Here is a 56,559-nt window from a genome sequence, read left to right as displayed (position 1 = left end):
TGGGGCTGATGTGGATTGTCGGCCTGCAAATTGCGCGACGCCGCTACCAATGAAAAACCGCCTCAAGGAATTGCGCGCCGAGCGCAAGTGGTCGCAAGTCGATCTGGCGCAACGCCTGAACGTGTCGCGCCAGACCATCAACGCGATTGAAAACGAACGCTACGACCCGAGCCTGCCATTGGCCTTTCAGATTGCCCGGGCGTTCGAGATGCCGATTGAAAGCATTTTTGATGATGGCGAACCTGCGCGCGACTGACCGTCGCACGCGGCTCGACGACGGGCTCAGCCGTTGCGTGACAACGCCTTGCGCACATTGATGCTGGTCACGGCTGCGGGCTGGGTCGGTGCCTGCACCTCGGGCTGATCGGGCGCTTGTGCCTGGGCAGGTAGCGGTGCGTGATATTGGCTTTCGACCCGCTGATTCAATTGGGCAAGAAAGCTATCCAGTGCCGTGATCAGCAGCTTCTTGCGCTTGGAGCCTTTGACGCACTGATAAATGTAGTAGCCCGCTCCCACCAGAAAACCCAGTACGCCTGAAACGAAACCGATGCCGATCCACAGGGCAAAGGCAATCAGCAAGGGCTTCCAGCGAAACGGCGACAGTTCGAGTTCGGTGTTCAGCGCCTTGCCATCGCGAATCTGATATGTCTTGGCTGAGGCCTGGTTTTGCAGGTGAGTGTGCAAAACGGTCTTGCCATCGTTGCTGACGGCGCTGATCAGCGAAATGTCCTGCCCGCTGCGCAGAGGAATATCGAGACCGCGCAAATGGATATCGTGTTCGATGCCGTCGGCCGTTTTGATCCAGAACTCATGATTGACGACCAACACAGTGTTGATCTGAAGTGCGACAGGTTGGCCAAGGCTGTTGACTTGTCCGTTACCACCGGTGGAGGTGATGTGGGTTTCGCTCATTTTCTCGCTGCCCACCACTTCACCGCTCAACACAGTGAAGTCAACGGTCAGATCGCCATGGGTGAACTTGTGCATTGGGGGGGTCCTTGATGCGTCGACCGACGTTCGGGATAGAAATCCATAGGCCGCGAATGCTACTAAGTGGCCATCTCCCTGTCCAGAACGCCACGCCCCCTCGTCATCAATCGCCCACTTAGCTCCCCGCGCCACCATACGCTTCTTCAAAGAAGTAATCCTTCCAGCTGTCGGCCTTGTTCTTCAGCACGCCAAGCTCCTGCAACTTCTCTGCGTAGATGAACGTACGCTGCGGCACCACGGTGAAATCGATTTCCGGGTCCTTGACGATTTGCTCAACCAGGGCCAACGGCAACTTCGACTGTTCGACACGAATGTACGCCTGAGCCGCCGCCGGCTTATCAGCCTTGATAATCTTCTCGGCCTCGGCCAACGCGTCGTAGAACGCCTTGTAGGTTTTCGGGTTTTCGTCGTGGAATTTTTCCGTGGTGTACAACACGTTGAACGTCGCCTGGCCGCCGAGCACGTCATAGGAACTCAGCACTTTGTGCACGTTGGGATTCTGCAACGCCTGGTACTGGAACGGCGGGCTGGAGAAGTGCGAGTTGATTTCCGAACCGCCGGCAATCAGGGCCGCCGTCGCATCGGGGTGCGGCAGACTGACCGAGATGTCGTCGAATTTCTTGTATTGGGCGTCGCCGAATTCCTTCGCGGTTTCGATCTGCAAAGTACGCGACTGGAAGCCCACGCCGGCAGCAGGCACGGCAATCCGGTCCTTGTCAGTGAAGTCTTTGAGGGTCTTGATGTTCGGATTGTTGGTCAACAAATAGTTGGGCATCGACCCCAGTGCGGCAATGGCTTTGACGTTCTGTTTGCCCTTGGTGCGATCCCACACGGTGAGCATCGGCGGTACACCGGCGGAAACCACGTCGAGCGATCCGGTGAGCAACGCTTCGTTCATCGCCGTGGCACCGGAGATGCTGTTCCAGTCGACCTTGATGTCGAGGCCCTGCGCCTTACCGTGTTTTTCGATGAGGTTCTGGTCGCGTACCACATCGAGAATCAGGTAACCGATGCCGAATTGCTGGGCAATGCTGATCTTGCCCTCGGCCTGAGCGCCGGTGCTGAACAGCACACTGGCTGCCAGAGAAGCGGCCAACAGAGTCAGTGCGGAACGTTTGAACGGTGTGGCCATGACAACCTCGCAGCATGGGGTGGTTTGCTGAAAGGACTGACTTTATAGATATAAAAAACAGAAATTAAATATCTTTATCGCATATCGATAGCACGGGTTGTTGAGCGGAATGAGGATGCGAGCTTTTTGATTCTGAGGATTAAAAAGACCGCAGCGTTGCGCAACTCCTCTATTGGATACCGGTGATGGTTAGGCGGCTTAAACAGCCTGAAACAATAAATCCGTCGGGGGCAATATCGCCGATTGCCGTTTGACCCGAGGGCCGGTGAGGGCTGCAGACGCGACATCACCTTCGAGAGCTCGCGTACCAGCGCATCAGTTGAGCGTTTAAAAGGGCGATCAGACAGTCCACCCTTGGTATCATCGCGCACACTTTTATGACGATTTAATGGCTGGAAGGTCTTTTTTGTGAGCGCTCTTTTTAACCGGTTGCGGCAGCCACATGCCCGCCTCTTTTCGTTGATCTTTCTCGTGCTGATTGTGCCGGTGTGCCTGCGTGCGGCACTGGGCTGGTCGGCACCGCTGGGTTATTTGTCGGACCTGGCCATTGGCAGCCTGTTGGTGGTATTGCTGCATCGCCGGGCGTGGTGGCTGGCCTTGCCGGTATTGCTGTTCTGGGGATTGCTGGCGGTGGCGACCGCTGAACTGGTCAGCGCCGTCGGTCGTCTGCCGACGCCTTCGGACATTCATTACCTGATCGATCCGCAGTTCGTGGAAAATTCCACGGGTGGCGGGCTGGCGCATCCGGCGCTGAGCATCACTTTGCTGCTGGCTCTGGTGTTATGGCTGCTGGCCCAATTTACGGGCCGTGGCATGCCGCGTCCGCCCCTGCCCCGCGCTGTCTGGAGTGTGCCGCTGGTACTGTTCGCCGCGCACTGGGGCGCGCAGAACCTGTGGCCGAGCGAAGCCGATCCATGGCGCCAGTACAACCTGCCGCACCAGTTGCTGGCCACCGAGGTCGCCGATCTGCAGATTCGGGGCGAGGAATGGCTGGACGGTGATGTCGAAGAACCCGCGCCGGCCATGGCCGGGCTCACCGATGTCGACCTCAATGGGCAGAAACTGTTGGCCGCACCGGGGCAAGCGCGCAATGTGCTGGTCATCGCCCTGGAAGGCATTCCCGGCGCCTATATCCGCGCCAACCGCGAGGCCATCGGCAGCCATTATCAGGAAGACCTGATGCCCAACCTCAGCCGCTGGGCCGAGCGCGGCATGAACACTCCGGATTACGTGCTGCACACGCACCAGACCATTCGCGGTCTGTACGCGATGCTTTGCGGCGATTACGACAAACTCAACAACGGCACGCCCAAAGGCGTGGAGATGCTCACCCTCAACGAGCGCAATCAGGCCTGCCTGCCGGCACAACTGCGTGATCACGGCTTCAGCACGCACTATTTACAAGGTGCCGGGCTGCGCTTCATGGCCAAAGACAAGATCATGCCGCACATCGGTTTCGATGCGACTCATGGCCTGGAATGGTTCAGCAATAGCAACTATCTGGAGTTCCTGTGGGGCAAGGATGACAAGGCGTTTTTCGAAGGTGCGCTGGACTATGTCGGCCAACTGAAAAAGCAGAAGCAGCCGTGGATGCTGACATTGCTGACCGTCGGCACGCATCAGCCCTACTCCGCGCCCGAGGAATATCTGGAGCGCTACGAAACGCCAAAACAGGCGGCCGTCGGTTATCTCGACGATGCGCTGGAACAGTTCCTCAGCGGCCTCGAACGCCAGGGCGTTCTGAAAGACACGCTGGTGGTGATCACCTCGGACGAATCCCACGGCATCGACGGCGTGCGCCTGGCCTCTTCGTGGGGCTTCAATCTGACCCTGGCGCCGGAGCATGAACAACTGCCGCGCCTGAATGCCGGGGTTTACGGCCACGTCGATCTGAGCGCCTCGATCCTCGACTATTTCGACTTGCCGGTACCCACCGCACTGAGCGGCCGCTCACTGTTTCGCGACTACGATACCGGTCGCGAAATCATGTCGTTCACCAACGGCAAGCTGCGCTATCACAATGGTCAAGGCATCTTCTCCGAATGCGACATGCCGCGCCGCTGCCGCTACTACGAAAGCGCCGGGTTCATCGCCGAAAAAGCTACCTATAAAGGCAACTACAGCGGCCACCCGGCCCGGCAGATCGCTGCTCGCGCCAACGCCCTCGACCTTTCGCTGCTGCGCACACCGCTCAATCATCGCTATCAGTTCGGCAGCACCAACGTCATCCCGCTGCAAGCGCAGATCAACGATGACTGGGCCGACAACCTGATCGGCGCGCAGTACCTGGAAATGCCCAAAGGCTCGCACACCCGCGTGCGCCTGACCGTGCGCTCGGTCGATCCGCAGCAGGCGGCGTACATTCAGCTCAAGGCCAAAGAGTTTGAACAGGACGTGCAGATCGGTTTGCCACAGGAGATGGTCGCAACCGCCGAGCAGCCACTGGAAATGAACTTCAGCTTCGACAACCCGCAAGAGCGCAAAGCGTTTTCTTTCCATTTGCTGGGGTATGGGTTGGGTGCGGTTGAAGTGACGGACTTCAGTGTGATCACTGAATTGCCGGGGCAGGAAGATCTGCTGGAGGAGGTTCTGGAAGACACGACAGCCCAATCCAGTTAAGCAGCAGTTTTAGCATTTTCTAAAATCATTGCGTCATGCAGGCGCTTTCAGAGTGCGCCTGCATTTTTTCTCGACTCACCCCTTCGCAATATCGAAGGCCCCGCTCACTTTCCGTCCACCGGGTAGTAAAAAATCGACGGCCCCTTCGACACTGTTACGATCATTTTTGAAGGTGACAGTTACCGAACCTGCCTCAACGGCATGCACAACACCCTCGATCGTGACTTGCCACTCAAGCGTCCCGGTATAGTACTTCACGACATGAGGTCCACTGCCCTCCAAGGAAACCGGAACAGAAAAGCCGACAAGATTTTCATTGTTATCAGCCATCCCGATAATGAAAAAATCTGTGACGCCCTGTTGAAACAAGACCGTATCGCTTTTAAGGAACGGTTGTTTGTCAACGCTCGCATCAAAGCTTCCCTTCCCCGCTTTTTTTCTGTGCAAAAGAGAGCTGATTTCAATCTGCATGATCTTCTCCTTTCAATAGCCTGCAATAAGACGGATGGAACATCCGCCTGACTGAAAAGTAAGCTGCTGGCACTTCCACAACAACTGTCATAAATGACAGTTCTTTAGACGCTTTTGAAATAAAGATTTTCTTGCTCATGACGAAAGCAGCGGCCTTGCGAAAGACTTTGCCTATCACCCTCCAATAGTCGGCCTATTAGCTGACTTCCCAAGTCGGGTCTAGCCTTACTAGTCCGAAGTCGGCACGAGCCGGCCGTAGCAGACCTGATAAGGACCCGAACATGGCAAACGAATCGAAATGCCCGTTCAACCACGCCGCCGGTGGTGGTACGACGAACCGTGACTGGTGGCCGAATCAACTCAACCTGAAAATCCTGAGTCAGCACTCGCCCAAGTCCGACCCGCTGGGCAAGGATTTCGACTACGCCAAAGCTTTCAAAAGCCTGGACTTCCAGGCACTGAAACAAGATCTCAACGCGCTGATGACCGACTCCCAGGACTGGTGGCCGGCCGACTTTGGCCATTACGGCCCCCTCTTCATCCGTATGGCCTGGCACAGCGCCGGCACCTATCGCACCGCCGATGGCCGTGGTGGCGCCGGTTCCGGCCAGCAACGTTTTGCGCCGCTCAACAGCTGGCCGGACAACGTCAGTCTCGACAAGGCCCGCCGCCTGCTATGGCCGATCAAGCAGAAATATGGCCGCAATATTTCCTGGGCTGACCTGATCGTTCTCACCGGGAACGTTGCGCTGGAATCCATGGGCTTCAAAACCTTCGGTTTCTCCGGTGGCCGCCCCGATGTGTGGGAACCGGATGAGGACGTCTACTGGGGCTCCGAGCACGAATGGCTGGGTGGCGACAGCCGCTATGGCAAAGACAAGTCCGCCATGCAGGAGCCCGGTGACGGCACGCTGGTGGCCGAGCCGGATTTGCACGGCAAAGAAGAGAGCCGCACCGATCAGGGCGAACGCAATCTGGAAAATCCGCTGGCCGCCGTACAGATGGGCCTGATTTACGTGAACCCGGAAGGCCCTGAGGGCAATCCCGATCCAGTGGCCTCGGCCCACGACATTCGCGAAACCTTTGGCCGCATGGCCATGAACGATGAAGAAACCGTCGCGTTGATCGCCGGCGGTCACGCCTTCGGCAAAACCCACGGCGCCGGCCCTGCCGATAACGTCGGGCCTGAGCCGGAAGCGGCTGGCCTCGAAGAACAGGGCCTCGGCTGGCGCAACGCGTTCGGCACCGGCAAGGGTGGCGACACCATCACCAGCGGCCTCGAAGTGACCTGGACCACCACACCGACGAAGTGGAGTAACAACTACCTGGAAAACCTGTTCGGTTTCGAGTGGGAGTTGAGCAAAAGTCCTGCGGGTGCGCATCAGTGGATTCCGAAAAACGGCGCCGGTGCCGGCACTGTTCCGCATGCCCATGATCCGAGCAAAAAGCTTTCGCCAACCATGCTCACCTCCGACCTTGCGCTGCGTTTCGACCCTGCCTACGAGCAGATCTCGCGGCGTTTCCTCGCCAACCCGGATCAGTTGACCGATGCTTTCGCTCGCGCCTGGTACAAGCTCATCCACCGCGACATGGGCCCGCTGTCGCGCTACCTCGGCCCGGAACTGCCGAACGAAGAACTGCTGTGGCAGGATCCGATTCCCGATGTCACTCACCCACTGATCGACGACAACGATGCCGCAGCGCTGAAAAGCAAAGTACTCGCCTCAGGCCTGTCGGTGTCGCAACTGGTCTCCACCGCCTGGGCGGCACTCTCGACGTTCCGCGGTTCAGACAAGCGCGGCGGCGCCAACGGCGGTCGTCTGCGTCTGGCGCCGCAGAAGTTCTGGCAAGCCAACCAGCCTGAGCAACTGGCCAAAGTGCTGCAAACCCTTGAGGGCATTCAGAACGAGTTCAATGGCGGCGGCGCGGGCAAGAAAGTCTCGTTGGCAGACCTGATCGTGTTGGCAGGGAATGCCGGGATTGAGCAAGCAGCGAAAAACGCCGGGCACTCCGTCTCCGTGCCGTTCAGTCCAGGGCGTACGGACGCCAGCCAAGAGCAAACCGACGTCGACTCGTTTGGCTTCCTTGAACCGATTGCCGATGGTTTCCGCAACTACAGCAAGGGCAAATACACCGTGTCGGCCGAGGCGCTGCTGATCGACAAGGCACAACTGCTGACCCTCACCGCGCCGGAGATGACCGTGCTGCTGGGTGGTTTGCGGGTGTTGAACACCAATGTCGGGCAGACCCGGCATGGTGTGTTCACCTCGCAGACCGAGGCGCTGACCAATGACTTCTTCACCAACCTGCTGGACATGGGGGTGGAGTGGAAGCCAACGTCACGGGATGCGGATGAGTTCGAAGGACGCGACCGTAAAACCGGCAGCGTGAAGTGGACGGCGACGCGGGTTGATCTGGTGTTTGGTTCCAATGCGCAATTAAGGGCGCTGGCTGAGGTGTATGCCAGTTCGGATGCGAAGGAGCAGTTTGTTAAGGACTTTGTCGCGGCTTGGACGAAGGTGACGAATCTGGATCGGTTTGATTTGAAGTAATTTTCGGTAGATAAAAACGCCGCATTTTTTAATGCGGCGTTTTTTTGTGTGTACGGCTTGGGTTTTGTGGTGATGCGTGAATCCTACCCCCTCACCCCAGCCCTCTCCCCCAGGGGGGCGAGGGGGAAAGGGAGCCGATCTTCGTGCTTTTCAAGTCCTGAGTTCGACTCGGTCGTTCAGGTCGGCGTATAGCGCAAAGACACCTCGGTCAGTCCCCTCTCCCACTGGGAGAGGGTTAGGGTGAGGGGCTTTTCAGATCCTGAGTTCGACTCCGGACTTTCAGGTCGGTGTATAGCGCAAAGACACCTCGGTCAGTCCCCTCTCCCACTGGGAGAGGGTTAGGGTGAGGGCCGATCCACAACTGGAACACCGACTCCAATACACCATCAAGCCAAGCTCTTGCTCACCACTTCATAAACATCACTCGACAACTGCCCCGACGCCCGAATCCGCTCCAGCTCGCCCTTCATCAAGGCCTGACGCGCATCGTCATATTTGCGCCAGCGAGTCAGCGGCGCCAATTGGCGAGAAGCAATCTGCGGGTTGAAGCCGTTCAGCTCGATCACCAGATCCGCGAGGAAGCGATAACCCGAGCCATCGGACGCGTGGAAGTTGATCAGGTTCTGCCCGGCAAATGCACCGACCAGTGCACGCACCTTGTTCGGGTTCTTGATGTTGAACGCCGGGTGCTGCATCAACGCTTTCACCCGCTCCAGACCGCCGGGCAAGGTGCTGCCGGCCTGCACGCTGAACCACTGATCCATGACCAGCGGGTTGTCCTTGAAGTGCTCGGCGAAACTGGCCAGCGCCAAGGCTTTCTGCTCTTCGAACGGCGAGTTGACCAACACCGCCAGCGCCGTCAAGCGCTCGGTCATGTTGTCGGCGCTTTCGAATTGCTCGAGCGCCGCTGCCAGTACTTCCGGTTTGCCGCTAAGCATCAGGTACGACAGCGCAATGTTCTGTAGCGCGCGACGAGCAAAGTGCTCAGCCTCGGCCACATACGGGGTCTTTTTCGACAGGTCACGGTTGGCCTGATAACGCAGCCACAGCGCCTCGAACAAGCCTTCGGCCAGTTGCTTGCGCGCGAACTCGCGAGCGATATGGATCGCATCGACATCCGCCACTTCGCTGATTTCAGTGAGGTACGCCTCACCCGGCAACGACAGCATTTCAGCGACCATCGCCTGATCCAGCGATTCGTCCGACAACACCGTACGCAGTGCCGAGACCAGACGCGGATCAAGCTTCAGGCTCTCGCCCTTCTGCTGCTGACCAATCAGCTCTTGCAGTACCTGCACCGCCAGTTGCTGGCCGGCATCCCAGCGGTTGAAACCGTCGCTGTCGTGCTGCATCAGGAACATCAGTTGATCGCGGTTGTACGGAAAGCTCAGTTTCACCGGCGCCGAGAAGCCACGCAGCAACGATGGCAGCGGTTGTTCAGCGATGTCGACGAAGGTGAAGGTCTGCTCGGCTTCGGTTACCGAGATCACACGGGTGGTGCCTTGCGCCGACGCTTCACCGCTCAGACGCAGGGCAATCTCGTTGCCCTGGCTGTCCAGCAGGCCGAGTTCGACCGGAATCACGAACGGCAGTTTTTCAACTTTATCCGGGGTTTCCGGGCAGCTCTGGCGGAAGGTCAGGCTGTAGGTTTTCGCGGCAGCGTCGTAAGACTCGCTCACCGCCAGACGTGGCGTGCCGGCCTGGCCGTACCAGCGCTTGAACTGGGTCAGGTCGACGCCGTTGGCATCTTCCATCGCTTTGATGAAATCGTCGCAGGTGACCGCTTGACCGTCGTGACGCTCGAAGTACAGATCGCTGCCCTTACGGAAACCTTCAGCGCCGAGCAAGGTGTGGATCATGCCGACCACTTCCGAACCCTTTTCGTACACGGTCAGGGTGTAGAAGTTGGAGATCTCGATGAAGCTGTCCGGGCGCACGGCGTGGGCCATCGGGCCGGCATCTTCAGCGAACTGATGGGTGCGCAGATAAGCCACGTCCTGAATGCGCTTGACCGTGGCCGAGTTCATGTCGGCGGAGAAGCCGGAATCACGGAATACGGTGAAGCCTTCTTTCAGCGACAGCTGGAACCAGTCGCGGCAGGTCACGCGGTTGCCCGACCAGTTGTGGAAATATTCGTGGGCGACGATTGCTTCAACGCGCTGGTGTGCAGCGTCGGTGGCGGTTTCGGCGCGAGCGAGCACAGCGCTGGAGTTGAAGATGTTGAGGCCTTTGTTCTCCATCGCGCCCATGTTGAAGTCGTTGACGGCGACGATCATGAAGATGTCCAGATCGTACTCGCGACCGTAAACCTCTTCGTCCCAGCGCATCGACTTCTTCAGGCTGGTCATCGCGTGCTGGCACTTGTCGATGTTTTCCGGTTCGACGTAGATGCGCAATGCGACGTTGCGGTCGGTCATGGTGGTGAAGCTGTCTTCAACGCACCACAAATCACCGGCCACCAGCGCGAACAGGTACGCCGGTTTCATGAACGGGTCTTCCCAGGTTGCCCAGTGCCGGCCGTCTTCGCCCGGGCCCGAGGCAATCGGGTTGCCGTTGGAGAGCAGCACCGGATAGCTGTGCTGTTCGGCGACCACGGTGGTGGTGAACTTGCTCATCACGTCCGGGCGGTCGAGGTAATAGGTGATCTTGCGGAAACCTTCGGCCTCGCACTGGGTGCAGAACATCGTGCCGGACTTGTACAGGCCTTCCAGTGCGGTGTTGGTTTCCGGGTGGATCTTGACGCTGGTGTCGACCGTGAAGGTTTCGGCGGTCGGCTGCAGGGTCAGATGGTTTTCAGACAATTGATAGTCAGCAGCGCCAAGCTCTTTATCGGCCAGGGTCACCGAGAGCAATTCCAGCTGCTGGCCGTCGAGCACCAGCGGCGGCAGGCCCGGGCCACACGCCGGGTTGCGGCGCATGACCAACTGCGCGTGCACCAGGCTGTGATCCTCGAACAACTCGAAGGTCAGGTGTGTTTCGTCGATCAGGTACTCGGGCGCCTGATAGTCCTTCAGGTAAATCATCTTCGGTTGTTCGGTGCGCATGCTGGAGTCCTTATTGATGCACGGCGAGCTGATAAGCCGTGTACTTGCGAATATTGATCACGCCGGTATCGAAGATCAGGTACTGGCCTTTGATGCCCAACAACGTGCCTTCGGCAATCGGGTTCTTGTCCAGGTTGAAGCTGACGATTTTCGCCGGGTATTGCTCGACCGGATAGCGGATTTCGAGAGGTTCTACATCGGCAATCGTCTGAATGGCTTGTAGGCCGAATCGCTCTTGCAGACCTTGCAGGCCTTCTGCGCAACTGTCGAACAGTTGATCGCGCACTTGCGCCAGATCGACCGCCTCCGCATCGCCTTTGAGTAGCGCGCGCCAGTTGGTTTTGTCAGCCACTTGACTGCGGAACAGGTCTTCAACGAAACCGGACTGCTGCCGCGTGGCAACGCGCATGATCGGCAACGCCTGACACGCACCCTGATCAATCCAGCGAGTCGGTAGCTGCGTAGCACGAGTGATGCCAACCTTGATCCCCGACGAATTGGACAGGTAAACCACGTGGTCGGTCATGCAGAATTTCTCGCCCCACTCAGGCTCGCGGCAGGTGCCGGCCTCATAGTGGCAGCGCTCCGGGCTCATGATGCACAGGTCGCACTGCGCCAGTTTGGTCATGCACGGGTAGCAATAGCCCTGACTGAAACTGGTTTTGGTCTTGCGCCCGCAATGGGTGCAGTGGATCGCCCCCAGGTACTCCAGACGCACCGTGCTGCCGATCAACGGGTTGACCGGCACCTCGACGTCATCCAGACGAAACGCGTATTGCACATTCGGCCCGTCCAGGCGCGCCGACATTTTGCTGATTGCACCGCGGCCAATCTCGATCAATGGATGGCATCCGACTTGAACAGGATGTTCGGCACTTCGATCGACTTCGACGCACATTCCTGCGGGCCCATGTAACCGGTGCGCTGGTCTTCAGGCAGGTTCTGGATTTCCCAGGCGATCATCGCCTGCAACGACAGCTCGCGCTGTTCGGCGGTGAGCTTGCCACCGTCGGACCATTTGCCGATTTCCACGGCCAGTTTCAGACTCTCGTAGATGTCCGGGGTAATGTTGTTGATCATGTCGTTAAAAGAGGACATCAGGGTCTCCGTGCTCTTTATTCACTGAAAATTTTAGGCGGCCAGTTTACGGCGGTTATACAAACCGCCCAACAAACCGGTGAAGCATCCGATGAGTAACCCGCTGACATGCGCGGCGTTGGCGATTTCGCCGAAGCCGATCACCGAGATCAGCCCGGACATGCACACCAGCAACCAGATCAGCATCATTGCCAGTACACCACGCGGCAGACGATAGGCCGGGTTCGGCGACAGCAGCTGGAAGATCCAGCAATGCCCGAGCAAGCCGTAAAGTACGCCGGACAGACCACCGAACAAGGTCGCGCCGCTCCAGACAAACTGCGCGTAGTTGGAAACGAGACTGAACAGCAGGGTCAGGCCGATCAGGTTGATGCTGCCCTGACGCGACTCGATACGCCGGCCCAGCTCCCAGTACCACATGCCGTTCATGGCCAGGTGGAGGATGCCGAAGTGGATCAGCATCGGCGTGACCAGACGCCACCACTGCCCTGCCGCCAGACTGTCGGCCAACGGCGTGAAATGGATGTACTCGCCGACTACTTGAAAATCGAGGAAGGTCAGCCAGCGCAGGGTTTGCAGGTTTTCGCCGAGGTACGTCAGCCCGCCAACGATCAGGCACAACAACAGGATAAACCCGGTGGCCTTGGCGTATTTCAGTTGCTCGGCGAAGCTCGGCCGCTTGAAGGTCGGCGCGACGGGGATGTCCATTTGCTGATCGGGATCGCCCGCCGGGAAGCGTTCGTACAAGGAGCGCACGTCTTCGCTGATTTCCGCCGGCGCCCACAGCACCTGTTCGCCGGCCTCTTCGCTGACCCGATGCGGCACCTGCATGCGTTGCAGCAGTTTGACGAAACCACTCAAGTCCACCGCCAACGGCAGACGCAATACCGCTACCGCACTCATTGCAGCACCTCCGGCCGCTCGACATCGACCCAAACAAATTTATGCGGATCCAGACGTGTTTCCTGATCCAGACGATAGGCGACCAGTTTGCCGTAAAGCACCGCGCTGTAATCCAGGCACGCGAGGTTCGGGCGGATCGGCGCCGGTTTGCCACTGCGCCAGTAATGGCCGACGAACAGCAATGGCTCGTCGACGCCGTAGCGCAGCAGGTTGTTTTTTTCGCTGGAGGTCAGCGGCTTCTGCGCCACCGGATCTGGCAGTGCATCAGGCTGGAAAACGATATCGCCGTAAGTCTTCGGATCGTCTTCCCAGAACTTGGTGCGGAAGAACGACCGCACCAGACCATCGCCGCTGGTCATGGTCAGACCATCCGGCAGGCGCATGTCAGTGCCGCGCAGCAGACGGTCGAACACGGTGCAGGCGAAGCTGTCCGGCACGGCCGAGGCCTGCAGGAAGTGTTCGTCGATGCAGCCATTGGGGAACAGCGCGCGCAGCGGTTCGATCAGGCCGGCATCCCAACAGGCATGCACGACACGGAAGCGTCCGGCGTCGACAAACAGCGGCAGCTCGTAGAACCAGCGCTGGAATTCATGCCAGTCGCCGGGATGATCTTCGAACTGGGTCAGGGTTTCGTGCAGCAGGCGTGCGTGGCGCGGCGTGTGTTCGCGGACGAACTGCTTGCCGCTGCCCGGTAGCGCCGGCGTGTTCCAGCCCAACGCGTTGAATTCGTGGTTGCCCATGATGCACAAGGCCTGACCGGCCTCGACCATATCGTGGACGATGTGCAGCGCCTCGCGAATCCGCGGGCCACGGTCGATGATGTCACCGACGAACACGGCCATGCGCGAAGGATGCCGCCAGACCCCGCCCTGCTTGTGATAACCGAGACGGTCCAGCAAGTGTTCGAGGGTCAAGGCGCATCCGTGCACGTCACCAATCAGGTCATAACTGCGCGCGGGATCGAGCATCAGTCGCCTCCACCGCCCAGCTTGCTGCCCCAGCCGAGCTTGGTGCGGCAGACTTCGTAGTAGTTGTGATCGAGCGGGTGAATCAGGCGCAGCTTCTGCGCTTTCTTGCTGACGGTGATGGTGTCGCCCGGCGCGCAGGTGAAATGGTTCTGCCCGTCACAGGAGACTTGCGGGTAAATCTGCATGTTTTTCGACACGACGATTTTCAGCTCACTGTTGCCATCGACCACAATTGGCCTGCTCGACAACATATGGGGGTACATCGGCACAATCACAATGGCATCGAGTTTGGGATGCATGATCGGCCCGCCGGCAGACAGCGCGTATGCGGTGGAACCGGTCGGCGTGGCGACGATCAGGCCGTCGGCCTTCTGGCTGCAGACGAACTGGCCGTCGATGTACAACTCGAACTCGATCATCCGCGTCGATTTGCCCGGGTGCAGCACCACATCATTGAGCGCATCGCCCTGACCGATAGCCTCGGCATGACGGCGCACTTCGGCTTGCAGCAGGAAGCGGTTTTCCACCAGATAGTGGCCGTCGAGCACTTTGGCGACTTCGACTTCCAGCTCGTCCGGGCGAATATCGGTGAGGAAACCGAGGCTGCCACGGTTGATCCCCAGCACCGGAATATTGTGTTTGGCCAGCGCTCGCGCGGCGCCGAGCAGGCTGCCGTCACCGCCGACGACGATGACCATGTCGCAGACTTCGCCGAGCATCTTGCGCGACGAAGTTTGCAGGCCGTGGCCCGGCAGGACTTCGGCGATGGTGTCTTCGAGGATCACATGCAGGTGACGATCGAGCAGAAACCGTTTCAGTCGGCGGACGGTATCCAGCACCTGGGAACTGCCCAGGCGACCGATGATGCCGATATTACGAAATTGCTCCATGGGACCTCTGCGGACAATCGAAAACGCGAAAAACCCGATTATGGGCGAAAGCGCCGGTTAGACAAAATCCTTTCAGCCTCAGGGGTGTGCTCGTGTTTACGGCTATGCTCGCAAGATGATCCTATTTCCCGACCTGCTGCAGTTGCCCCACCAATTACGCCACCCGGAAGTGCGCGATCTGGCGTGGGTGATCCTCGCCCCGCCGATGCTCGCCACCACGCCGTGGCCGCAGCGCCATCCGCTGGCGGGCAGCGATTGGGTGCACGATCCAGAGCGACTGGAACACTGGTTGCGCCAGCTCGACCGCGACAGTTATGGCTTGCTGCATTGGTTGTCGCAGGCACGCACGCGGCGCCTGGGCCTGTATTACGAGCGGCTGTGGCAGTTTGCCGTGGAGCATGCACCGGGCATCGAGCTGATCGCCGCCAACCTGCCGATCCGCCGCGAAGGCCACACCCTCGGCGAACTGGACATGCTGCTGCGTGACCGCGATGGAGTGCATCACCTGGAGCTGGCGATCAAGCTTTATCTCGGCCCGCAGAATGGCGACGGTCGTGATGCGGCGCAGTGGCTGGGGCCGGGCTGTCATGATCGGCTGGACCGTAAACTGGCGCATCTGGCCGAGCATCAGTTGCCGATCTCGGCGCGTCCGGAAAGTCGCGAAGTGCTGGCGGCGCTGGATATCGAGGTGTTCAGTGCGCAGCTGTGGCTGGGTGGTTATTTGTTGTACCCGTGGCCGGGACAGGCTGAATCACCGAGCGGCGCACATCCGCAGCATTTGCGCGGTAGCTGGTTGCATCAGAAGGATTGGCCGGCGTTCGTCGCACAACGTCCGGCCGGACGCTGGCAACCCCTGCCCCGGCATGCCTGGCTCGCGCCGGCGCATTATCCGGCGGATCAGACGTGGACTTTGGAGCATTTACGGGAATGGCTGGAAGACTTGGAGCCGCTGGCCCCGGCGCAGTTGATGGTGCGCCTGATCGAGAATGCGCGGGGGGAATGGGAAGAGGCCGAGCGGTTGTTTCTGGTGTCCGATCTTTGGCCGAATGTACCCGGCCAGGCCTGAGCTTTTGTAGTGTTGGTACCGGCCCCATCGCGAGCAGGCTCACTCCTACATTGGATGCGTTCCCCTGTAGGAGTGAGCCTGCTCGCGATGGGGACACCTCGGTCTAAAGTGAAAGCCGCACAGCCAAAGCCGCCAACGTCACCAACAACACCGGCACCGTCAACACAATCCCGACCCGGAAGTAATACCCCCAGCCAATGTGAATGCCCTTGCGCTCCAGCACATGCAGCCACAACAACGTGGCCAGACTGCCAATCGGCGTAATCTTCGGCCCCAGGTCACTGCCGATCACATTGGCGTAAATCATCGCCTCCTTGATCACTCCGCTGGCCTGACTGGCATCAATCGACAAGAGGCCAATCAACACCGTCGGCAGGTTGTTCATGATCGACGACAGCAACGCCGTCAGCACCCCGGTGCCCATGGCCGCGCCCCAAACACCATGACCGGCAAAGACATCCAGCCAACCGGCCAGATACCCGGTCAACCCGGCATTGCGCAGGCCATACACCACCAGATACATGCCCAGCGAAAAAATCACGATCTGCCACGGCGCTTCTTTCATCACCTTGCGCGTGGAAATCTTGTGGCCACGGGCGGCGATGCCCAACAACAGCGCAGCGCACACGGCGGATATCGCACTGATCGGAATACCCAGCGGCTCCAGCGCAAAGCAACCGATCAACAGGATCGCCAACACCGCCCAGCCCGCATAAAACGTGGCTTTGTCATGGATCGCGGTTTCTGGATGCTCAAGCTGCTCCGGGTCGTAAGCCTTGGGAATGTCGCGACGGAAGAACCACAGCAACATGCCCAGCGTCGCCGCCACACTGACGAAGTTCACCGGCACCATCACCGCTGCGTAGCGGTTGAAGCCGATGTGAAAGAAGTCCGCCGAAACGATGTTGACCAGGTTCGACACCACCAGCGGCAGGCTCGCGGTATCAGCGATAAACCCTGCGCCCATGACGAACGCCAGCGTCGCCGCCGGGGAAAAGCGCAGCGCCAGCAACATCGAAATCACGATCGGCGTGAGGATCAGCGCCGCACCGTCATTGGCGAACAACGCCGACACCAGCGCACCGAGCAGCACCATGAAGGCAAACAGTTTGCGCCCACTGCCGCGCCCCCAGCGCGCCACGTGCAATGCGGCCCAATTGAAGAAACCGGCTTCGTCGAGCAACAGACTGATGATGATCAGCGCGACGAAGGTGCCGGTAGCGTTCCAGATGATCTGCCACACCAGCGGGATATCGCTGAGATGAACGACGCCGAAGATCAACGCCAAAACGGCGCCAAGCGTGGCACTCCAGCCGACGCCGAGGCCTTTGGGTTGCCAGATCACAAGGGTAATGGTCAGCAGGAAAATCAGTGACGCAGCGAGCATCCGCAACAGCCTTCAAAGAGAGAGGTAAAAGGCCACGACGAGTGCCGAGCCAGAAAGATAACCTGTGGGAGCGAGCCTGCTCGCGAAAGCGCACTGTCAGTCGCCATTGATGCAACGGCTGACGACGCCTTCGCGAGCAGGCTCGCTCCCACAGGGGATTCGGTGAAGTTACTTCTTGTGTTGCTCTACGAATTGACCGTAGGCATTGATAAAACTTTGCAGAAAAGGTTTCACCGATTCGCTCAACTTGCCCGCCTCATCAAACGCAGAACCCGCGCCACCCAGATAAGCTTCCGGTTGCTGCATGCACGGCACATTGAGAAACACGAACGACTGGCGCAGATGCTGATTCGCGCCGAAACCACCAATGGCACCGGGCGAGACACTGATCACCGCCCCCGGCTTGCCACTCCAGACAGCCTTGCCATAAGGCCGCGAACCGACGTCGATGGCATTCTTCAGCGGCGCCGGCACCGAACGGTTGTATTCGGGCGTGACAAACAGCACCGCGTCGGATGAACCCACTTTTTGTCGAAAAGTGCTGTAGGCTGCCGGCGGTGAATCGCCGTCGATATCTTCGTTATAAAGTGGCAGATCGCCAATTTCGACAATCTCAAGCTTGAGGTTCGCCGGGGCCAGCTCCGCCAGCGCCAGGGCGACTTTGCGATTGATCGAAGCTTTGCGCAGGCTACCGACCACTACAGCGACGTTGTAGACATTGCTCATGGAAGAACTCTCGATGGTCCGTGGGAGGAGCCCGTAGTTATAGATGATCCGGTGACGATTCCACCAGCACCCGAGGTAAATTCCCGCGTGTTGATTATTTTTTTCCTGTAGGAAAACTTACAGGCCTTGATGGCGGTCTACCAAGCCGCAAATCAAGCGTTTTATCTCCAGAGGTTCTAAGCAGATGGCAGCAGTACTGGTCGGTCAGTTCCATGCAAGAGATGCGGAAGGCCGCGTTTATTCCGTGCATGAGTTCCAGGAATCCAACCCGTCGGCAGACGGTTCCACTGGCTCGGAGCCGATTTACAAGTTGGCCATTGGCGATCGCGTCAACAAGGTCAACGAGAACGAGTTTCTCCTGGTTCAGTCAGGCATCACCCTGATCCGCGAGCCCGAGCCAACCGTCGCTTCATAACTGGCCGTTATGAGCAGAAGTCATATGCGCAGACTTGGGGTAGGATTCAGCCACTGACCCCACCTGCTGAACATGGACTTCACGCATGCGTTTACGTCATATCGAAGTGATTCAGGCGCTCTTGCAGACCGGTCACCTGGGCACCGCGGCCGAATGGCTGCAGTTGCCGGTGACCGAGGTCGAAGAGCGTTTGCGCGAAGCCGAGAGTCAGTTGGGGTTCATGCTGTTCGCCAGCGTGCGCGGGCGCCTGCAATCGACGCCCGAAGCACGGGCGTTGCAGGTGGAAATTGCTCACGTTTATGAAGCGTTGGAACCCGTGCAACGGCTGGCCAGCAGCCTCAAGCAATACCTCGCCCCGCCACTGCGCATCATCGGCACCCCGCCGCTGGCGCAACAATTACTCCCGCAAAGCCTTGCTGCCCTGCGCCGACGCCTGCCCGATGCGCCGTGCAGCCTGCTCAGTGCGCCGACCCGCGATATCGTCCGCAGCCTGTTGTTGCGCGAAAGCGATCTGGGCTTGAGCCTGCACGACCCCGAACATCCCGATATTGATTGCCGGCCATTGGCCCAGGGCAAGCTGCAACTGCTCGCGCCCCACGGCTGGCTGCAACCGAAACAGAAATACATGTCCCTGCAGGATCTCGCCGGTCAGGCCATAGTCGGCCTCGAAGGCCAGGACCCATTGAGCCCGGCACTGGAAAACAAACTCCAGGCGTTGCGCCCGGCGCCGAGCATCCAGACCCGCGTGCAAACCCATCAGATGATGCGCAGCATGGTCGAGGCCGGCGAAGGCCTGGCCATCGTCGACCCGTTCACCGCACTGGGCGCGCGCGCCGCCGGACTCGACGTGTGCCCGCTGTCGCCGGCCGTGCCGATCAGCCTCTATGCCCTGACCTTCAAGCACGCCGCGCCGTCGGCGGCGATTCAAACGTTACTGGCGATCATCACGGAACAAGCCGAGGCGATGCTGGCGAGCTGAGCGAGTTCTCCAGCGGATTATCGAACAATCGATACCAGAACAACGCCACTTCGGCGGTGTTCGGATCAATGCCGCGATAGCGCAACTGGTCCACGCCACCAATAACGTAGCCACAACGCTCATACAATCGACAGGCGCCGAGGTTGTTGTTCTGGGTTTCGAGCATGATCCCCGGCAGCTTTTTCTTGCGACTCCAGAACTGCGCGACATCGAGCAACGCCTTGGCCACACCATGGCGCCGGGCCGGCGCATGCACCGCCAGCTCATCGATGTGCGCAAAACCGTTCCAGTTGGTGCTGATCACCAGATGGCCAACCGGCTCATCATCGAGATACGCCATGAAAATCGCGCTGTCCGGCGCGTTGTGGAAAGCGCTGAACTCTTCCGGATCAATGCCGTAGCATTTGCGGTACGGCACGATCGGCGTCACCCGCCATTGCTCGACCGGTTGGCCAATCACGGCGGCGCCATAGGCTGCAACTTCGAAACTGAAGTCGCTGCCCCAGATATACGGCGCAAAGCCTTCATCGGCGACGCGCACCGACAGCCCTGGGTATTTCGGATTCATGACCGGTTGCATACTGGGAAAAGTCCTCATTCCTTGACGCAATCGACGGTGTACTGCCGTCCATTGCCTTCATCTTCGTGCTGCAATCCATGCACATCCGCGACAAAACCGGGGAAGCTGCTATCGAACGTGCGAGCAAATTTCAGGTAATCAATGATCGAGCGAGTCGATTCGGTAAAGCGTTCGCCGGGCATGATCAGCGGAATCCCCGGCGGGTACGGCACCAGCATCACCGCGGCGATGCGCCCTTCCAACTCATCGATCGGCACCGCTTCGACTTCGCCACGCACCAGATGATCGTAGGCGTGAGCCGGTTTCATGGCAATTTCCGGTAGCACGGTGTACATGCGTTTGAGGTGTTTGGCTGTGGCGTTGCTGCGGTAGCAGGCGTGCAATTGATCGCACAGATCGCGCAGGCCCATGCCGCGATAACGCGCGGTGTCTTCTTGCGCCACGCACGGCAGGCAAGTTTCCAGACGCACGTTGGCATCGTAGCTGCGTTTGAATTCGAGCAATTCGGTGAGCAGCGTGCTCCATTTGCCTTTGGTAATGCCCATCGAGAACAGCACCAGAAAGGAATACAGGCCGGTTTTTTCGACAACCAGTCCACGCTCCCAAAGAAACTTGCTGACCACCGCCGCCGGGATGCCCTTCTCGCTCAGTGCACCGCCAGCGTTCAGCCCTGGCATCACCAGCGTGACTTTGATCGGATCGAGCAAGACGTAATCGTCACTGACTTCGCCAAAGCCGTGCCACTCGGCGTCCGGCTGCAATAACCAGTCTGCGGTCTGCACGCGGTCGATGCCTTCGACGCCCGGAGGCTGCCAGATCGAAAACCACCAGTCATCAGCGGCGATGTGCTGGCGCAGATTGGCCAGCGCACGACGGAAGCTCAGCGCTTCGTCAAAGGTTTCCTGCAACAGCGAACGCCCGGCCGGGCCTTCCATCATCGCCGAGGCGACGTCCAGCGAGGCGATGATGCTGTACTGCGGCGAGGTCGAGATGTGCATCATGAACGCTTCATTGAAACGGTCGCGATCGAGTTGCCGGGCACCGCCGTCCTGCACATGAATCATCGAGGCCTGACTGAAGGCGGCAAGCAGCTTGTGCGTGGAATGCGTGGTGAATACCAGCGGACTGTCTTCGCTGCGCGAAGTGGCCATGCCATAGCGCCCGGCGAAGAACTCATGAAACGCCGCGTAGGCGTACCAGGCTTCATCGAAATGCAGCACTTCGACGCTGTTGCCAAGACTTTGCTTGATCAGCTCGGCGTTGTAGCAGAGGCCGTCGTAGGTCGAATTGGTGACCACGGCGAGTTTGACTTTCGGCGCACGGCCCTTGGTCAGTGGGCTGGCATCGATCTTCGCTTGAATCGATTCGCGGCTGAACTCGCTCAGCGGAATCGGCCCGATAATCCCCAGCTCGTTACGCTCCGGGCACAGGTACAACGGAATCGCGCCGGTCATGATGATCGCGTGCAAAACAGACTTGTGGCAGTTGCGATCGACCAGTACCAGATCGTCGCGCGCGACCATCGAGTGCCAGACAATCTTGTTGGCGGTCGAGGTACCATTGATCACGAAAAAGGTGTGATCAGCGCCGAAATTGCGCGCTGCACGCGCTTCCGCTTCAGCGAGCGGCCCGGTGTGATCAAGCAGCGAGCCGAGTTCCGGCACCGACACCGACAAATCCGAACGCAAGGTGTTTTCACCAAAGAACTGATGAAACGCCTGCCCTACCGGACTCTTGTGATAAGCCACGCCGCCGCCATGGCCGGGGGTGTGCCAGGAATAATTGGAGTCGGCGGTGTGCTGCACCAGTGCCTTGAAAAACGGTGGCAACAAACCATCCAGATACTTGCGCGCAGCCCGTGCTACTTGCCGCGCCAGGAACGGCACGGTGTCTTCGAACAGATAGAGAATGCCGCGCAGTTGATTGAGCTCGGCCATGGCATCGGCCGGTGCATTTTCCAGGGTAACTTGCTCGCCCAGGGCGAAGATCGGCAGATCCGGCGCCCGCACCCGCGCCAGTCCGATCAGTTCGGCCATGTTCTGCAACAGATGCGAGTTGGTGCTGGCGTCCTCGGCGGCAATCAACATGCACGCGAGGCCATGGTGAGTCGATGCCACCAACCGCCCTTCGGCATAGTCGATGGCCGAAACGATATTGAAACCTTCCTGCTCCAACTCCCGGGCGATGCCACGGATACGGTCACCGGCGACCGTGTCGGCCTTGATGTCGCGATGGACGATCAACACCGGAAACTTCAAATCTTTGTACATGAGGCTCAGTGTCCCGAGGCGGCAGAATCGAATCGGCCAATGCACTCAGGGTAGAGGGTTGCGGCGAAAGTGGCGAGGGTGGCCAGTTGGCTTCATGCCGCCAAAAGCAAAGATCGCAGCCTGCGGCAGCTCCTACATTGGAATGCAATCCCTCTGTAGGAGCTGCCGCAGGCTGCGATCTTTTGATCTTCAGGCCTGCGCGTCGGCTTCGGCGATCTGCGTCCACATCGCCGGTCCACCGGCAGACTTGGCGATAATCTCCAGCCGCACCAGATGCGCCGCCAATTCATCTTCAGTCGCACGAATGATCCGCGCAGGCTGGCGATCGGCCGGCAAGCGACGAATCTCGGTCGCCGAGTTATCCGCGCCCTCGCCCGAACCATTGCCGTCTGACGCGTTGCCGGCCAGCGACAGGCTTGTCTGGCCGCCGGTCATGGTCAGGTAGACGTCGGCGAGAATCTCCGAGTCGAGCAAGGCGCCGTGCAGTTCACGGCCGGAGTTGTCGACGCCATAACGTTTGCACAACGCATCGAGGCTGTTGCGCTGCCCCGGGTGACGTTCCCTGGCCATCATCAGGGTGTCGAGGATCGAGCAGTGCTGGGTGATGTCAGCGCGATCCTGCTGGCCCATCAAGGCGAATTCGTTGTTGATGAAGCCAACGTCGAACGCCGCGTTGTGGATGATCAGCTGCGCGCCTTTGATGAACTCGAAGAACTCATCGGCGACTTCGGCAAAGCGTGGCTTGCCGACGAGGAACTCGTTGGTGATGCCGTGAACGCCGATGGCGCCTTCATCACTCTCGCGATCCGGTTGCAGGTAAACGTGAAAATGCCGGCCCGTCAGGCGTCGGCCGATCAGTTCGACACAGCCGATTTCAATGATCCGGTGACCATCGGTCACCGGCATGCCGGTGGTTTCGGTATCGAGTACAACGGATCTGGTGGCCATCAGTGTTCAGCTCTCAACGGGTCGATCTTGCAAAAACGCGGATATTAGCACGCTCGGTGGGGTGTTTCAGGTGGACCGTGTCGCGCCCTTCGCGAGCAGCTCGCTCCCACATTGGAATGCATTCCAATTCAGGGAAGGGGCATCAGATCTGGAATGCATTTCCCTGTGGGAGCGAGCCTGCTCGCGAATGGCCGCACCACGGTTCAGAAGCGAAATCAGCTCTGCTTGTAACCGCGCACGTCATCCACGCCACGGTTCGCCAACTGGTCCGCCCGCTCGTTACCGTGATGGCCAATGTGCCCACGCACCCATTTCCAAGTGACCTTGTGGCGGTTGACCTGCTCGTCCAGCTCTTTCCACAGATCAGCGTTTTTCACGGGTTCTTTCGCTGCGGTTTTCCAGCCACGCTTCTTCCAGTTGGCCATCCACTCGTTGATGCCCTTCATCACGTATTGCGAGTCGGTCACCAGCAGCACTTCACACGGCCGCTTCAAGGCTTCGAGGCCACGGATCGCGCCGAGCAGTTCCATGCGATTGTTGGTGGTGTTGGCTTCGCCGCCCCACAGTTCCTTTTCGACGCCCTTGCACACCAGCAAGGCGCCCCAGCCGCCCGGGCCGGGGTTGCCCTTGCAGGCACCGTCGGTGAACAGTTCTACGGTGTCGACGCTTTCAACGCTTTCGCTCATGCCAATCTATCCAGAAAAATGCCTGTCTTGCCGATCACGGATCGACAATGACCGAGGCCGGGACATCCCCCGGCCAAAAATAAAAGAAGGTTTACGGTTCGATGCGCCGGCGATTGACCTTGGCCATCGGCAGCGGAATCAGCTTACCCATAGGCTCGCGACGTTCCTGACGTAACGGCCGCAGCCCGACCACGATCTTGCGCGCGACCAGTAAATAGAAGCCGCCGCCCGACAGTTGCCAGTCACCAGCCTTGCGTTCCCAGCCGGCCAGACGGGTCTGCCACTTGGGTGACGCGAGCGGCGGACGATAGCACCCGAAGCGGCGTTTCTCCAGCGCAAAGCCGAGCAGATTGAGCCAGTCGGCGACCCGCGACGGCGAGATACAGCGAGCCTTTCGCAGGGCGTCGTGGGCGAAAACATGGCGCAAGCCCCAGGTGCTCCAAGGGTTGATGCCGATGATCAGCAAATGCCCGCCGGGACGCACGCTGCTTGCCGCTTCACGTAGCAAACCGTGGGGCGACAGGCAGAAATCCAGACCGTGCTGCATCACCACCACGTCGGCGGCATGCTCGCTCAACGGCCAGGCCTGCTCTTCGCAGACGATTTCGACGCCCGGCAACGGCGCACCGAGGCGCACGTTGCGTTGCACTTGCGGCGCTGCCGGCGGGGTTTCGGCCGATGGCCCGTAATGCACCAGATAACCGCCAAAGAATCGGCCCAACTCGTCTTCGAGCATGCGCCGCTCTTCATCGAGCAGAAATTGCCCGAGCGGGCCGGACAGCCATTCACGGGCTGCACCGATCAGGGCCAGCCAGTCAGGATCAGCCTGTGCGAACGCTTTATCACTCATCGCATTCTCCAAAGCGCCAGGAACTACTAAGATGCGCCAATGTTTTCCGCTTGGCGAATTCCGACGATGATACAGATCAGTGCCCTGCCCGCGTTCACCGATAACTACATCTGGTTGTTACAGGATCACCGCACCCAGCGCTGCGCGGTGGTCGATCCCGGCGATGCCGCGCCAGTGCAGGCATGGCTCGAAGCGCACCCAGGCTGGGTCTTGAGCGACATCCTGATCACCCACCATCACCATGATCACGTCGGCGGCGTCGAACGCCTGAAAGCCGCGAGCGGCGCGACCGTTTACGGCCCGGCCAGCGAAAACATCCCCGGGCGCGACGTGGCGCTCAAGGACAACGACAAAGTCAGCGTGCTTGGCTGGGACTTCGACGTCTATGCGGTGCCCGGTCACACCCTGGGACACATTGCCTACTATCACCACGGTCTGCTGTTCTGCGGCGACACGCTGTTCGCTGCCGGTTGCGGACGTTTGTTCGAAGGCACGCCGGAGCAAATGCACCACTCGCTCAGCCGCCTCGCCGCGTTACCGGAAGATACGCTGGTCTACTGCACCCATGAATACACCCTGAGTAATCTGAAGTTTGCCGCCGCCGTCGAGCCGAGCAACCCGGACATTGCCGCCCGTCTGGAAAAAGTCACCCAGCAACGGCAAAACGGCGTGATGACCCTGCCCTCGACCCTCGCTCTCGAAAAGCTCACAAACCCGTTTTTGCGTACCACTGAAACATTAGTTACACAAAAAGTGGACGAACGGGCAGGCGCTCAAAACCGGGCGCCGAGTGAGGTATTTGCGGCTCTGCGGGCATGGAAAGATACGTTCTAAGTGACCCAGCACTTGATACAAAAATTCTGAATGGTTGACCTAGGGGGGTGCGCTTTCTAGAATCGCCCGACATTTTTGCCCGGAACTTACTTCCAGCCAATGTCGTCATCCATACGTAAGTCCGTCAATTCAGACGCATTGACCCGCCTGGCGCAAGCCATCGCGGTGGCTGTGTCCGCCACGCTGGCGGGCTGTTCCAGCCATGCTCCGCAGACTGAAGCGACCCATACGCCGAACATTGCTGCGCGAGCCAAGCAGAAGCCGATCTGGCTGACCGAAAAGCCCAGCCCACAGGTTCCTCAGGATATCTGGGAACGCATGCGCCAGGGCTTTCAGCTGCAGGAAGGCCTCGGCGTCAACCCGCGCATCGAGCAACAGCGCCTGTGGTTCGCCAGCAATCCCTCTTTCCTCGAGAACGCCGGCGAACGCGGCAGTCTCTATATTCACTACATCGTCGAACGCCTCGAAGAACGCAACATGCCGCTGGAACTGGCCCTGCTGCCAGTGATTGAAAGCGCCTACAACCCGATGGCCTATTCCCGGGCCGATGCAGTCGGGCTGTGGCAGTTCATTCCGTCGACCGGGCGTTACTTCAACCTGCGTCAAACGCGCTTTTACGATGGCCGTCGCGATATCACCGCCTCGACCACCGCAGCGATGGATTACCTGACCCGCCTGCACGACATGTTCAACGGTGACTGGCTGCTGGCTCTGGCGGCGTACAACGCCGGCGAAGGTACGGTCAGCCGTGCCATCGAGCGTAACGAAAAGCTTGGCCTGCCAACCGACTACTGGAACCTGCCGCTGCCGGCGGAAACCCAGGCGTACGTGCCGAAATTGCTGGCGCTGTCGCAAGTGGTCCTGGCGCCGGAAGCCTACGGTGTCAACCTCAACCCGATCGCCAACGAACCGTACTTCCAGGTCGTCGAAATCAACCAGCGCATGGACCTGTCGAAGGTTGCTGCGGTGGCCAACATCGACGAAGACGAACTGTTCCAGCTCAATCCGGCCTTCAAGCAACGCACCACCATCGACGGTCCTCAGCATCTGCTGGTGCCAACGTCGAAGGCGCAATTGCTCACCGCCAGCTTGCAGACCATGCGGCCTGACGAATTGATCAGCCCGCGTTCGCTGAAACCGGTGTTCGAGGGTGCTGACCCATCGGAAGTGGCCAAGCTCAAGCGTGCTTATCGCGTGAAGCGTGGTGACAACCTCGGTTCCATAGCCAAGGCCAACAAGGTCGAAGTCAAGGATCTGCAGCGCTGGAACAAGCTGACTGGCAAGAACCTCAAGGTTGGCCAGACGTTGGTGATGCAAGACACCAGCAAGCGCGCTCCGGCACGCAAGTCTGGGCGCGTCAATACAGTGATTGCGGCCAACAGCAAGAGCAAAGGCAAGGACGACAGCGCGCAGCAGACCCAGTACAAGGTCAAACGCGGCGACACGCTTTACGTCGTGGCCAAGCGTTTCAACGTTGAGATGCAGCATCTCAAGCGCTGGAATCCGGGGGCGGGTAAAGCACTGAAGCCTGGGCAAATGCTCACGGTTTATCAGCCGCACTGATGAAGAGCCCCTGAGTTTTCAGGGGCTTTTTTTTGGATCAGGTTATTGTGGTGTGCTTTAGATCCATCCCCCTCACCCCAGCCCTCTCCCCCAAGGGGGCGAGGGGGAAAGGGAGCCGATCTCCGTGCTGTTCAAAATCCGAGTTCGACTCGGTATCGCACGTCGGCGCAGCTCTCGCAAACACCACGGTCAGTCCCCTCTCCCCCCGGGAGAGGGTTAGGGTGAGGGGCTCTTCGCGCAAACGATTAACCGCGCATTAACCCACATCTTTTTCCTGTCCAGACAAGCTGTTACTGTACGGCCCACTAAGCCCAAGCCGCCTGGATCGGATCTGACTTGAAGCGTCCCCTCCTCCTGCTCCTGATCAGCCTGGCCTTGAGCTCAACCGCAAGCGCGACGATTACCGAAAGTCACGGTTATGCGCAGTTCGGCACGCTCAAGTACCCGGCCAGATTTACCCACTTCGACTGGGTCAACCCGCAAGCGCCCAAGGGCGGTACGTTGCGGGTGATGGCATTCGGCACCTTCGATACGGTCAACCCGTACACCTTCAAGGGCACCAGCCCGGTCACCACAGCGAATTTCCTCCAATACGGCATCAATGAGCTGAACGAGCCGCTGATGGTCGGCACAGGCCAGTATTCGCCGTCCGGTGACGAACCGGCGTCGAGCTATGGCTTGATCGCGCAATCGGTGGAGTACAGCGAAGATCGCAGCTGGGTGGTGTTCAATTTGCGCCCGGAAGCGCGTTTCCACGACGGCACACCGATCACAGCCTATGACGTAGCGTTCTCCTATCGAACGTTGCTCAAGGACGGTCATCCGTTGTACCGCACCGCGTTGCAGGAAGTACTGCGGGTCGACATTCTCAACAAACAGCGCATTCGCTTCGTGCTCAAGCGCTCCGGCAATCCGCTATTGATTCTGCGCCTCGGCGAATTGCCGGTGCTGCCGCAACATTACTGGAAAGACCGCGACTTCAAGGCCACCACTTTCGAACCACCACTGGGCAGCGGCCCCTATCGCATCACTTCGGTGACGCCGGGTAGGCAGTTGATCTTCGAACGGGTCAAGGATTACTGGGGCAAGGACCTGGCGGTCAATCGCGGCAAGTACAACTTCGATCGCATGGAAGTCGAGTTCTACCGCGACAGCGATGTCGCCTTCGAAGCGTTCAAGGCTGGCGAATTCGACATTTACATCGAACATCAGGCGAAAAACTGGGCCAACGGCTACAACTTCCCCGCCGTACGCCGTGGCGACGTGATCAAGGCGCAGATCCCGCATCAGATCCCGACCCAGAGTCAGGGTCTGTTCATGAACACCCGCCGCGCCACCTTCGCCGATGTGAAAACCCGCGAAGCGCTGGGCCTGATGTTCGACTTCGAGTGGACCAATCGCGCACTATTCAGCGATGCCTACAAACGCACCACCAGTTACTACCCCAACAGCGAATTCACAACCTCCGGTCTGCCGGTCGGGGGGGAATGGCTGATGCTCAAGCCGTACAAGGAACAACTGCCGGCCAAGCTGTTCACCGAGCCGTTCACCCTGCCAAAAACCGACGGTCGCGGCATTCCCCGGGAAACCATGCGAAAGGCATTGGCATTGCTCGCCGAAGCCGGCTGGAAGCTCAACGGCCAGCGTCTGCAAAACGCCGACGACCAACCGCTACGGTTCGAACTTCTGCTGGTCAATCCGAACCTGGAGCGCCTGTACCAGCCCTACATCGAAAACCTCAACAGCATCGGCATCGACGCGCGCCTGCGCACCGTGGATCGGGCGCAGTACAAACAACGCCTCGATCAATTTGATTTCGACATGATCTCGATGACGCTCAACCAGACCCTCAGCCCGGGCCTTGAGCAGTGGCAGTACTTCCACTCCAGCCAGGTCGGGGTCAAGGGCAGCAAGAATTACGCGGGCATCGCCAATCCGGTGGTCGATCACCTGCTTGAACAATTGCTCGCCGCGCGCACTCGCGACGAACAGGTCGCCGCCGGCAAGGCGCTCGACCGCGTGCTGCTCTGGCAGCACTACAGCATTCCCAACTGGTACCTCAATTATCACCGCCTGGCCTACCGCAACCGGTTGGCCTTTGTCACCACGCCGCCCTACACCCTGGGCCTGAGCGCGTGGTGGCTGAAGTCTTCGGAGAAAGATCGATGAACCCTATCCGCGCCCTGCTCGTCCAGGCCAGCGGCTTGCTGTTCGCCGGGCTGGCCATCGCCGCCCCGCAACACGCCGTGACCCTGTACAACGAGCCGCCGAAATATCCGGCCGATTTCAAGCAGTTCGATTACGTGAACGCCGACGCGCCCAAGGGCGGCATCTTCCGTCAGGCCGGGTTCGGCGGCTTCGACAGCCTCAACCCGTTTATCAGCAAAGGCGTGCCGGCCGATGACGTCGGGCAGATCTACGACACCCTGACCAAACACAGTCTCGACGAGCCGTTCACCGAATACGGCCTGATCGCCGGCAAAATCGAAAAAGCCCCGGACAACAGCTGGGTGCGTTTCTACCTGCGCCCCGAAGCACGCTTCCATGACGGTCACCCGGTGCGCGCCAACGACGTGCTGTTCAGCTTCAATACGCTGACCAAAGAAGGCTCGCCGATGTTTCGCGGCTACTACAGCGACGTCTCCGAAGTCATCGCTGAAGACCCGCTCAAGGTGCTGTTCAAGTTCAAGCACAGCAACAACCGCGAGTTGCCGCTGATCCTCGGCCAGTTGCCGGTGCTGCCAAAACACTGGTGGGCTGATCGCGATTTCACCAAAGGCAATCTGGAAATCCCGCTCGGTAGCGGCCCGTACAAGGTCGCCGAAGTAAAGGCCGGGCGTTCGGTGCGTTACGAGCGGGTCAAGGATTACTGGGGCAAGGACTTGCCGGTCAACCGTGGCTTCTACAATTTCGACACGATGACCACCGATTACTATCGCGACAACACCGTCGCCCTCGAAGCGCTGAAGGCAGGGCAGTTCGATTACTGGCTGGAAATGACCGCGAAGAACTGGGCCAACGCTTACAACATCCCGGCTGTCACGGAAGGTCGCTTGATCAAGGAACAGATCGCCAACAGCAACCCGACCGGCATGCAGGGTTTCGTCTTCAACCTGCGCCGTCCGGTGTTTCAGGACGCGCGGGTGCGTCAGGCGCTCGGTCTGCTGTTCGATTTCGAGTGGACCAACAAACAGCTGTTCAACGGTGCTTACTTCCGCACTCGCAGCTATTTCGAAAACTCGGAAATGGCCGCCACCGGACTGCCCGACGCCGATCAACGGGCGATCCTCGAGCCGTTCCGCAGCAAACTGCCGGCGCAAGTGTTCAGCGAAGCCTTCGAAAACCCGAAGACCGATGCCAGCGGCATGATCCGCGCTCAGCAGCGCGAGGCCTATCAACTGCTGCAAGAGGCCGGCTGGAAGATCGTCGACGACAAAATGGTCGACGCCACGGGCAAACCGGTGGTGATCGAATTCCTCCTCGCGCAGACCGAATTCGAACGGGTTCTGCTGCCGTTCAAACGCAACCTTAGCGACCTCGGCATCTACCTGGTGATTCGCCGCGTTGACGTCTCGCAATACATCAACCGCGTGCGTTCGCGGGACTTCGACATGATGGTCGGCAGCTTCCCGCAGTCCAACTCGCCGGGTAACGAGCAGCGCGAATACTGGATGAGCGCCGCTGCCGACAAGGCCAGCAGCCGTAACACCATGGGTCTGAAGGAGCCGATCGTCGATCAACTGGTCGAGAACCTGATCAACGCCGACTCGCGCAAAAGCCTGGTGGCCCACGCCCGTGCGCTGGATCGTGTGCTGCAATGGGGCTATTACGTGATCCCCAACTGGCACATCAAGACCTGGCGCGTGGCTTATTGGAATCACATCGGCCACCCGAAGGTCTCACCGAAATACGACATCGGCATCAACACCTGGTGGGTCAAGCCTGACGCGAAACCTGCGGTAGAAGTCGAAACCAAACTGCAAGCCGACCCTGCGGGCACGGAGTAATCAGATGCTGGCGTATATTTTTCGGCGACTGCTGCTGATCATCCCGACCCTGTTCGGCATCCTGCTGATCAACTTCGTGATCATTCAGGCCGCGCCCGGTGGCCCGGTGGAACAGATGATCGCCAAGCTCGAAGGCTTCGAAGGCGCCACCAGCCGCATTGCCGGCGGCGGTGCCGAGGTGTCGGTGGCCGGCTCGTCGTATCGCGGTGCGCAAGGGCTGGATCCGGCGCTGATCAAGGAAATCGAGCACATGTACGGGTTCGACAAGTCGGCCCCGGAACGCCTGTGGATCATGGTCAAGAACTACGCGCAGCTGGATTTCGGCGACAGTTTTTTCCGCGACGCCAAGGTCATCGACCTGATCAAGGAAAAGATGCCGGTGTCGATCTCGCTGGGGCTGTGGAGCACGCTGATCATGTACCTGGTGTCGATCCCGCTGGGGATCGCCAAGGCCACGCGGCACGGCAGCCACTTCGATGTGTGGACCAGTTCGGCGATCATCGTCGGTTACGCAATCCCGGCGTTTCTCTTTGCGATTCTGCTGATCGTGGTGTTTGCCGGCGGCAGTTATCTCGACTGGTTCCCGCTAAGGGGCCTGACCTCGAACAACTTCGATGAACTGAGTTTCGGCGGCAAGATTCTCGATTACTTCTGGCATTTGGCGCTGCCGGTGACGGCGCTGGTGATCGGCAACTTCGCGACCATGACCCTGCTGACCAAAAACAGCTTTCTCGACGAGATCAACAAGCAATACGTGGTCACCGCCAAGGCCAAAGGCCTGACCCGCCATCGCGTGCTCTACGGCCACGTGTTCCGCAACGCCATGTTGCTGGTGATTGCCGGGTTCCCGTCGGCGTTCATTGGCATCTTTTTCACCGGCTCGCTGCTGGTGGAAGTGATCTTCTCCCTCGACGGCCTCGGCCTGATGAGTTTCGAAGCGGCGATCAACCGCGATTACCCGGTGGTGTTCGGCACCCTGTTCATCTTCACCCTGCTCGGGCTGGTGGTGAAACTGATCGGCGACCTCACCTACACCTTGGTCGATCCGCGCATCGACTTCGAAAGCCGGGAGCATTGAGATGAACCTGTCCCCTCTCAACCGCCGCCGCTTCGAACTGTTCAAGGCCAACAAGCGTGGCTGGTGGTCGCTGTGGCTGTTTCTGGTGCTGTTCGGCCTGAGCCTCGGCGCCGAGCTGATCGCCAACGACAAGCCGTTGGTGGTGCATTACGACAACAATTGGTACTTCCCGGCGATCAAGCGTTACCCGGAAACCACTTTCGGCGGCGAATTCCCGCTGGAAGCCAACTACAAGAGCCCGTACATCCGCGAACTGCTCAAGGCCAAGGATGCGTGGGTGCTGTGGGCGCCGATTCCCTACAGCTATCAGAGCATCAACTACGACTTGAAAGTCCCGGCCCCGGCGCCGCCCTCGGCGGACAATTTACTGGGCACTGACGATCAGGGCCGCGATGTGCTGGCGCGGGTGATTTACGGCTTCCGGATTTCGGTGCTGTTCGCGCTGACGCTGACCGTGGCGAGTTCGATCATCGGCGTGATTGCCGGGGCGTTGCAGGGTTTCTATGGCGGCTGGGTCGATTTGGCCGGACAGCGTTTTCTGGAGATCTGGTCGGGACTGCCGGTGCTGTATCTGCTGATCATCCTCGCCAGTTTCGTCCAGCCGAATTTCTGGTGGCTGCTGGGGATCATGCTGCTGTTCTCGTGGATGAGCCTGGTCGACGTGGTGCGCGCCGAGTTCCTCCGTGGCCGCAACCTCGAATACGTGCGTGCGGCGCGGGCGCTGGGCATGCAGAACGGCGCGATCATGTTCCGCCACATCCTGCCCAACGCGATGGTCTCGACCATGACGTTCATGCCGTTCATCCTCACCGGCGCCATCGGCACCCTCACCGCGCTGGACTTCCTCGGTTTCGGTTTGCCGGCCGGCAGTCCGTCGCTGGGCGAACTGGTCGCCCAAGGCAAATCCAACCTGCAAGCGCCGTGGCTGGGCATGAGTGCCTTCGCCGTGCTGGCCTTGATGTTGAGTTTGCTGGTGTTTATCGGCGAGTCCGCTCGCGATGCCTTCGACCCGAGGAAGTGAAATGAATCAGGACAATCTGATCGAAGTGCGTGACCTCGCCGTCGAATTCGGTTTCGGCGAGCGCGTGCACCGGGTCGTTGAAGGCGTGAGTTTCGACATCAAGCGTGGCGAAACCCTGGCGCTGGTGGGTGAATCCGGCTCGGGCAAATCGGTGACCGCACACTCGATCCTGCGTTTGCTGCCCTACCCGATGGCCCGTCATCCAGCCGGCAGCATCAACTATGCCGGGCAAAACCTGCTGGGCCTGAGTGAAAAGACCATCCGCCACATTCGCGGCAACCGCATCGCGATGATCTTTCAGGAGCCGATGACCTCGCTGAATCCGCTGCACTCGATCGAGAAGCAAATCAACGAAGTCCTCGGCATCCACAAAAGCCTGACCGGCAAAGTTGCGACCAAGCGCACGCTAGAGTTGCTGGAGATGGTCGGCATCCCCGAGCCGCACAAGCGCCTCAAGGCCCTGCCCCACGAATTGTCCGGCGGCCAGCGCCAACGGGTGATGATCGCCATGGCCTTGGCCAACGAGCCGGAATTGTTGATTGCCGACGAACCGACCACGGCGCTGGACGTGACCGTTCAGCTGAAAATCCTCGATTTACTCAAGGAATTGCAGGCCAGATTGGGCATGTCGCTGTTACTGATCAGTCACGATTTGAACCTCGTGCGAAGAATTGCGCATCGCGTATGTGTCATGCAGCGCGGTTGCATCGTCGAACAGGCATCGTGCGCAGAGCTGTTCCGTTCGCCGCAGCATCCGTACACTCGGGAATTGCTCGGCGCGGAGCCCAGCGGAGGCCCGGCGAGCAATAAAATCGGCGCGCCGTTGCTTGAAGTCGAGGACCTGAAAGTCTGGTTCCCGATCAAGAAAGGCCTGCTCAAGCGCACGGTGGATCACGTCAAGGCAGTCGACGGCATCAATTTCAGCCTGCCGCAGGGTCAGACCCTGGGGATTGTCGGCGAAAGCGGTTCCGGCAAATCCACGCTGGGCCTGGCGATTTTGCGGCTGATCGGCAGCAAAGGCGCGATCCGTTTTGAAGGCAAGCAGCTAGACTGCCTGACGCAGAACGAGGTTCGCCCGTTGCGTCGGGAGATGCAGGTGGTGTTTCAGGACCCGTTTGGCAGCCTGAGCCCGCGCATGTGTGTCAGCGATATCGTTGGCGAAGGCCTGCGGATTCACAAGATGGGCACCGCCGAGGAACAAGAGACGGCGATTATTGCGGCATTGAAAGAGGTAGGTCTGGATCCGGAAACCCGGCACCGCTACCCCCACGAATTTTCCGGTGGGCAACGGCAACGAATCGCCATTGCCCGGGCTTTGGTGCTGAAACCGGCGCTGATCCTGCTGGACGAGCCGACGTCGGCGCTCGACCGGACGGTGCAGCGGCAAGTGGTGGAGCTGTTGCGTTCACTGCAAGCCAAGTACAACCTGACGTATTTGTTTATCAGCCATGACCTGGCTGTCGTCAAAGCGCTGAGCCACCAGTTGATGGTGGTCAAGCATGGCCAAGTGGTCGAACAGGGAGACGCGCAAAGTATCTTTGCCGCCCCCCAACATCCGTATACACAGCAGTTGCTGGAAGCCGCTTTTTTGGCACCAGCCACTGCGCAATAACCTGAAAGAGGAGCAACACATGGGTTTTCTCGCCGGTAAGCGCGTACTGATCGTCGGTGTCGCCAGCAAGCTGTCCATCGCATCCGGCATCGCTGCCGCCATGCATCGCGAGGGCGCTGAGCTTGCCTTCACTTATCAGAACGACAAACTGAAAGGTCGTGTTGAAGAATTCGCCCAAGGCTGGGGTTCGAGCCCTGAGCTGTGCTTCCCGTGCGACGTGGCCAGCGATGAAGAAATCGCCAAGGTCTTCGAAGCACTGAGCAAGAAGTGGGACGGCCTGGACTGCATCGTCCACTCCGTAGGCTTCGCCCCGGGCGACCAACTGGACGGCGACTTCACCGAAGCCACCACCCGTGACGGTTTCCGCATCGCTCACGACATCAGCGCCTACAGCTTCGTGGCCCTGGCCAAAGCCGGTCGCGAAATGATGAAAGGCCGCAACGGCAGCCTGCTGACCCTGTCGTACCTGGGCGCCGAGCGCACCATGCCGAACTACAACGTGATGGGCATGGCCAAGGCTTCGCTGGAAGCTGGCGTCCGTTACCTGGCCGGCTCCCTGGGCCCGGACGGCACCCGCGTCAACTGCGTATCGGCTGGCCCGATCCGTACTCTGGCCGCCTCGGGCATCAAGAACTTCCGCAAGATGCTGGCCGCCAACGAAGCGCAAACCCCGCTGCGTCGCAACGTCACCATCGACGAAGTCGGCAACGCCGGCGCCTTCCTGTGTTCCGACCTGGCGTCGGGCATCAGCGGCGAAATCATGTACGTCGACGGCGGCTTCAACACCACCGCCATGGGCAACATCGAAGAGTGATCTTCGGTTAGCCAATAAAAAACCCGCCGGTTATGGCGGGTTTTTTTATGCCTGAGATAAACCGCCCCTGCACTACATATGTACCGCTCGGCCTGCTATCCCTCGCTCGATAATCGGCGCTTGATGCCTGTCAGCCGCCAAGGAGAGCACAGATGAGCGACACACCACCCACCCTGCCCCCGCAACAGACCCTGATTCAAAACCTTATTGCCGAGCTGACCGCAGCCCCCGTGATTACGCCCGGCACCCCTTCGCGTACGCTTGAAATTCCTCGCTCATGCCTGCTGCGCGAATGGATGGAGCTTTACTGGACAGCCCTTGAACGTCCCGAGTTTCTGGACTGGGCCAGCCGCTTCCACATCGATCTCGATACCTTGCGTCTCAAGGGTGACACCCTGCAAGCGCAGACTCCGTCAAACGGCACCACAAACCTGCGCACATTCACGCTGGAAGATGACTTCGGCTGGTGGCAGATGGCGCCGATGTTATTGTCCATCGCCCAGCACATCGACCCCGGCAGGCTCGGTCTGCCTTACATTGGTGGTAAATCCGCCAATCCGCTGTATCGGTTCCCCCGTGAAGTGGTACTGGCTTTTTACGGGTATCCAGAACCGCAAAACGCGATTCAGGCGGAAATGATCGTCGCCGAACTGAAAGCTGGTGGTCTTGCTGCAATCGATCAAAACGGCAACACCACCTCTGCGGTGGTCAAGGAACGTATCGCGCAGTTGCAGGACCTTAAAGTCATCGCCGAAACCATCGATGAAGTGGTGCGCACCAGCGATCCGTTCGAGCAACGCAGCCTCGCCAACACTCCCGTGTCACTCAACTCGGCGTCCATCTTGGCCACACGCGGCGGCCCGAGTTTCAAGCTCGGACAGCTTCTGGCGAGCTATGGATGGCCTCAACCGGTAAATGTCGAGGAGGCCCGGGTGCTTGCGCAACGCTTGCGACAGCACGACTGGCCGCCGCTGCCCTACGTCAGCGAATATGTACAGACGGGAATCCGGATCAAGCACTATCAGGATGAATTCGCCGATATCGAAGACTGTCGGCATATCGTCCGGCGTCTGGAAGACCTGAGCTGGAACAAGACCCCCACAGCGAAAATCGATCTGGAAGAACTCAGTGAACCGATTGCGCTCTCAGCGCTGGGTGAACGTATAGCAATAGGCCAACGTGATTTGCTCAAGCTGCGGTCCGAACCGGCATTCCAGGCTATTTTGCAGCAACACAAATTGCCTGCGGACAGTCAACTGCTGCTGACCAGTACCGGTCACGTCGGTACGTCCAGCGAGCACGGCTGGGTAACGCTGACATCGCAGGTGGAAAAACACGCCGGCCTGAAATCCTATCGTGATCGACTCAGGAACCAGGCACGTGAAGCCGGCGGTGCTTTGCGCGTCAGCGGCCAGGTCAGCCTTGCGCAAATGCTGGGTTTCTACCAAATATCACGGCCCAAAACGGTACAGCAGGCACTGCTCATCGCCAAATGGGAGAGGACAAACCTGCACATGCGCCCCGGGTACATGAATCACTGGTATTTATTAGGTCAGCCCGGCAAGCAGACCGAACGTTTAACTACCGAGCAACGGCGAATCATCGTTGAGACCACCCGCGCATTCATGCCCAAGGACTCGGCGCCATTGATCGATTATCTGAGCGAAGGCGTCGATACCGATCTGCCTCTCGCCACCCTCAAGGCCAAAGCCGATTATCTGATCAGCCGGATTCTGATCACGCCGCGAGCCCAGGCATTGGGCAATGTATTACTCGACAAACTTGCCGCGCCTGCTCACACCAAGGCACTTCTGGCCACCAATCGCGAGCGCCTGCTCATCGCGGCGCTGATTCTCAGCCTCGACGCGACGGCGGGTGAGCATCCGGACCGTATCATCGGCCAGCCCTTGAATGACAATTTTTTCTGGGGCGAGAGTTACGAGGAGGTGCGACGCTTTATCGATCACCAATTCGGTCTGACATTGGTAAAAAACAAGACACTGGCCACCCATCTTTTGTTATCCGGCCTCGCCCCGGAATTTTTGATCCGTGATATTCCCGCAAACATCAATTACATGAGTTGCGTACGCTGGGTCAGTTTGAAACAGATCGTGCTTTATATCGAAAACCGTTTTCCGGGCGTGGCACGCCTGATGACGTACGGACAATTGTCCGCACTGACCAAAGGGCAGGTCCCGGCTGACTTCTACACGTTCCTGCGCAGTAATGCCTGCGCTTCGGCCGTGCTGGACTGGGCAGTGGTCAGAGGCTTGATCCAGCGTAAATCCGACAGCTCGACGACGCTCTATGACGCCGTCTCGCTGAAGCGCGCCGATATTGCCTTTCGCAAGCACAATCGACAGATGAGCCAGTTTTACCGCCGGGCTTTTATGGCGACATTCCCGACGCCCGCCACGGTCGCCCTGAATGATCTGCGCAAGATCTTCGCCGATAATGCGCATCTGGAGGACAAGACTCTGTTCCTTCCTGCATCGAAAAATGACTGTTACTCGCTGATCGAAATGCATCTGGCCGCCAGGCTATCCACTGATATGCAGGCCTGGCAATCGAACCATGCGCAAGTCTCGTTGACATCAATGAGCGCATCATTTGCCAGGCTTCGTCACGTGCCGACGCTCTTTCATGCGGCACTTGCTGCTCGGCTCAAGCAAATGAAAAATGCCCATATCGCCCTCATCAAGGAAGCCTTTTGCCGTTTGCCGCTGGCGCAACGGCTCGACATCGAAGACAACACCGTGGAATTGCTCGCCCTGCAGCCACTCCCCTTCCCAGCAAAAAACCTTGCGGGACAAATAAAATCCGCTGGCGACACCGCACCGTTCGCCATCATTGCTCTGTTACGCGGAACGACGCACAGGGTGTTCGAAATTTTCACCCAACGGTCAGTGGTTGTCCTGCGGCGCGATATCGATATCGCCCTGCTTGCACCGTCTGCTGCGAACGCGAAGGCGAAATCGCTGCCTTTCGATGCCCAGGCATATCGCAACGGAACCTTGCCCAACACCAACGCCACGTGCAACGCACTCATCACCCGCCTCAAGGTTCACGGTGCACCCTTGCCGCAGCAAACGCGCAGTGACGTTCCCGATACCTTTTCCTCGAAAAAAGTCGAGGCCATCGCCACCACCGCTGTCCGGCATCTGTTCGATGCCTACGAAAGCCAGGCACTGCAACAAGCACTGATCGCACCGGCGCTCAAGGATACCGATGAAAGTCAGAACCAATGGCTGAAGTTTTACGCGATCCTGAGTCCGCCCAAATAATGCCGTCTCTCGCGCATCGGCTTCATCGAAGAGGTGATGCCTTGATTCACCGCCAATCCCTGTAGGAGTGAGCCTGCTCGCGATAGCGGTGGGTCAGCCGATGAAGATGTTGAAAGTGTGGACGCTATCGCGAGCAGGCTCACTCCTACAGGGGATCTGCGGTGCATTCGCTAGCAGCGCTTCAGGGCCTGCTTGTGCGCATACATCGCGCCATCGGCATCCGCCAACAGCCGATCCACAGTCTCATGGCGCTTGGCGTCGTACTCGATCTGCCCAACGCTGAAGCGAATCGCATACCCGCGATGCAACGTGGCATTGCGCTCCTCGAGGATATCCTTGAGCCGCGCCATGATCGTCGTGGTTTCAACATGGCTGGAGCCGGTAAGCAGCGCGACAAACTCATCCCCGCCCAGCCGCCCGACCACGTCACTCTCGCGAAAGGCAATGCGCAGCACATCGGCAAAGGTCTTCAGCGCACTGTCGCCCTCGGCATGCCCATACAGATCGTTGATCTGCTTGAAGTCATTAAGGTCAAAAAACAGCAAGGTCGCCGGCCGTTCCAGCCGCGCGCACGCGTCCAATGCATGCTGCGCCAACTGCTTGAAACCACGGCGATTGGACAACAAGGTCAATTCATCCATGCTCGCGATCTGCACAGCGGCCAACTCTTGCTCGGCCATTTCCGCCAGATCACGCAACAGCGCGCGTTCTTCCTCGTCGAGGTCGCGGGGCTTGGTGTCGATCAGGCATAGCGTGCCCATTTTGTTGCCATTGGGCACGGTCAGCGGGTAACCGGCGTAGAAGCGAATGTTCGGTGCGCCAGTTACCAGCGGGTTGTCATGGAAGCGCATATCTTCGCGGGCGTCAGGCACCAACAGCAGGCCGTCGTTAAGAATTGCATGACCGCAGAACGAGATATCCCTCGACGTCTCGCTGACATCAAGCCCCACACACGACTTGAACCACTGCCGATTGGTGTCGACCAGCGTGACCAGTGCAATCGGCACATTGAACAGGCGTTTCGCCAACCGCGTGAGCCGGTCGAAACGCTCCTCGGGAGCCGAATCGAGCAGTTCGAGTCCGTGTAGCGCTTGAACTCGCGCCGTTTCGTTCGCGGGTTTTCCTGGAACCAGCATCAGCACACTCCATTGGCAACAATGCTTTCAAGCGTAGCGCTAATTTGGCAATGGCTCACATTTGCGCCACCGGGCATGGCCCGCCCGCATCGGCCCACAGCTTGAATTGCGCGACAAAAATATCGTGCGGCACCGGCACCGGTGCGCGCCCTGCTCCGGGATTCCAGCCCCAGAGCACCAGTTTGTCTTCGCTGACATGTTTGATCAGCGCGGCGAAGTCGCGATCGCCGTTGCTCGAGCGATCCTTGATCATCGCGCAGAGCTTGTCCGGCGGCAGGCCGATCCAGGCCATTTTGTGTGCCGCCGGTGGCAGGCTCCAATGCGGCGCACCCGGTGGTGCATGCGGGCCGTAACTGGCCGGCGGATTGTTTTCCGCGTGACAGGTGGCGCAGGGCAAACCGGCGGCGCCCTTGCCGTCCATGCCGCGCACCACGTTCATCGCGTGGGGGATGCCAGCGTCGAACTGCAAAGGCGAATCCCCAGGAATATGGCAGTTCTGGCAGCGCGGACTTTGAAAGACTTTCTGCACCGTGCCGAACGCTTTCAGCGCTTCCTGATCGTCAGCGAACAAGTCCGAGGCATAACCACCCAGCCCCAACAAAATCACCGTGCCCAACACTAGATGTCGTTTCATCTCACACCCCCGACAGTTGCAGCGGCAACTCGCGCAGACGTTGCCCGGTCAGGGCGAACACCGCGTTGGCCACGGCTGGCGCGGTAGGCGGCACGCCGGGTTCGCCGATGCCGCCGGGTTTCTCGGTACTGGGGACGATATGCACTTCGACCACCGGCATTTCGTTGAGCCGCAGTACCTGGTAATCGTGATAGTTGGACTGCACCACACCGCCGTTCTTCACGGTGAGCTTGCTGTGCAGCGCCATGCTCAGGCCAAAGGTGATGCACGATTCCATCTGCGCGGCGATGCTCTGCGGATTCACCGCAATCCCGCAATCCACCGCGCAGACCACGCGATGCACGCGAATCGCCAGATTGTCCTGCGACACCTCGGCGACCTGCGCCACATAGCTGCCGAACGATTCGTGCACTGCCACGCCGAGGGCATGGCCGTCCGGCAGCGGCGCACCCCAGTTGGCCTTTTCCACCGCCAGATTGAGCACACCGAGGTGGCGCGGGTGCGCCTTGAGCAGCGTTCGCCGGTACTCAACCGGATCCTTGCCCGCCGCTGTCGCCAGTTCATCGATCAGCGATTCCATGACGAAACCCGTGTGAGTGTGACCGACCGAACGTAGCCACAGCACATTGATGCCGGTTTTCGGCGAATGCAGGTCGACCTGATGATGCGCCAGATCCTTGATATAGGGACTGTCGGCCACGCCCTCGACCGAAGTCACATCGATGCCGTTCTTGACCATTGTTGCCTCAAGCATCGTCCCGGCCATGATCGACTGCCCCACCAGCACATGCTGCCAGCTCATCGGCAGGCCATCGGCGCCCAGGCCGACCCGGGCCTGATGCAGGTACATCGAGCGGTAATAGCCGCCACGAATATCGTCTTCCCGTGCCCACACGGTTTTCACCGGCATGGCGGCAGCTTTCGCCACTTGCACCGCTTCAGCGACGAAGTCCGAGGTCGGATTGGCCCGCCGGCCGAAACCACCACCGAGGAATTCGGTATGAATTTCGACCTGCTCGGGCTTGAGCCCGGTGATTTTGCTGGCGACCATTTGATCCAGCGTCTGAAATTGCGTGCCGGTCCAGATCTCGCATTTGCCGGCGCTGATTTTCACCGTGCAATTGAGCGGTTCCATCGGCGCGTGAGCCAGATAAGGCACGCTGTATTCGACGTCGATTTTCTTCGCGGCTTTGCCGAAATGGGTGTTCGCGTCCCCAGCCCGGGTGGCGGAAGTGCCCGGCGTCGCCGCCAGTTTGCGGAAACTCTCCAGCAGTTTTTCACTGCTCATGTCGGCGAGCGATCCCAAGTCCCAATCGACCTTCAGTGCATCGCGGCCCAGCTTCGCCGCCCAGAAATGCTCGGCCACCACCGCGACTCCGCTGGGCACTTGCAGCACCTTGTGCACGCCGGGAATCGCCAGCGCTGCGGCGCCTTCAAAGGATTTGACCGTGGCGCCGAACACCGGCGCACGCGCGACCATCGCGGTCATCAAGCCTTCAAACTGCACGTCCATGCCGAACCTGGCGCGGCCGGTGATTTTCTCCGGGGTGTCGAGGCGCTTGGTCGGTTTGCCAATGACCTTCCAGTCCTTGGCTTCCTTGAAGGTGATCGACTTCGGATCCGGCACCGGCAGTTGCCCGGCGGCATCCGCCAATTCGCCGTAAGTGGCGCGTTTGTCGCCAGCAATCACCACGCCTGATTCAGTGCGAATCGCCGATGGCGCCACTTCAAAGCGTTTCGCCGCCGCCTCTACCAGCATTTGCCGCGCCGTCGCGCCTGCCAAGCGATAACGGTCGAACTCCATCCACGTCGACGTCGAGCCGCCGGTAATCTGCATACCGCCAAACGCGGGCATGCCGTAATCCGCCGCCGACGCGGGCGAGTGCTCGACGCGGATCTTCGACCAGTCCGCGTCCAGCTCTTCGGCAATCAACATGGTCAGGCCGGTCCAGATGCCCTGCCCCATCTCCGAATGCCCCAGCAAAACGGTGACGCTGTTGTCCGCCGCGATGCGCAAAAACGCATTGGGCGCGAACACCTTGCCTTCATTTTCGGCTGCATAGGCAAACTTGTGCCCGCCGGGGACGACAAACGCCACCACCAGCCCACCGCCCAACACGGCGCTGCCTTTGAGAAAACCCCGACGCGATACAGGACTGTTCATCATCTATCTCCCACAGATTGAATCAGCCGATTTCCGAGGCGCGCTTGACCGCTGCGCGAATGCGGGGATAGGTGCCGCAACGACAGATATTGCCGGAGAGCGCCTGATCGATATCGCTGTCGGTGGGCTTGGGGATTTTTGCCAATAAGGCTGCGGCAGACATGATCTGCCCCGACTGGCAGTAACCGCACTGCACCACGTCGAGTTCGGCCCAGGCTTGCTGCACCGGGTGCGAACCGTCGGTGGACAGGCCTTCGATGGTGAGGATTTTCTGGCCGTGGGCCACAGCTGTTGCGGGGGTAATGCAGGCGCGCAACGGCGCGCCGTCAACGTGCACGGTGCAGGCCCCGCACTGGGCCATGCCACAGCCGAATTTGGTGCCGGTCAGGTGCGCAACATCGCGCAGGACCCAGAGCAACGGCATGTCCGCGGGGACATCGAGCTCCTGATCCTTGCCATTGATATTCAAGGTCAGCATCGGGGAAATTCCTCAGACTCACGGTGTTCTGAAGGGGCGTCGCTGTGGCCATCAATGACTACGCGCGCCTCGGCTTATCCCTTTCAGCAAAGCCTAATTTGCGCACGAAGCCAGACGTTGCGACCACCGGTCATGCAGATGTCGACTTTAATCCTACAGTTGATAACGGCTCTCACTGAGCCAGCGCAGTAGAAAACTCGTCATGAGCGAAACCGGTCCGCGATTACCGCGCGGGTTATCCATCAGATTGGTCTGGAGTTGCGAACATGGGATTTGTCACCAGCAAAGACGGCGTCGAGATTTTCTACAAGGACTGGGGCCCGAAAGACGCGCCAGTGATCCACTTCCACCACGGCTGGCCGCTCAGCTCGGACGATTGGGATGCGCAGATGCTGTTCTTCCTCGGCAAAGGCTTCCGGGTGGTTGCCCATGATCGCCGTGGGCACGGGCGTTCGAGCCAGGTCTGGGACGGGCACGACATGGATCATTACGCCGACGATACGCTGGCGGTGGTCAATCATCTGGGCTTGAAGAATGTCGTGCATGTCGGTCACTCGACCGGTGGCGGTGAGGTGATTCATTACATCGCCCGGCATGGCCAGGCGAACGTCGCCAAAGGGGTGCTGATCAGTGCGGTGCCACCGTTGATGGTGCAGACCGAGAGCAATCCGGGTGGGCTGCCGAAGTCGGTGTTCGATGATTTTCAGGCACAACTCGCCGCGAATCGCGCGCAGTTCTATCGGGATATTCCGACCGGGCCGTTTTATGGCTACAACCGGCCGGGGGCCATACCATCGGAGGGGATTATTGCCAACTGGTGGCGTCAAGGGATGATTGGCGGGGCGAAGGCGCATTACGACGGGATCGTCGCGTTTTCGCAGACAGACTTCACCGAGGACTTGAAAAAGGTCACGGTGCCGGTGCTGGTGATGCATGGTGAGGATGATCAGATTGTGCCGTACGCGGATTCGGGGCCGTTGTCGGCGAAGTTGCTGCCCAATGGCACGTTGAAGTCGTATCCGGGGTTCCCGCACGGGATGCCGACGACGGAGGCCGAAACGATTAACGCGGATCTGTTGGCGTTTATTCGCGGCTGAGATCATTGGCAGCCATACACTTCCCCCCTGTGGGAGCGAGCCTGCTCGCGAAAGCAATCTGTCAGTTAACTTGAGCTGAATGACCCACCGCTTTCGCGAGCAGGCTCGCTCCCACAAGGGGGATGTGATTGGGCTCACGTCCATTATTCCTCTGTGCGACTTGTGCTTTCGCGATCACGCTCGTAGTGGTGAGCAAGTGGAAACGCCGGTAACCATGATTCACGCCGAATGGTCCAGAGTTCGTAAGTAGGTTTGAACTGATTAGGCTCATCGAGCGATCCGACGTTGACCTCTACTTCATCTTCGGAACGCGCGAACACCGGAGAGCCGCAGCGCGGGCAGAAAAAGCGCCCGTTGTAGTCGCGGATTTCGCCGGTGACCGTCAACGCGTCCTCGGGAAATATGGCCGAGGTGTGAAAGAGCGTGCCGTGGAGTTTGCGGCAGTCGAGGCAGTGGCAGATGCCGACGCGGTAGGGCTGACCTGTCGCTTCGAAACGGACATCGCCGCATAGGCAACCGCCAGTCAATCGATTCATGTCGCACCTCCTCTGCTCGACCTCAAACTACAGATCGTCCAAATCGGGAAAGGCAATCCTGCCCAGCGTCCAAGGCTCAACAATCCGGCAATGCACATTGCGCAGAAATGAGCCCCACTCGCTTCGGTTATGGGCATCCGGGCCAGTGACCGTCAGTAACAGATATTCATCCCGAAACGCGTCATAGGCATAGATCAGCCAAAAGTCATTATCAGCGTCGTCAACCAATACAGTGCGGTAATACTGACGATTTATTTTTGCCCATCGCGCTTGCAGTGACGAAGTACTGGCAAGGTGGATATGGTGCATATCGGTCAGATCGAGTCGTTCGTCACGCCCGAAAATCCGGGGTAATTCACCGCACACCTTGTAGTTATAAAAATGTGCAGCGAAGTTTTGCCAATTAGTGATTTGTTCAAAAAGCGCAGAAACCTTGATGGCTGGCATTCAGGCCTACTTTGTAATAGGTAGCCTGCCAGTGATCACAAATTTATCGAACACTTTCTGCCCATCACGCGCGGCTTGCCGAACATCAAGGAATGTCAGCTCATCACGAACTTCCTTTTTGTCAGGTTTGTCGGTCTTTCTGGTGGTGGCCATCGGAGCCTCCGAAGGATGTGTATTCATGCTGACCAGCTTAAGTGATTAAGTTTTGACCGGCAAACGATAGGATCTTGTTTCAAGGCAGACAAGTCGGCGGATTCTTGCAGATCTGTAGGTCATTACACCCAAAATTGTAGTCCGTAAAACTCCTGTATTTAGATCTCATTGCTCGGCAATGCCCATTGGTAAACGTCATCCGGTTATCACGTTTAAAGCACACAAACCGTTACGCCATCCTCCCTACAACACCTTGCGTCGTTACCTACGCGTACGCCAGAATCCGCCGGCTTACACGGCTATGGGCCGGGCTATATCGTTTGCCTGTCACTGCAAAACAGTGATCGGGTTTGGTAGCCCGTCTGTAATAGCCGTGGGACAACACCCTGTGCTGTCTCTTTGTGGAGGCTCAGTTCAATGGTAGTCATGCGTGGGGCTCACTCGTGAGCGCCGGGTTCCTATTGCAGCCGGTCTACCAACCCGCGTATGGCCACCACCCACTCGTTTGGTAGCGAGAGTGATGGCTCCTTAAACTGCGATAGGAGTTTCATCCATGTTCAAAATCACGCCCAACCCACCGCCCACCGATCCAATCACTCACGACCCCGCGCTTGACCCGCAAAAGGTCAAAGAGGCAACCAACCGCGCCCTCGACTACTACCTGCGACCCGAAGCACTGGGCGCTCCGCCAAGCTCTCCCCCGTTTCGCCCCGTCTACCTCGTCGACCCCACGCTGGATGAAGAAACCCTGTTGGTCGAAGCCTGTGAGTCGCTTTCCTACGCCCACTCCATGGCCGGTAACATCGCCAACTCAATAGGCGGCCCGGAGCGCAAACCGCTGCTGGCGCTGCAACAGGTGATCATGCTGAACGAGTTGTTGGTCAACCGACTGCTGGACAAGCTGCGCATCCCGCAGTAACCAATACACGGAATGAGTGAGGGGTCACACCCTCACTTTCGCTCTGCCCCCTCCCGTCGATTGATGAGCAGAACTCATCAAGCCATCCCGATTTAACCGTCTAGTCCCCACCAGTCACCTCGCTTAGTCTTTCCCCCACGCCCAATGGGAGATCGACATGCACAAGCACACACTCGGCATCCGTTCACTCGAAGTATCCGCTCTCGGCTTTGGCTGCATGGGCCTGAGCCATGGTTATCGCCCGACCACGGATACCCGGAGAATCGCAGTGGACGGAGCCTTTCACGATGGCCACTGACACACGCAGCAGCGCAACCCTCCCCGCACTCATGGCGCTCTGCCTGAGCGTTGGCGCGATGTTCAGCCTTACCACCCAAGCAGCCGAGGCACCGAAATCCATGACCACCCCGCAAACCACCGCACAAGCCCTTTCGAACAAACAACAGACGATTCCACTGATTGCTGCGTTCATGGCGACCAGCGACATGCCCAACCTCAACGCGGCACTCAACCAAGGACTCGACGCCGGCCTGACGATCAGCGAAATCCGGGAAATTCTCGTGCAGCTCTACGCATACGTCGGCTTCCCGCGCAGCCTCAATGCCTTGAATGAACTCATGACCGTGGTGCAGGCGCGCAAACAACGCGGCATCGAAGATGCGCCGGGGCGTGAGCCGGGCCGGTCGATTCCAGTCGGGGATGAACTGCTGGCCGCCGGCACCGCGAATCAAACCAAGATCTCGGGCGCCCCGGTCAAAGGCCCGGTGTTCGAGTTCGCTCCAGTGATCAACCGGTACCTGCAAACCCACCTGTTCGGCGACATCTTCGAGCGCGACAACCTCGACTGGCAAAGCCGCGAACTGGCCACCGTCGGCGCGCTGGCAGCGACGCCGGGCGTGGAACCGCAACTGCGCGCGCATATGGCGGCGAGCTTGCGCGTCGGGCTCAGCGCGGCACAGTTGGGCGAAGTCACTGAACAGTTGAAAAAGCACGGGGATGCGCAGACTGCCGAACGTGCTAATGCAGCGCTGAAAGAGGTTGTGGCGGCGTCGAAAAAATGATCGGCGTTCGGGGTTGTGGCGGATGCGCTGATCTACAAACCCTGATGGGTCGCTTCTGCGATCAGCGTCCATACTGTGGCTTTTCAATAATCGGGACACCGCCATGCCCTCCCCCGAATCCAGCCTTTTGCAGAGCTGGCACGACAACGCTGATGCCTGGATCGAGGTGATCCGCAGCGGCGCTATCGAAAGCCGTCAGCAGGTAACCGATCAAGCGGTTCTGCTGGCGATCATGGGCCGGCAGCCGCAGCGCGTACTTGATTTGGGTTGCGGCGAAGGCTGGTTGTTGCGGGCGCTGGCGGATCGCGGGATTGATGCGGTCGGTGTGGATGGCGATGCGCGGCTGGTTGAAGCGGCGCGCCTGGCGGGGGCGGCGCGGGTGCATGTTGCGAGTTACGAAGCGCTGGTCGATGGCAAGGTCGATATCGGTCGCGACTATGACCTGATCTGCGCCAATTTTTCATTGCTGCATCAGGACATCATCCCGTTGCTGGCCGCGATGAACACTTTGCTTAGTCCTGGCGGTGCGTTGGTCATCCAGACATTGCATCCGTGGGCCGTTGCCGCCGGGGATTATCAGGATGGCTGGCGCGAAGAAACCTTCGCGGGATTCAAGGGCCAGTGGCAGCCGATGCCCTGGTATTTCCGCACACTGTCGAGTTGGCTGAATGCGCTCGATATGGCCGGGTTCCGACTGGCCAGCTTACAAGAGCCACAACACCCGCAAAGTCAGTTGCCGCAGTCATTGCTGATGGTTGCCGAGCGCCGCTGAGACTTCAGAAACACCACCCATCATTGTGTGAGCTGGCTTGCCAGCGATGGCGTCGGGTCAGTCAACATTGATGTTGAAGGTGCTGGCCTCATCGCTGGCAAGCCAGCTCCCACAGTGGTTTTGGCTGTGCCAGGAATTTGCGACCACCATACAAACCTGTGGGAGTGAGCCTGCTCGCAATGACGGTATTTCAGGCGACATCAATGTTGAATATCAGACCGCAATCGCTTGCAGGCAAGCTCCCACAGTGGTTTCGGGACCACGGATGCGGTACTGCGCCAGCAGGCGCATGACGCAGCCGATCTTGATCAGGGTCGGGCCGAGGATGGTCAGCGAATGCATAGCCACCAGCAGCGCAATCGGCATCTGACCGTTGTAGAGATAAGCGCCGTAGATGCCGGTCAATTTGACGCAACCTCTAGTCGTTATGACTACGATCTGACGCCCGCTAACTTGTCGATCTACGGCACCGGCAATCGACCAGGGACTGACTACGCTGTTAATCCAGCGTGTCTAACCTGCCGAGGATGACTGCCATGCAACGCTTTCAGAAACTCACGCCCTGCCTGTGGTTCGACGATCAGGCCGAAGCCGCTGCGAAGTTTTACTGCTCGATCTTCGATCACGCGAAAATCACCGGCCTGACCCACTACAGCAAGGTCGGCCAGGAGTTTCACGGCAAGCCGGAAGGTGCGGTGATGACCGTCAGTTTCGAACTCGACGGCCAGACTTTCACCGGGCTCAACGGTGGGCCGATGTTCAAATTCAGCGAGGCGATCTCGTTTCAGGTCAATTGCCAGAATCAGGAAGAAGTCGACCACTTCTGGGGCAATCTGTCCGAGGGTGGCCCTGTCGAAGCCCAGCAATGCGGCTGGCTCAAGGACAAGTTCGGGGTGTCATGGCAGATCGTGCCGGTGGCGTTCATGCACATGATGCTGGACCCGGACACCGCCAAGTCGCAGCGCGCGATGCAGGCCATGTTCACGATGAAAAAACTCGACATTGCCGAACTCGAACGGGCCTTTGCCGGCCAGAGCTAATACACTGGCGCCCTGGCCTGCCGGGAATAACAACGATGAAACACGCTGCCGCCAAAAACCCTGAAAAAGCCCCGCGCTTCTGGCGCGACGCGGCGCTGTCATTCATTGAAGCGCGGGCCATCGCCGATGGTCGCGAGGTCTGCTACGCACGACATTCCCACGCGCATTTTTCCATTGGCGCAATCACCGCCGGGCGCAGCACGTATGTGCATGAGCAGGCACAGTTCGAAGTCGCGGCAGGCACCGTGGTGCTGATGAATCCTGGTGATGTGCATGCGTGCAATCCGATTGATGACCAGCCGTGGTCGTATGTGATGCTGTACGTCGAGACGCCATGGCTGACGGATTTGCAGCATCAGCTGGGCTTCGCCAGTGATCTTGAGTTTCGGCGCTTTTCCACCACTCACCTCGACGATGCTGCGCTGTTCAATGACCTGAATGGGCTTTATGAAACGCTGGTCGACGAACATCAGGATGTGCTGCGCAAACAAAGCGCAGCGGTGGAGTTTTTCAGCGATCTGCAACTGCGCCTCAACCCTGCCGGCCCCTCGCTGCGCGAGCCAAATTTCAAACTGGAACGCGCTGCCGACTTCATCCGCGAACACTGCACCGAGCTGCTGAACCTCGACGACATCTGCGCCGCGGCACAACTGTCACCGTCATACCTGATCCGCGCCTTCAAACAGCATTACGGCATGACGCCCCACGCCTTTGTGGTCAACCAGCGCATCCAGTTCGCCCGCGAGCGTTTGCGCTGCGGCCAGTTGATTGCGGATGTGGCGCTTGAGGCAGGGTTTGCCGATCAGGCGCATTTTCAGCGAGCCTTCAAGCAACATCTGGCGGCCACGCCCGGCCAGTATCGCGGCTGACACTTTCTCTGAAACTCAACACTGCCCCCTGTGGGAGCGAGCCTGCTCGCGAAAGCGGTTTGATCGTTCCCACGCTCTGCGTGGGAACGCAGCCCGGGACGCTCCGCGTCCCTTCCAGAGCCGAACACAGAGCGTCCGTTGAGGCATTCCCACGCGGAGCATGGGAACGATCAATTGCTGGCCAACACATTCAAATATTGACATATCGGTAAATTCCGATATCTTCGCGGCATGAACCTACTCGAAATCTTCAAAGCCCTCTCGAACCGTACACGCCTGGAAATCCTCAAAGGCTTGAAGGATCCCGAGAAACACTTTCCTCCCCAGGATGAGGGTGACGTGCACACCGTGGGCGTTTGCGTCAGCAGTATTCAGGAAGGCGTCGGGCTGTCGCAGTCGACGGTGTCTGACTATCTGGCGACGCTGCAACGCGCCGGCCTGGTGGAAGTCAGGCGCATCGGCCAATGGACCTATTACAAACGCAACGAAGCAGCGATCAGTGCGCTGGCCGAGATCATCGGCAGCGAGCTGTAATTTTTTACCCGATGATATCGAGAATTCCCGATATCCCTTTTTACCGAAACGAGGCAATGCAATGAAAGCGATGATCCTTACTTCATTTGGCGGCGCGCAATCGTTCGAACTGCGCGACGTACCCAAGCCAGTGCCACAAGCGGGCGAAGTCCTGGTACGGGTGCACGCCACCTCCATCAACCCGCTGGATTATCAGGTTCGCCGTGGCGACTATGCCGATCTGGTGCCCCTCCCCGCCATTACCGGGCACGACGTTTCTGGCGTTGTCGAAGCCGTCGGGCCGGGGGTGACGGCGTTCGTGCCGGGTGACGAAGTCTGGTACACCCCGCAGATTTTCGACGGGCCGGGCAGTTATGCCGAGTACCACATCGCGGCGCAAAGCATTGTTGCCAAGAAACCGCCCGCATTGAGTCACCTCGAAGCGGCAAGCCTGAGCCTGGTGGGCGGCACGGCGTGGGAAGCGCTGGTCGTGCGGGCGGCGCTCAGGGTCGGCGAGAGTATTCTGGTTCACGGCGGCGCGGGTGGCGTCGGTCATGTCGCAATCCAACTGGCCAAAGCCATCGGCGCGAAGGTCTTCACCACCGTACGCGAAGCAAATTTCGAGTTCGCCCAGCGCATGGGCGCCGATGTGCTGATCGACTACGAAAAGGAAGATTACGTCGAGGCGATCCTGCGCGAAACCGAGGGCCGCGGCGTCGATGTCGTCTTCGACACCATCGGCGGCAACACTCTGGCGCGCAGCCCCGATGCACTCGCGCAACTGGGCCGCGTGGTATCGATCGTCGACCTTGCCCAGCCACAGAACCTGATTCAGGCCTGGGGCAAGAACGCCAGCTACCACTTCGTTTTCACCCGACAGAATCGCGGCAAACTCGATGAGTTGAGCGCATTGATCGCGAACGGTCAGTTGCGCCCGCACGTTGGCGCGGTCTATGCGCTGGCCGACATCGGTCTCGCCCATGCCTTGCTGGAAACGCCCAACAACGGCGTCCAAGGGAAGATCGCGATTGCTGTCGTGCCGTCACCCGAACTCGCCAATCGCTGAACTCAGTGCAAGGAGAACACCATGATTTATGAGATCGCTTTACTGCCTGTTCACAAAGCACAAACTGCAGCGTTTCGACGCGCGTTTGCCGAGGTCGAGCCGTTGCTCAAACGCGCCAAGGGTTACGGCGGCCACCTGCTCGCGCCAGGAATCGAAACGCCGGAGGTGTTCAATCTGATCGTGCGCTGGCAATCCCTTGAGGATCACACGCCGGGGTTTGAAGCGAGTGAAGACCATCGGCTGTTCATGCTGGGGCTGGAGGATTATTTTGCCGAAGAGCCGAAGGTTTATCACATTGAGGGCGGCGCTTTTCAGCAGCCGTTCGGCTAATAATCTCTCGGCTACCCGCGATCCATTGTAGGAGTGAGCCTGCTCGCGATAGTGGTCTATCAGTCGACATTTATATTGACTGATAGACCACTATCGCGAGCAGGCTCACTCCTACAGGGTTTACGGTAGCAGCAGGTATATCGCGCTAACGGCCAACAACCCCGCCATCACCCGATTGAACCAGCGCATCCCCGCCGCATTGCTCAGATACCCACGCAAAAACGTCCCGGCATACGCCCAGCAGCCGACGGACAGATAACAGATCACCAGATAAACCGCCGCAAACTGCCACACCAGCCGCGCCTCGCCATCGGCGACAAACGCGCCCATACCCGCGACACACGCCAGCCAGGCTTTCGGGTTGAGCCATTGCATCACCGCGCCATAGAGCATCGATGGCGCTCGCCCGGAATCCTTGGCGTTCAACTGTCCATCATCCACAGCCAGTTTCCAAGCCATAAACAGCAGAAACGCCACACCGGCCAGTTGCACCACGCGGGTCATGAATGGCCAGAGTTTCAGCACCTCGTGCAAACCCAGCCCCATCAGCACCAGCAACAACACAAATCCTAACGTGGCCCCGGCAACATGCCGCTGACTGGCGCGAAAACCGAACTGCGCCCCGGAACTCAACGCCACGATGTTCACCGGCCCCGGCGTGATCGACGCCGCCAACGCAAACGCCGCCATCGAAACAATCAGACTCATCGCACACCTGCTTCAAATCGAGGAACAAGGTGCTCACGGTAACGAGCGCCCGATCCTCGGTATTGAAGAAAATGCCCCTGTGATCCTGATCGTTCCCACGCTCTGCGTGGGAATGTAGCCCGGGACGCTCCGCGTCCCTTCCAGAGCCGAACGCAGAGCGTCCGTTGAGGCATTCCCACGCAGAGCGTGGGAACGATCAAACCCCATTCGCGAGCAGGCTCGCTCCCACATTAAAATCTACGCTCAGTCCAGACGCGGCACGGTGAAGCGGAACTCGCTGCCCTGCCCCGGTTCGCTCTCGGCGAAAATCCGCCCGCCGTGGGCTTCGACGATTCCCTGGGTGATGTACAAACCCAGACCCGTGCCGGTCGGGTTGCCCTCTTTCACTGTCCAGTAACGGTCGAACACGTGCGGCAGATGCTCCTTGGGAATACCTTCGCCACTGTCGCGAACAGTGAAGACGATTTCATTGCCGACGGAGGTGGCATGCACGCCCACCCTGCCCAGTCGCGGGGTGAACTTGATCGCGTTGCCGACCAGATTCGACAGCACCTGGAACAGCCGCTCCGGGTCGGCATGAATGCGCAAATCAGGATCGGCGTCGAAGGAAATGCTGATGTCCTTGTCCAGCGCCAGCGGCGCGAGCAGTGCCTGCGCCTCTTCGAACATCTGCCCGACGTCGAGTTTCTGCGGGGTGATGGAGTAGCGTCCGGCATCGATTTTCGAGGTATCGAGCAAATCTTCCAACAGCGTGTTCATGCGTCCGGCAGCCTGCTGCATGGTGTCGATCGCCGTGGAAATGCGCCGCGAAGTGTGCGGGCCGTCCGAGCTGAAGGCCTTCTGCATCATGCCGCAAAGCATCGAGATCACCGTCATCGGGTTACGCAGATCGTGGGAAACCACGGCCACCAGCTCATCGCGGGCGCGTACCGCTTCCTGCTCACGGCGCACCTGCCGGGCCAGATCGTTTTCCAGCGCTGAGCGGCGCAGGTCGTTGGCGGCGAACAAGTCGCCGTGGCTCCACTTGGTGGAGATCCCGGCCATCTCGACCTTCCAGATTTCAAACGAGGTGCGCGGGCGCAAACGCAGGCCGGCGTCGGAGTTTTCCAGGTCCAGTGGCTTGCGCGGATCACCGCTCCAATTGATGTTTTCCTTGACCTCCGGACGAAACCAGAACACGCCGTTGTCGACCGGTTTCGGCAGGCTCATGGCGAGCACGCCGCTGGCCACCTGCTGATACTGCGCGGCCGGCGGGTAGACGCTGGCCAGGTGATGACTGGCGAACACCGCCTCGCCGCTGTCCTGCAACCACTTGTGCAAGGCGCGGATTTCTTCCGGCTCCGGGCAGTTGCCGTAACGGTGCAGTTGTTTGTCTTCAATGATTGCAATGCCACCGGCATTGGTCAGCGCCATCAACGTCTGTGGCTGGTTGGCCAGACCGTCGAAGACATTCTGCGGCGAGTCGATCATCGCCTGATTGAGCAGCGCCAAGGCCTCGACTTTCTCTTCACGCTGGCGGCTGATCTCCAGGGCTTCCATGGCGCTGATCTGCAGTGACAGCACCTGGCCGATGGTCTGGCACGCCGCACGCAACTCATGCGGGACGTGCAGTGGCTGACGATTGCCGCAGCTGATCAGGCCCCAAAGCTTGTCACCCTTGAGCAGGGAAATGCTCATCGACGACAACACGCCCATGTTCTTCATGTACTGACAATGGATCGGCGACACGCTGCGCAGCGTGGCAAAACTCAGGTCCAGCGGCGTGTCCGTGTCCGGGCGCAGCTTTGGCAGCAGCGGCACCGGTTGGTAGTCGGCATTGGGGATGATCCGCAGCCAGTTGGTGCGATACAGCTCGCGCGCCTGTTCGGGAATGTCCGACGCCGGGAAAAACAGGCCATTGAACACTTCCATCGACGGATCGGAGGCTTCGGCGATGACCTGACCGTGGCCCTCCTCCTCGAAACGGTAGATCAACACCCGGTCGTAACCGGTCATGGCCTGGATTTCCTTGACGCTGATGTCGTACAGCGCCTGCAACGTAGTGGCGGCTTGCAGACGCTGGAGCATGCGCCCCAGATGCGTCTGGTTGCCGGCGACGTTGCGCGGCTGGAAATTCTCGACGTGGATTTCCAGCTCCAGAATCAGCACACCTTGATGGCGATGCAGCAAGCCCTCGAACGCGGTGCCGTTGAGCCTGAAGCGCAGCGGCTGCAAGTCGGACAGCGACGGTTGCAGCAAGGCTTCGCGCACTTGTGCCGCTTCGGCGTCGCCGATCAGGCTTTCCAGCGGCTGGCCGATCAGGCTTTGCGGCTCTCGGTCCAGCAGGGGTTCGACGTTGGCGCTGACCTGAATGATCGTCAGCTCAGGTTCGCTCAGTGTCAGCAGCAAACCGTGGGGCTGGATCGCGCCGGGGAAACGAATCGGCTCGTCGGCACAGTTGGCCAGCAGTTCTTCAAAGGCTTCTTTGTCTTGCGGAGTCATGCCAGTACCTCCCGGCTTTCGAGCCAGTGCTCGAAACAGCTGAATGTGGTTTGTGCTGCCGTGACGACAGCGGCGCGCTCGGCGGCGCTCATTGGCCGACTGCCGAGGTATTCGATGAAGTCACGCCAGCGCCGCCCCGTCGCGGCGCCATAGATATCGAGAAAGGCCGCGCCGTTGTCGGCTTCCAGGCCTAATCGTGAAGAGATTTCGCGGCGCAGGATTTGCCCGCCGAGCGTCGCGCCCTCGAGGACGTAGAGCACGCCAAGGCAGGCAGCGCTTGAGTCGATGAGCGGCAACTGCTCGCACTGCGGCAGGCTTTGCAGCGCTGCGGCGGATACGCCCAGCGCGTGCAGATCAGCGCGCAAGGTTGGCGCTTTGAGACGAGGTGTCAGATCAAAATCGGCAGGCATTGCATCGCTGCGTAGCAAAGCGTTTTCCAGCGGTAAATAGAAGCCGTAATAGGCCTTCATCAGCCGCACAAAAGCCTGCGTATCGAGAAGATCGGAGAAAAAGGGAAGGCGTTTTTCCAGTGCGATATGCAGTTCGGCAGTGCCGGCTCGCAGATCTTGCAGCACCGGTGGCACATAAACTTCACGGGCCTTTGCTTGCATGTAGATCGCTCTTGGTGGGGCCGCCTGGGGCCAAACGGGGTGAGTGCAGCGTCGGCGAAATCTTACACGGCTATCGCGGATTCTGACCGGATGGATAGCTTTTTCTGCCGAAACCATCAACCTCTGATTGATTCAGAGTGAAGGCATCTGCAAAAAGTTCGACCGCGATGCCCAACAGCGCCGGGCGCTGTACCGCGACAGCGCTGCGTGACTGTATGGGTCTGGGCGTGTGGGGGCTGTGATAAAAATATCGTTCTCGTTACTGGAGTGCCTTCATGGATTTCGCCACGCTTATCCTGTTTCTTCCGGCCTGTTTCGCCCTGAACATGGCCCCCGGACCGAACAATCTGCTGTCGATCAGCAATGCCACGCGCTATGGCTTTCGCCGCGCCTGCACGGCGGGCATCGGGCGGATTCTGGCGTTCGCCGGGATGATTGCGCTGGCCGGTGCGGGCCTGTCGGTAGTGCTGCAGACCTCGGAATGGCTGTTCCATGCGATCAAGATCGTCGGTGCGGCGTATCTGTTGTATCTGGCCTGGCAGTTGTGGCGGGCCAATCCTGAGGCCGAGCAGCAGGTAAGGGGCGCGACCGTTGGTTTCTTTGCATTGGCGCGGCAGGAGTTTCTGGTGGCGGCGGGCAATCCGAAGGCGATCCTGTTGTTTACCGCGTTTCTGCCGCAGTTCGTCGACCCGGCGCGGCCGGTGCCGGCACAATTTGCGGTGCTGGGCGTGCTGTTTCTGTTGCTGGAGTGGATCGC

Annotated in this window: 53 protein-coding genes (2 of these 53 only partly in view); 26 read left to right on the top strand and 27 right to left on the bottom strand. The window is 59.3% G+C overall.

Annotated features, from left to right (window positions below):
* Both ACOYXJ_RS21785 and ACOYXJ_RS21780 read left to right on the top strand, forming a co-directional pair.
* Nucleotides 1–53, top strand: partial view of a hypothetical protein gene (locus tag ACOYXJ_RS21785; protein WP_186614901.1) — the end only. Its footprint begins 322 nt before the window's first position; the window shows 53 of its 375 coding nt (coding positions 323–375); its start codon lies beyond the left edge, outside the window; it ends in the stop codon at nt 51–53.
* Entirely contained in the window at nt 50–256 is a 207-nt protein-coding gene (locus ACOYXJ_RS21780) for a helix-turn-helix transcriptional regulator (protein WP_150794990.1), read from the top strand. The genes ACOYXJ_RS21785 and ACOYXJ_RS21780 overlap by 4 nt, the downstream gene beginning before the upstream one ends.
* Nucleotides 257–282: 26 nt before the next feature.
* Here ACOYXJ_RS21780 and ACOYXJ_RS21775 read toward each other — a convergent pair whose 3' ends face one another.
* Nucleotides 283–987 (bottom strand): hypothetical protein, encoded by a 705-nt coding sequence (locus ACOYXJ_RS21775; RefSeq protein WP_460371358.1) that lies wholly within the window; start codon nt 985–987, stop codon nt 283–285.
* Between the two features lie 118 nt (nt 988–1,105).
* Nucleotides 1,106–2,122 carry an ABC transporter substrate-binding protein gene (locus ACOYXJ_RS21770; RefSeq protein WP_460371357.1) on the bottom strand — a complete coding sequence of 339 codons (1,017 nt, stop codon included), beginning with the start codon at nt 2,120–2,122 and terminating at the stop codon, nt 1,106–1,108.
* Nucleotides 2,123–2,530: 408 nt separating this feature from the next.
* On the opposite strand from ACOYXJ_RS21770, the gene ACOYXJ_RS21765 reads away from it, so the two are divergent.
* Nucleotides 2,531–4,741: an LTA synthase family protein gene (locus ACOYXJ_RS21765; protein WP_460371356.1), complete on the top strand. Its 2,211-nt coding sequence runs from the start codon at nt 2,531–2,533 to the stop codon at nt 4,739–4,741.
* A gap of 75 nt (nt 4,742–4,816) precedes the next feature.
* Here ACOYXJ_RS21765 and ACOYXJ_RS21760 read toward each other — a convergent pair whose 3' ends face one another.
* Nucleotides 4,817–5,212 (bottom strand): hypothetical protein, encoded by a 396-nt coding sequence (locus ACOYXJ_RS21760; RefSeq protein WP_460371355.1) that lies wholly within the window; start codon nt 5,210–5,212, stop codon nt 4,817–4,819.
* A gap of 281 nt (nt 5,213–5,493) precedes the next feature.
* On the opposite strand from ACOYXJ_RS21760, the gene katG reads away from it, so the two are divergent.
* The gene (gene katG / locus ACOYXJ_RS21755; protein WP_460371354.1) at nt 5,494–7,764 is read left to right on the top strand and encodes a catalase/peroxidase HPI; all 2,271 of its coding nucleotides are present in this window, start codon (nt 5,494–5,496) and stop codon (nt 7,762–7,764) included.
* Between the two features lie 386 nt (nt 7,765–8,150).
* On the opposite strand, the gene pepN is transcribed toward katG, so the two are convergent.
* The 6 genes from pepN to ACOYXJ_RS21725 are packed head-to-tail and all read right to left on the bottom strand — an operon-like array spanning nt 8,151 to nt 14,667.
* Nucleotides 8,151–10,808, bottom strand: coding sequence for an aminopeptidase N (gene pepN, locus ACOYXJ_RS21750; RefSeq protein ID WP_460371353.1), 2,658 nt, complete (start codon nt 10,806–10,808; stop codon nt 8,151–8,153).
* A gap of 10 nt (nt 10,809–10,818) precedes the next feature.
* Nucleotides 10,819–11,649 (bottom strand): DUF2797 domain-containing protein, encoded by an 831-nt coding sequence (locus tag ACOYXJ_RS21745; RefSeq protein WP_460371352.1) that lies wholly within the window; start codon nt 11,647–11,649, stop codon nt 10,819–10,821.
* On the bottom strand, nt 11,646–11,906 hold the full coding sequence (locus tag ACOYXJ_RS21740) for a YeaC family protein (RefSeq protein WP_007919229.1): 261 nt from the start codon (nt 11,904–11,906) through the stop codon (nt 11,646–11,648). Before ACOYXJ_RS21740 ends, ACOYXJ_RS21745 begins: the two co-directional genes overlap by 4 nt.
* Before the next feature lie 33 nt (nt 11,907–11,939).
* Complete coding sequence (locus ACOYXJ_RS21735) at nt 11,940–12,809, bottom strand: rhomboid family intramembrane serine protease (protein WP_223026252.1); 870 nt, start codon at nt 12,807–12,809, stop codon at nt 11,940–11,942.
* Entirely contained in the window at nt 12,806–13,777 is a 972-nt protein-coding gene (locus ACOYXJ_RS21730) for a metallophosphoesterase (RefSeq protein WP_460371351.1), read from the bottom strand. The genes ACOYXJ_RS21735 and ACOYXJ_RS21730 overlap by 4 nt, the downstream gene beginning before the upstream one ends.
* Nucleotides 13,777–14,667, bottom strand: coding sequence for an NAD(+) kinase (locus ACOYXJ_RS21725; RefSeq protein ID WP_003224174.1), 891 nt, complete (start codon nt 14,665–14,667; stop codon nt 13,777–13,779). Before ACOYXJ_RS21725 ends, ACOYXJ_RS21730 begins: the two co-directional genes overlap by 1 nt.
* A 115-nt stretch (nt 14,668–14,782) precedes the next feature.
* On the opposite strand from ACOYXJ_RS21725, the gene ACOYXJ_RS21720 reads away from it, so the two are divergent.
* Complete coding sequence (locus ACOYXJ_RS21720) at nt 14,783–15,733, top strand: DUF1853 family protein (protein ID WP_460371350.1); 951 nt, start codon at nt 14,783–14,785, stop codon at nt 15,731–15,733.
* Between the two features lie 103 nt (nt 15,734–15,836).
* On the opposite strand, the gene ACOYXJ_RS21715 is transcribed toward ACOYXJ_RS21720, so the two are convergent.
* Together ACOYXJ_RS21715 and ACOYXJ_RS21710 are read right to left on the bottom strand one after the other, a co-directional pair.
* The gene (locus ACOYXJ_RS21715) at nt 15,837–17,120 is read right to left on the bottom strand and encodes an arsenic transporter (RefSeq protein WP_150707268.1); all 1,284 of its coding nucleotides are present in this window, start codon (nt 17,118–17,120) and stop codon (nt 15,837–15,839) included.
* Nucleotides 17,121–17,288: 168 nt separating this feature from the next.
* Nucleotides 17,289–17,846 (bottom strand): NADPH-dependent FMN reductase, encoded by a 558-nt coding sequence (locus ACOYXJ_RS21710; RefSeq protein WP_038366013.1) that lies wholly within the window; start codon nt 17,844–17,846, stop codon nt 17,289–17,291.
* A gap of 184 nt (nt 17,847–18,030) precedes the next feature.
* Here ACOYXJ_RS21710 and ACOYXJ_RS21705 point away from each other — a divergent pair, with 184 nt between their 5' ends.
* Nucleotides 18,031–18,261, top strand: coding sequence for a hypothetical protein (locus ACOYXJ_RS21705; protein WP_095118425.1), 231 nt, complete (start codon nt 18,031–18,033; stop codon nt 18,259–18,261).
* An 85-nt stretch (nt 18,262–18,346) separates the two neighbouring features.
* Nucleotides 18,347–19,240, top strand: a complete 894-nt coding sequence (locus ACOYXJ_RS21700) for a LysR substrate-binding domain-containing protein (RefSeq protein ID WP_150794980.1) — start codon at nt 18,347–18,349, stop codon at nt 19,238–19,240.
* Here ACOYXJ_RS21700 and ACOYXJ_RS21695 read toward each other — a convergent pair.
* From ACOYXJ_RS21695 to ACOYXJ_RS21675, 5 genes are all read right to left on the bottom strand, one after another.
* Nucleotides 19,206–19,820 carry a GNAT family N-acetyltransferase gene (locus ACOYXJ_RS21695; protein ID WP_102899182.1) on the bottom strand — a complete coding sequence of 205 codons (615 nt, stop codon included), beginning with the start codon at nt 19,818–19,820 and terminating at the stop codon, nt 19,206–19,208. The genes ACOYXJ_RS21700 and ACOYXJ_RS21695 overlap by 35 nt on opposite strands.
* A gap of 14 nt (nt 19,821–19,834) precedes the next feature.
* Complete coding sequence (locus ACOYXJ_RS21690) at nt 19,835–22,090, bottom strand: Orn/Lys/Arg family decarboxylase (RefSeq protein WP_460371349.1); 2,256 nt, start codon at nt 22,088–22,090, stop codon at nt 19,835–19,837.
* Between the two features lie 189 nt (nt 22,091–22,279).
* Nucleotides 22,280–23,038: a DNA polymerase III subunit epsilon gene (gene dnaQ, locus ACOYXJ_RS21685; protein WP_457465636.1), complete on the bottom strand. Its 759-nt coding sequence runs from the start codon at nt 23,036–23,038 to the stop codon at nt 22,280–22,282.
* A gap of 215 nt (nt 23,039–23,253) precedes the next feature.
* Nucleotides 23,254–23,724: a ribonuclease HI gene (gene rnhA / locus ACOYXJ_RS21680; protein WP_460371348.1), complete on the bottom strand. Its 471-nt coding sequence runs from the start codon at nt 23,722–23,724 to the stop codon at nt 23,254–23,256.
* Nucleotides 23,725–23,815: 91 nt separating this feature from the next.
* Nucleotides 23,816–24,574, bottom strand: coding sequence for a class I SAM-dependent methyltransferase (locus tag ACOYXJ_RS21675; RefSeq protein ID WP_460371347.1), 759 nt, complete (start codon nt 24,572–24,574; stop codon nt 23,816–23,818).
* A 66-nt stretch (nt 24,575–24,640) separates the two neighbouring features.
* Between ACOYXJ_RS21675 and gloB the strand changes: the two genes are divergently transcribed.
* From gloB to ACOYXJ_RS21630, 9 genes are all read left to right on the top strand, one after another.
* A complete protein-coding gene (gene gloB / locus ACOYXJ_RS21670; RefSeq protein WP_110719961.1) occupies nt 24,641–25,408 on the top strand; it encodes a hydroxyacylglutathione hydrolase in 768 nt (255 codons plus the stop codon).
* A gap of 99 nt (nt 25,409–25,507) precedes the next feature.
* Nucleotides 25,508–26,971, top strand: coding sequence for a transglycosylase SLT domain-containing protein (locus tag ACOYXJ_RS21665; RefSeq protein ID WP_102899186.1), 1,464 nt, complete (start codon nt 25,508–25,510; stop codon nt 26,969–26,971).
* A gap of 336 nt (nt 26,972–27,307) precedes the next feature.
* Entirely contained in the window at nt 27,308–29,140 is a 1,833-nt protein-coding gene (locus ACOYXJ_RS21660; protein ID WP_460371346.1) for an extracellular solute-binding protein, read from the top strand.
* Nucleotides 29,137–30,978 (top strand): extracellular solute-binding protein, encoded by a 1,842-nt coding sequence (locus tag ACOYXJ_RS21655; protein WP_460371345.1) that lies wholly within the window; start codon nt 29,137–29,139, stop codon nt 30,976–30,978. Before ACOYXJ_RS21660 ends, ACOYXJ_RS21655 begins: the two co-directional genes overlap by 4 nt.
* Before the next feature lie 4 nt (nt 30,979–30,982).
* Entirely contained in the window at nt 30,983–32,056 is a 1,074-nt protein-coding gene (locus tag ACOYXJ_RS21650) for a microcin C ABC transporter permease YejB (RefSeq protein WP_007910584.1), read from the top strand.
* Nucleotide 32,057: 1 nt separating this feature from the next.
* The gene (locus ACOYXJ_RS21645; RefSeq protein WP_150794974.1) at nt 32,058–33,077 is read left to right on the top strand and encodes an ABC transporter permease; all 1,020 of its coding nucleotides are present in this window, start codon (nt 32,058–32,060) and stop codon (nt 33,075–33,077) included.
* Nucleotide 33,078: 1 nt separating this feature from the next.
* Complete coding sequence (locus tag ACOYXJ_RS21640) at nt 33,079–34,689, top strand: ABC transporter ATP-binding protein (RefSeq protein ID WP_460371344.1); 1,611 nt, start codon at nt 33,079–33,081, stop codon at nt 34,687–34,689.
* Nucleotides 34,690–34,708: 19 nt separating this feature from the next.
* On the top strand, nt 34,709–35,503 hold the full coding sequence (gene fabI, locus ACOYXJ_RS21635; RefSeq protein ID WP_007910591.1) for an enoyl-ACP reductase FabI: 795 nt from the start codon (nt 34,709–34,711) through the stop codon (nt 35,501–35,503).
* A 152-nt stretch (nt 35,504–35,655) separates the two neighbouring features.
* Complete coding sequence (locus ACOYXJ_RS21630; protein WP_460371343.1) at nt 35,656–38,787, top strand: hypothetical protein; 3,132 nt, start codon at nt 35,656–35,658, stop codon at nt 38,785–38,787.
* Between the two features lie 170 nt (nt 38,788–38,957).
* Here the strand turns inward: ACOYXJ_RS21630 and ACOYXJ_RS21625 are convergent, their stop codons facing one another.
* Genes ACOYXJ_RS21625 through ACOYXJ_RS21610 form a run of 4 tightly spaced genes read right to left on the bottom strand, consistent with a single transcriptional unit; the run spans nt 38,958 to nt 43,199 of the window.
* Complete coding sequence (locus ACOYXJ_RS21625) at nt 38,958–39,923, bottom strand: GGDEF domain-containing protein (RefSeq protein WP_460371342.1); 966 nt, start codon at nt 39,921–39,923, stop codon at nt 38,958–38,960.
* Nucleotides 39,924–39,978: 55 nt separating this feature from the next.
* Entirely contained in the window at nt 39,979–40,557 is a 579-nt protein-coding gene (locus ACOYXJ_RS21620; protein ID WP_016986541.1) for a hypothetical protein, read from the bottom strand.
* A gap of 1 nt (nt 40,558) precedes the next feature.
* The gene (locus ACOYXJ_RS21615) at nt 40,559–42,721 is read right to left on the bottom strand and encodes a xanthine dehydrogenase family protein molybdopterin-binding subunit (RefSeq protein WP_460371341.1); all 2,163 of its coding nucleotides are present in this window, start codon (nt 42,719–42,721) and stop codon (nt 40,559–40,561) included.
* Between the two features lie 22 nt (nt 42,722–42,743).
* A complete protein-coding gene (locus ACOYXJ_RS21610; RefSeq protein WP_003224136.1) occupies nt 42,744–43,199 on the bottom strand; it encodes a (2Fe-2S)-binding protein in 456 nt (151 codons plus the stop codon).
* 266 nt (nt 43,200–43,465) lie between these two features.
* On the opposite strand from ACOYXJ_RS21610, the gene ACOYXJ_RS21605 reads away from it, so the two are divergent.
* Entirely contained in the window at nt 43,466–44,296 is an 831-nt protein-coding gene (locus ACOYXJ_RS21605; protein ID WP_460371340.1) for an alpha/beta fold hydrolase, read from the top strand.
* 143 nt (nt 44,297–44,439) lie between these two features.
* On the opposite strand, the gene ACOYXJ_RS21600 is transcribed toward ACOYXJ_RS21605, so the two are convergent.
* The 3 genes from ACOYXJ_RS21600 to ACOYXJ_RS21590 are packed head-to-tail and all read right to left on the bottom strand — an operon-like array spanning nt 44,440 to nt 45,432.
* Complete coding sequence (locus ACOYXJ_RS21600; RefSeq protein ID WP_460371339.1) at nt 44,440–44,832, bottom strand: GFA family protein; 393 nt, start codon at nt 44,830–44,832, stop codon at nt 44,440–44,442.
* A 27-nt stretch (nt 44,833–44,859) separates the two neighbouring features.
* Nucleotides 44,860–45,279 (bottom strand): type II toxin-antitoxin system YafO family toxin, encoded by a 420-nt coding sequence (locus ACOYXJ_RS21595; RefSeq protein ID WP_460371338.1) that lies wholly within the window; start codon nt 45,277–45,279, stop codon nt 44,860–44,862.
* A gap of 6 nt (nt 45,280–45,285) precedes the next feature.
* Nucleotides 45,286–45,432 carry a hypothetical protein gene (locus tag ACOYXJ_RS21590; RefSeq protein WP_162835975.1) on the bottom strand — a complete coding sequence of 49 codons (147 nt, stop codon included), beginning with the start codon at nt 45,430–45,432 and terminating at the stop codon, nt 45,286–45,288.
* Between the two features lie 553 nt (nt 45,433–45,985).
* Between ACOYXJ_RS21590 and ACOYXJ_RS21585 the strand changes: the two genes are divergently transcribed.
* From ACOYXJ_RS21585 to ACOYXJ_RS21575, 3 genes are all read left to right on the top strand, one after another.
* The gene (locus tag ACOYXJ_RS21585) at nt 45,986–46,351 is read left to right on the top strand and encodes a DUF6124 family protein (protein WP_460371337.1); all 366 of its coding nucleotides are present in this window, start codon (nt 45,986–45,988) and stop codon (nt 46,349–46,351) included.
* Nucleotides 46,352–46,638: 287 nt separating this feature from the next.
* Nucleotides 46,639–47,412: a carboxymuconolactone decarboxylase family protein gene (locus ACOYXJ_RS21580; protein WP_460371336.1), complete on the top strand. Its 774-nt coding sequence runs from the start codon at nt 46,639–46,641 to the stop codon at nt 47,410–47,412.
* Between the two features lie 103 nt (nt 47,413–47,515).
* Complete coding sequence (locus ACOYXJ_RS21575) at nt 47,516–48,184, top strand: class I SAM-dependent methyltransferase (protein WP_460371335.1); 669 nt, start codon at nt 47,516–47,518, stop codon at nt 48,182–48,184.
* A gap of 213 nt (nt 48,185–48,397) precedes the next feature.
* Here ACOYXJ_RS21575 and ACOYXJ_RS21570 read toward each other — a convergent pair whose 3' ends face one another.
* Nucleotides 48,398–48,589, bottom strand: coding sequence for a hypothetical protein (locus ACOYXJ_RS21570; RefSeq protein ID WP_460371334.1), 192 nt, complete (start codon nt 48,587–48,589; stop codon nt 48,398–48,400).
* A gap of 131 nt (nt 48,590–48,720) precedes the next feature.
* On the opposite strand from ACOYXJ_RS21570, the gene ACOYXJ_RS21565 reads away from it, so the two are divergent.
* The 5 genes from ACOYXJ_RS21565 to ACOYXJ_RS21545 all read left to right on the top strand — a co-directional run bounded on the left by ACOYXJ_RS21565 (nt 48,721) and on the right by ACOYXJ_RS21545 (nt 52,002).
* Nucleotides 48,721–49,224: a VOC family protein gene (locus tag ACOYXJ_RS21565; RefSeq protein ID WP_150794962.1), complete on the top strand. Its 504-nt coding sequence runs from the start codon at nt 48,721–48,723 to the stop codon at nt 49,222–49,224.
* Nucleotides 49,225–49,259: 35 nt separating this feature from the next.
* The gene (locus ACOYXJ_RS21560) at nt 49,260–50,093 is read left to right on the top strand and encodes a helix-turn-helix transcriptional regulator (RefSeq protein ID WP_460371333.1); all 834 of its coding nucleotides are present in this window, start codon (nt 49,260–49,262) and stop codon (nt 50,091–50,093) included.
* A 231-nt stretch (nt 50,094–50,324) separates the two neighbouring features.
* Nucleotides 50,325–50,627: an ArsR/SmtB family transcription factor gene (locus tag ACOYXJ_RS21555; RefSeq protein WP_160058436.1), complete on the top strand. Its 303-nt coding sequence runs from the start codon at nt 50,325–50,327 to the stop codon at nt 50,625–50,627.
* 61 nt (nt 50,628–50,688) lie between these two features.
* The gene (locus tag ACOYXJ_RS21550) at nt 50,689–51,672 is read left to right on the top strand and encodes a zinc-dependent alcohol dehydrogenase family protein (protein WP_460371332.1); all 984 of its coding nucleotides are present in this window, start codon (nt 50,689–50,691) and stop codon (nt 51,670–51,672) included.
* A 21-nt stretch (nt 51,673–51,693) separates the two neighbouring features.
* Nucleotides 51,694–52,002: an antibiotic biosynthesis monooxygenase family protein gene (locus tag ACOYXJ_RS21545; protein WP_460371331.1), complete on the top strand. Its 309-nt coding sequence runs from the start codon at nt 51,694–51,696 to the stop codon at nt 52,000–52,002.
* A gap of 120 nt (nt 52,003–52,122) precedes the next feature.
* Here the strand turns inward: ACOYXJ_RS21545 and ACOYXJ_RS21540 are convergent, their stop codons facing one another.
* The 3 genes from ACOYXJ_RS21540 to ACOYXJ_RS21530 form a co-directional block, all read right to left on the bottom strand.
* Complete coding sequence (locus tag ACOYXJ_RS21540) at nt 52,123–52,710, bottom strand: LysE family translocator (RefSeq protein WP_460371330.1); 588 nt, start codon at nt 52,708–52,710, stop codon at nt 52,123–52,125.
* Nucleotides 52,711–52,953: 243 nt separating this feature from the next.
* Nucleotides 52,954–55,191, bottom strand: a complete 2,238-nt coding sequence (locus ACOYXJ_RS21535; RefSeq protein ID WP_460371329.1) for an ATP-binding protein — start codon at nt 55,189–55,191, stop codon at nt 52,954–52,956.
* Nucleotides 55,188–55,802 (bottom strand): biliverdin-producing heme oxygenase, encoded by a 615-nt coding sequence (locus ACOYXJ_RS21530; protein ID WP_460372996.1) that lies wholly within the window; start codon nt 55,800–55,802, stop codon nt 55,188–55,190. Before ACOYXJ_RS21530 ends, ACOYXJ_RS21535 begins: the two co-directional genes overlap by 4 nt.
* Nucleotides 55,803–56,077: 275 nt before the next feature.
* On the opposite strand from ACOYXJ_RS21530, the gene ACOYXJ_RS21525 reads away from it, so the two are divergent.
* Nucleotides 56,078–56,559: the 5' portion of a LysE family translocator gene (locus tag ACOYXJ_RS21525; RefSeq protein WP_460371328.1), read on the top strand. 139 nt of this gene lie beyond the right edge of the window; the window shows 482 of its 621 coding nt (coding positions 1–482); it begins with the start codon at nt 56,078–56,080; its stop codon lies beyond the right edge, outside the window.

This window comes from Pseudomonas sp. Tul2A7, from assembly GCF_054790505.1.
The sequence above is the reverse complement of the archived record's forward strand: the minus strand, read 5'-3'. Positions and strand labels throughout refer to the sequence as shown.

Excerpts from the sequence above, each read along its gene's own strand:
- ACOYXJ_RS21780 (WP_150794990.1), top strand. The coding sequence starts at position 50 with ATGAAAAACCGCCTCAAGGAATTGCGCGCCGAGCGCAAGTGGTCGCAA.
- ACOYXJ_RS21775 (WP_460371358.1), bottom strand. The coding sequence starts at position 987 with ATGCACAAGTTCACCCATGGCGATCTGACCGTTGACTTCACTGTGTTG.
- ACOYXJ_RS21770 (WP_460371357.1), bottom strand. The coding sequence starts at position 2,122 with ATGGCCACACCGTTCAAACGTTCCGCACTGACTCTGTTGGCCGCTTCT.
- ACOYXJ_RS21760 (WP_460371355.1), bottom strand. The coding sequence starts at position 5,212 with ATGCAGATTGAAATCAGCTCTCTTTTGCACAGAAAAAAAGCGGGGAAG.
- katG (WP_460371354.1), top strand. The coding sequence starts at position 5,494 with ATGGCAAACGAATCGAAATGCCCGTTCAACCACGCCGCCGGTGGTGGT.
- pepN (WP_460371353.1), bottom strand. The coding sequence starts at position 10,808 with ATGCGCACCGAACAACCGAAGATGATTTACCTGAAGGACTATCAGGCG.
- ACOYXJ_RS21740 (WP_007919229.1), bottom strand. The coding sequence starts at position 11,906 with ATGTCCTCTTTTAACGACATGATCAACAACATTACCCCGGACATCTAC.
- ACOYXJ_RS21735 (WP_223026252.1), bottom strand. The coding sequence starts at position 12,809 with ATGAGTGCGGTAGCGGTATTGCGTCTGCCGTTGGCGGTGGACTTGAGT.
- ACOYXJ_RS21730 (WP_460371351.1), bottom strand. The coding sequence starts at position 13,777 with ATGCTCGATCCCGCGCGCAGTTATGACCTGATTGGTGACGTGCACGGA.
- ACOYXJ_RS21725 (WP_003224174.1), bottom strand. The coding sequence starts at position 14,667 with ATGGAGCAATTTCGTAATATCGGCATCATCGGTCGCCTGGGCAGTTCC.
- ACOYXJ_RS21720 (WP_460371350.1), top strand. The coding sequence starts at position 14,783 with ATGATCCTATTTCCCGACCTGCTGCAGTTGCCCCACCAATTACGCCAC.
- ACOYXJ_RS21715 (WP_150707268.1), bottom strand. The coding sequence starts at position 17,120 with ATGCTCGCTGCGTCACTGATTTTCCTGCTGACCATTACCCTTGTGATC.
- ACOYXJ_RS21710 (WP_038366013.1), bottom strand. The coding sequence starts at position 17,846 with ATGAGCAATGTCTACAACGTCGCTGTAGTGGTCGGTAGCCTGCGCAAA.
- ACOYXJ_RS21705 (WP_095118425.1), top strand. The coding sequence starts at position 18,031 with ATGGCAGCAGTACTGGTCGGTCAGTTCCATGCAAGAGATGCGGAAGGC.
- ACOYXJ_RS21700 (WP_150794980.1), top strand. The coding sequence starts at position 18,347 with ATGCGTTTACGTCATATCGAAGTGATTCAGGCGCTCTTGCAGACCGGT.
- ACOYXJ_RS21695 (WP_102899182.1), bottom strand. The coding sequence starts at position 19,820 with ATGCAACCGGTCATGAATCCGAAATACCCAGGGCTGTCGGTGCGCGTC.
- ACOYXJ_RS21690 (WP_460371349.1), bottom strand. The coding sequence starts at position 22,090 with ATGTACAAAGATTTGAAGTTTCCGGTGTTGATCGTCCATCGCGACATC.
- dnaQ (WP_457465636.1), bottom strand. The coding sequence starts at position 23,038 with ATGGCCACCAGATCCGTTGTACTCGATACCGAAACCACCGGCATGCCG.
- rnhA (WP_460371348.1), bottom strand. The coding sequence starts at position 23,724 with ATGAGCGAAAGCGTTGAAAGCGTCGACACCGTAGAACTGTTCACCGAC.
- ACOYXJ_RS21675 (WP_460371347.1), bottom strand. The coding sequence starts at position 24,574 with ATGAGTGATAAAGCGTTCGCACAGGCTGATCCTGACTGGCTGGCCCTG.
- gloB (WP_110719961.1), top strand. The coding sequence starts at position 24,641 with ATGATACAGATCAGTGCCCTGCCCGCGTTCACCGATAACTACATCTGG.
- ACOYXJ_RS21665 (WP_102899186.1), top strand. The coding sequence starts at position 25,508 with ATGTCGTCATCCATACGTAAGTCCGTCAATTCAGACGCATTGACCCGC.
- ACOYXJ_RS21655 (WP_460371345.1), top strand. The coding sequence starts at position 29,137 with ATGAACCCTATCCGCGCCCTGCTCGTCCAGGCCAGCGGCTTGCTGTTC.
- ACOYXJ_RS21650 (WP_007910584.1), top strand. The coding sequence starts at position 30,983 with ATGCTGGCGTATATTTTTCGGCGACTGCTGCTGATCATCCCGACCCTG.
- ACOYXJ_RS21645 (WP_150794974.1), top strand. The coding sequence starts at position 32,058 with ATGAACCTGTCCCCTCTCAACCGCCGCCGCTTCGAACTGTTCAAGGCC.
- ACOYXJ_RS21640 (WP_460371344.1), top strand. The coding sequence starts at position 33,079 with ATGAATCAGGACAATCTGATCGAAGTGCGTGACCTCGCCGTCGAATTC.
- fabI (WP_007910591.1), top strand. The coding sequence starts at position 34,709 with ATGGGTTTTCTCGCCGGTAAGCGCGTACTGATCGTCGGTGTCGCCAGC.
- ACOYXJ_RS21630 (WP_460371343.1), top strand. The coding sequence starts at position 35,656 with ATGAGCGACACACCACCCACCCTGCCCCCGCAACAGACCCTGATTCAA.
- ACOYXJ_RS21625 (WP_460371342.1), bottom strand. The coding sequence starts at position 39,923 with ATGCTGGTTCCAGGAAAACCCGCGAACGAAACGGCGCGAGTTCAAGCG.
- ACOYXJ_RS21620 (WP_016986541.1), bottom strand. The coding sequence starts at position 40,557 with ATGAAACGACATCTAGTGTTGGGCACGGTGATTTTGTTGGGGCTGGGT.
- ACOYXJ_RS21615 (WP_460371341.1), bottom strand. The coding sequence starts at position 42,721 with ATGAACAGTCCTGTATCGCGTCGGGGTTTTCTCAAAGGCAGCGCCGTG.
- ACOYXJ_RS21610 (WP_003224136.1), bottom strand. The coding sequence starts at position 43,199 with ATGCTGACCTTGAATATCAATGGCAAGGATCAGGAGCTCGATGTCCCC.
- ACOYXJ_RS21605 (WP_460371340.1), top strand. The coding sequence starts at position 43,466 with ATGGGATTTGTCACCAGCAAAGACGGCGTCGAGATTTTCTACAAGGAC.
- ACOYXJ_RS21600 (WP_460371339.1), bottom strand. The coding sequence starts at position 44,832 with ATGAATCGATTGACTGGCGGTTGCCTATGCGGCGATGTCCGTTTCGAA.
- ACOYXJ_RS21595 (WP_460371338.1), bottom strand. The coding sequence starts at position 45,279 with ATGCCAGCCATCAAGGTTTCTGCGCTTTTTGAACAAATCACTAATTGG.
- ACOYXJ_RS21590 (WP_162835975.1), bottom strand. The coding sequence starts at position 45,432 with ATGGCCACCACCAGAAAGACCGACAAACCTGACAAAAAGGAAGTTCGT.
- ACOYXJ_RS21585 (WP_460371337.1), top strand. The coding sequence starts at position 45,986 with ATGTTCAAAATCACGCCCAACCCACCGCCCACCGATCCAATCACTCAC.
- ACOYXJ_RS21580 (WP_460371336.1), top strand. The coding sequence starts at position 46,639 with ATGGCCACTGACACACGCAGCAGCGCAACCCTCCCCGCACTCATGGCG.
- ACOYXJ_RS21575 (WP_460371335.1), top strand. The coding sequence starts at position 47,516 with ATGCCCTCCCCCGAATCCAGCCTTTTGCAGAGCTGGCACGACAACGCT.
- ACOYXJ_RS21565 (WP_150794962.1), top strand. The coding sequence starts at position 48,721 with ATGCAACGCTTTCAGAAACTCACGCCCTGCCTGTGGTTCGACGATCAG.
- ACOYXJ_RS21560 (WP_460371333.1), top strand. The coding sequence starts at position 49,260 with ATGAAACACGCTGCCGCCAAAAACCCTGAAAAAGCCCCGCGCTTCTGG.
- ACOYXJ_RS21555 (WP_160058436.1), top strand. The coding sequence starts at position 50,325 with ATGAACCTACTCGAAATCTTCAAAGCCCTCTCGAACCGTACACGCCTG.
- ACOYXJ_RS21550 (WP_460371332.1), top strand. The coding sequence starts at position 50,689 with ATGAAAGCGATGATCCTTACTTCATTTGGCGGCGCGCAATCGTTCGAA.
- ACOYXJ_RS21545 (WP_460371331.1), top strand. The coding sequence starts at position 51,694 with ATGATTTATGAGATCGCTTTACTGCCTGTTCACAAAGCACAAACTGCA.
- ACOYXJ_RS21540 (WP_460371330.1), bottom strand. The coding sequence starts at position 52,710 with ATGAGTCTGATTGTTTCGATGGCGGCGTTTGCGTTGGCGGCGTCGATC.
- ACOYXJ_RS21535 (WP_460371329.1), bottom strand. The coding sequence starts at position 55,191 with ATGACTCCGCAAGACAAAGAAGCCTTTGAAGAACTGCTGGCCAACTGT.
- ACOYXJ_RS21530 (WP_460372996.1), bottom strand. The coding sequence starts at position 55,802 with ATGCAAGCAAAGGCCCGTGAAGTTTATGTGCCACCGGTGCTGCAAGAT.